Source organism: Francisella sp. SYW-9 (assembly GCF_008711465.1).
Classification (GTDB): domain Bacteria; phylum Pseudomonadota; class Gammaproteobacteria; order Francisellales; family Francisellaceae; genus Francisella.
Window position 1 is genome coordinate 1 of the sequence record NZ_VXKQ01000018.1, and the last position, 57,671, is coordinate 57,671.

Below are 57,671 nucleotides of genomic sequence, written 5' to 3' on the forward strand. Positions count from 1 at the left end.
GATAAAGCATATTTTTCTGAAGAAAACATAAAATTCCTTGAGAAAAATAAAAATAAGCCTGTAATTCCGTCTAGAGAAAACTATACTAAAAATCATGATATAGATTGGCATATATATAAAGAAAGACACTTAATTGAGAACTTTTTCTCTAAAATTAAGCACTTTAGAAGGGTTTTCTCTAGATTTGATAAAACTTGCTCTGCTTTTCTTGGCTTTGTGGCTTTAGCTAGCACATTTATTTGGCTTAGATAATTTTTTGTTCATGGAACCTAATTATTGCTAGATAATAATAAAGGTATTCTTTTTGATAGTTAATAATGATAAAGTTTTATTATTACAGGTAATTTATACTTTATTTTACATATATGATTAGAAAGCTATTAACTATTTGTGTACAGAAAAAAGCATCAGATCTACATCTGTCATCTGGGTGTAAAGCTAAGTATAGGATTGATGGGGATTTGATTGATATAGAATCATCTCCAGTATTAAATGATAAGATGATTTCACAAATGCTCTTAGAGATTATGACAGATGATCAAAAAGAAGAGCTTGTTGATACTTATGAGTGTGACTTTTCTATCGATGATAAAGAGAACGATGCTAGATTTAGGGTTAATGCATTTTTTCATAACAGAGGATATGGAGCAGTTTTTCGTCGTCTAGAAAATAAAATCCCAACGTTAGATCAGTTTGGAGCTCCTAGTGTTCTTAAAGGAGTACAAGCTAAGAAAGGTGGTTTAATTCTAGTAACAGGACCTACTGGATCTGGTAAGAGTAGTACATTAGCAGCATTAGTTAATGAGATAAATAAAAAAGAAGACTCGCATATTTTAACTATTGAAGATCCTGTGGAATTTGTTCATGTCAGTCAAAAGTCATTAGTCAATCAGCGTGAGGTAAAAAGAGATACAAAAAGCTTTAATGCAGCATTAAAATCAGCTCTTAGGGAAGATCCAGATTGTATTCTTGTTGGAGAGATGAGGGATCTGGAAACTATCCGTTTAGCATTAGAAGCAGCTGAGACAGGACATTTAGTCTTAGGTACTTTGCATACCATGTCAGCAATAAAAACTGTTGATAGAGTTATTTCGGTATTTCCTCCAGCTGAGCAAGAGCTAGTGCGTAATATGCTAGCAGAATCTCTACAAATAGTTATTTCTCAAAGACTACTTAAACGTAAGGGCGGCGGACGAGTAGCTAGTTATGAAGTGCTTGTTTCTAACTCAGGTATCAGAAATATGATAAAAGAGAATAAACTTTCTCAGATATATACAGCATTACAGACTGGTACTTCAAAAGGTATGTCAACAATGGAGCATAGTATAGAAAATCTACTTAAAGCTGGAACAATTACAGCTGAAGAAGCAGCTAAATATATAGTAGTTAGATAATAATAAAATTTTTAGTAGTGTAATTTTTCTTTTGTTTTCCCTCTAAAAATATAATAAGCATAACTTGTATAAAGCAGTAATAGGGGTACCATAATAATTGCTGGAATTAGTGTAAATAATAAAGTTGTATCACTTGCCTTGGCTTGTAAGTAAGTTATTTCGTAAGGGATTATATATGGGAAAATGAGTGTTAACATACTTATATAAGTAAATATGAAAACACCAACAGCAAGCCAGTAAGCTAAAGCATGATTTTTTGCATCAACAGCTTTTATTAGCGTAAATGCGCATACTACCGTAAGTACAAATAATCCTCCTAGAATTACCATTTTATATAGATTGTCAAAAGGAAGTTTTACATATAATGGTGTAATTAACCCAATCACAATCATTAGGATAACTAAAAATTTAGAACATTTTTTAGCAAACTGTTTAGCTTTGCTAAATAGTTCATCTTCTGTTTTTAGAATTAAGCGAGTGGCTCCTAATAGAGCATAACCAAAGACTAGGGTTATGCCTGTAACAGAAGAAAATCCTATATCATATAGAGCACCATGTGGGAATCCAACGATTAGTTCTCCAACTATATAGCCTTGTAAGAAAGTAGCTACAAGAGATGATATGAAAAATAAACGGTCCCAGTTTTTGATACCTTTTTGTGAGGATTTTAATCTAAATTCAAAGCATATCCCCCTTAGTAATATCATTACTACGAGTAAAATAGCTGATAAATATATTTTAGGGAAGATGTATGCAAAGGCGATAGGAAACATACCATAAAAGCATGCTAGAGCAAAAACTAGCCATGTTTGGTTACCATCCCATGTAGGTAATAAAATACTGGTTGCGATATCTCTTTGATGATCATCTAAAAAAGGAAACAGTATTCCCATACCTAAAGCAAAACCATCTAAGATTACATATAAAAGTAGAGCGAACGCAATTATCATTAACCAAATTAGTGCTAAATCCATGACTTATTCCTCCTCGCTTACATTTTTTTCAACAGATTGAAAGTATGAGTAAGGCATTCTTTCTTCTCCTGGAGTATTTGGTCCCCCCTTAATAATTCTGAGCAAATATTTAAAGTAGAAATAACCAAATATAATAAAGTAGACAATGATTATCGAAGCTAGTGATGCAAAAACTTGCCAAAAGCTAATATCACTAACAGAGTATTGTGTCCTAAGAATGTTATAAACAACCCATGGTTGTCTACCAAATTCTGCAGTAAACCATCCTGTAATGATAGCAACAAATCCTAGAGGCGTTGTTAGTGTGCATATTTTAAGAAACCATTTCGCTGAATGCACTTTCTTTCTTGCTAGTAGAGTTGTACCAACTAGGCCAATTAAAATCATTAGAGTTCCGATACCAACCATTATTCTAAAGCTATAAAATACTACAGCAACAACAGGTCTATCTTTTTCAGGAACAGATTTTAAACCAATTAGTTTACCATCGAGCTTATGAGTATTAATTAAAGAAGCTAGTTTAGGAATTTCTATAGAGAATAGGTTCTTCTCCTGTGATTCACTTGGGTATGCAAATACTACAAAAGGCGCTCCTTTTTGAGTATTCCAAACTCCTTCTATTGCAGCAGTTTTTATAGGTTGATTTTCGTGAACTTCTCTTCCAACATCATCACCAACCATAAGTTGACACAAGCTTAATACTAATATTGAAATTATTGAAAACTTAATGCAAGTTTTTGCAAAAGAGAGATGCTTATCTTTTATCAGGTAATATGCACTGACACCAAGAATAACCATTAAGGTACTTAGATAAGCTGCTAAAAGCATATGTATATATCTAGGTATTACAGATGGGTTAAATATTACGTGATACCAGCTATAAATTTCAAATCTTCCATTTATATAGTGAACTCCATCAGGAGTCTGCATCCAAGAGTTTGCTGATAATATCCAAAATGCTGATAGTGTAACACCAACAAATATTGTGAAGTTTGCTAGAAAGTGGATATATTTGTTGATTCGTCCCCAACCAAATATCATTATACCTAGTGCACCAGCCTCTATAAAAAATGCGGTTAGAACTTCATAGGTAAATAAAGAACCAAGTACAGGACCGACTTTCTCAGCAAAACCTGCCCAGTTAGCTCCAAACTGAAACTCCATAACAATACCTGAAACAACACCCATACCAAATGTTAGAGCAAATATTTTTGTCCAAAATTTGACTATGGATAGATATTTGTCATTTTTTGTAATTAGCCAAAGTGCTTCAAAGATCATCAGAAAGGTTGACAACCCAATACTAAATGCTGGAAATAATATATGGAAGCTTACTGTGAAAGCAAACTGTATTCTTGAAAGAATTTCTACCCAGTACATGAAGAAAACCTCTTTTTTGTTTAGTTATTAAAAGTTTAGCCTTGGGACTATTCTCAGCTGGGAGAGCTAAAGTGTGATATCTATAAGATTTTCATATTATAATTATATTCTCAAGCTATTCTTAGCAATATTAATAAAATGTAATGTTCATTAGTGTTATTTTAGCAATATAATTGTAAGTGAAATAAAGAAATATTATGGAGTAGTTATGAAGATATTAATAGCAGGAGGCTCTGGATTTGTAGGTAGAGAGTTATCTAAGTACTTGAGCCATAAGCATGAACTAACTCTACTAACTAGGTCAGAAAAAAAAGAATTAGGCAGTTATCATGATTTAACTACATGGGCTAATTTGACACAAGAGAATATCGTTAACTATGATATTGTGATAAATTTATGTGGCTATAATATTGGAGAAAAACGCTGGAGTAAGACAGTTAAAAAGAAAATATTAGCAAGCCGTATAGAGCCAACCAGTAAGTTAGTTGAGCTTATCGGTGATAAAGATATTTGGCTTATTAATGCTAGTGCCATTGGATACTACAATTTTTCTAAACTAATCCAGGATGAAGATAGTCATAGTAGAGATTATGATAAGTTAACTTTTGGTCAAGAGGTTGTTGATAAGTGGGAGAAATGTCTAGTTGCCTCTAAACTTCAAAGATATACAATTTTCCGTTTTGGCGTGGTTATTGGCAGTGGTGGAGCTTTAGAAAAGATGTCGATGTCGGCTAAATTTGGTTTTGTTACTATGCTTGGAGATGGACATAATTATATGAGCTGGGTGAGTGTGTATGATTTATGTAGAGCTTTTGATTTTGTCATTGATAATAAATTTGATAATCAAGAGATATTTAATCTAACAGCACCAAATGTCTGTCAGCATCAAGTCTTAATAAAGCTATTAAGAAAATATTTAGTAAAAAAACATATACTTAAGATGCCTACTTTTGTAGTCAAATTGTTGTTCGGTCAAATGGGTGAGGAGCTATTATTATCAAGCCAAAATATCAGACCTACAAGATTAATATCAAAAGGGTTTTCTTTTGAAGATCTGAAGATGCAAAAAGCTTTAGAGAGATATTTTTAAAACTAATGTCTTTTGGAATCATTTAAGTCATCCTATCCGAGCATTTAGTGGAAGTTGAAGTGTGACTAGAATATCTATTAATTATATATGTGAAACTTTTGTTAGTTAAGTTTATAATTAGCTGTCAGAATGATAGTTGGTTGGTATTTTAACAATTACAGTGAGTCCTGTTTGATCGGTATTATTTTTTGCATAAATATGACCGTGATGAAGCCTAACAATCTCTGTAACAATTGCTAAACCTAGTCCACTACCTTCTTCACCGGTTCCTGTCTCGCGATAAAATCTATCAAAAATTCTATCGATATTTTCAGGAGGCACGCCAATACCGTTATCTTTTATTTCAACAATAATATTACCACCTTCTTTATAGGAGTGTATTTCAATGTTTCCACCATTAGGCGTGTATTTGATAGCATTAGAAATTAGATTTTTAAACATTATACCAAGTAAATAATCATTACTATAACAGTAGATTTGTTTTTCACAGGGGAAGAAAGAAACTTCAATATTTTTCTCAATTGCTTTGATGGCATTTTCAGCAATGAGAGTTTCGAGAGTTTTATTAATCATAAGCTTCTTACCAAATGTGATTTGCTCATTTGGTTGGATTCTACTTAGTGTCAATAATTGATCAATAATGTGTGAATATCTATTGGTTGAGTTTTCAATTTTTTCCAACTTTTGTTTGATTTCATCAACATCATCAGAGGCAAGAGCTATTTGAACTAATGTTTTAACTCCAGCTATAGGTGTTTTTAACTCATGAGCGGCATCACCTGAAAAGCGTTTTTCTCTTTCTAATGTTTCATGGAATTTTTCAATTAAAGAGTTTATTTGTTCAACTAAAGATTTGATTTCATAAGGGATAATATCTTCATCTAATTTCTCATTTTTGCGTGGGTTTATCTTGGCAACACGTCTATTTATCCGCTCAAGAGGATGAAGAGCCGTTTTTAGAATGTAGTAGATAAAGGCAATAAGAATTATATATGTTGAGGCTAAGAGTATAGCGAATTTAAAAATTATCTGGCGAGAAACTCTATCTTTAACATCATTATTAGCAAATATTGTAATTACTTTGTCATTATCAGTTTTTAGGGTGTATGTATACCAATGTCTCTGTTTACCAGAAGCATAACTATAAAACCAATCAAATCCTGTTCTTGAAATAAGTGTTTTATAATCTTTATTAAAAATAGGCAGATTAGAAGTTTTTAGAAATAGCCTATTATGTTTAAGATCATAAACAATAAATCCAACGCTTTCATTATGATTTTTAATATCTAAAAAAGACGATGATATTTTGTTTACTATCATATTCGTGGCATTTTTATCTCGCTCTAGAGGGTATATCTTTAGTACAGTTTCAATAACTTGAGCCGCTGATTTTAATTGATAATCAAAAAGAGCATCATTTTGATGTTTAACTTGATAAAAACTAAATATAGATATAACAAGCATAAATACTGCAAAAAAACTGGCGAAAGAAACTACTAAGAAACTTAGTATAGAACCTTCCTTTTTATCTCTGACAAAAAACATACTATTTGAATGTTTATTTATATTATTGCCTACATTATAAAGAATTTTGAAATTTATTATTAGTTTTATAGTTGTTATAATAATTTATTATACTTAATGAAATTACATGAGAGTGTATATTTTTACTAAATTATATGAGCAAAATAGTTAAACCTTTCTACACAAAGTATTATGAGTCGGCGACTTTATACTTCTATACAGATGAAGATCTTCGTTTCGATCTTGTTTTAACTTGTCCTCATGCTGAGATTGGAAGTAACTTTATTGAATTTGATTATCCTGCTATAAAGCAACTAGTAAAATTAGAAAAACAAGATTTTGATGATTTTTTGGCAATTGAATATGATTTTGGTACATATTCTCTTAGTCATGCTATAGCTCAGAAATTATATTCTGAGTATGGTTTATATACTTTAATTATGGAGCCAACATTTCCTCGCGCAATCTTAGATGCAGGCAGATTATATCCAAATTGTATAAGAAACATTATCGACTATGATCAGCATCCTGAATTAAAGAATTCTTTGATAAAGCTTTATGATGAGTATATGGAAAAACTTTGCCATGTTGTAGCTGTAGCTAAAAGTTATAATGCTGTTTCTATAGATTTACATACGATGTCTAGTTATTCACCAAATGTTATCCAAGAAAGATATTCTGAAGCAATAATAGAAACTCCAGATACATTAGAGCAATACATTGATTTATATAAAAAAGCACACATAGAGGGAGAAAAAAGAATAACAGAGCTTTTTACGGGAGATGCTCGTAATGGGATTTTCGCCTCTAAAATTTTACTTGAGTCACTATCTGATGAGTTGGAAGCTGTAGGCATAGATATACAGTATGACAAACCATATATCCTAGCTGAACATTTAGTGGCGCATTATCTTGTTTGTGAGCTAGAGACTGTTTGTATTGATATACCTAAAGATCTTATATCTAAAGTAACAACAGGTGATGAAAAATATGATATAGCTAACTTAGAAGTTGATAAAAAGAAGTTATTAACAATGGCAGAGGTCTTTGCTAAGGCTGTTGCAAATACGCGTAAACAACAACAATTAAAAGGTGCATAATTTATGGCAGTAAAAACAACAAACGCTATTTCTGAGAAGATTTGGGGCAAAAAAGCTATTCATATACCAAATACTACAGATATATATGGGGCAGATTTAGTTAGCTCTTTTGTAGATAAGTATGTTACGCGTACGCTATGCCTACTTGCTAAAGATCATAAGATAATTTTACCTAAGAAGAGCCAAGATGAAGTTGAAAAAATTGTTGCTTATTTTAATAAGATTGGCTTTGAATATATAAGCATGGATAATTTTATATTTTTACATAATGAGCATTACAGATTCTCAACAATTGTTATGAATTATGCAGACCAGATTTCAGAATTTAGCAATCCTGAGTATACTAGTCTTGTGCCTTTTACTTCAGCTACAGCCGTTGAATTACTTGGTATTAAATATAAGAAAAATTATGGACTATCAGAGGCTCTTTCTCAGTTTTTAAATGATAAATCTTTCTTAAGACAGATGTTACATGATAAGGGAATCCTTGTTCCTAGTGTAAATATAATTTCTACAGTTTCTGATGAGGATTATGTTAAGAAAGCACTTAAAATATATCGTAAATATGAAAATAAAGGTATATATGAATGTGCTGTGATTATGCCTAGAGCATGTTCAGGTTATGGCATTCATCGTTTTCAAAGTGAGAAAGAGTTAAGAGAAATTTTAAAACTTATGCGAAGAGTAGAAATATTTATGATCGATCCTTGGTTAGATAATCTTGGATCACCTGCTTTTCAAGTAAGTATCGCTGATAAGAAAGAAGATGATATTTGTTTGGGTCTTAGTGATCAGATGTTGGATGGTCAGACTCACTTAGGTAACAAGTATAAGTCAGAATTTAGTGATGAACCTGCTGTTATTGAAATGTGTGATGAAGTGACTGAGATTCTTCGTGATATGGGAGTTCGTGGAATTGTTGGCGTTGATCTTTTGATACGTAAAATAGATGGCAAAATTGTTCCATATGTCTTAGAAGTTAATGCAAGACAGACTGGTGCAATATATGCAGGATTTTTGGCTTATGAATTACGTAATGGTCAAGATAAACCATGGGTAGGACATAATAATGTAATTGTACCAAAAGATTCAACAATAGATGATTATCATAGGTATTTAAAATCTAAAGGTGTCGATTATAAGTATGGTGATAGTGAAGGGGTTATTATTACTTGTATAGGAAACCTTGATCTTAATCATAAAGTTATGATTTTAGTTATTGCTGATACTGATAAGCGACTAAATGAGATTCTTGATATAGCAACTTCTTTTGAGTAAGTATATTTGTTTTTTTATAAAAATTCTAATTGAACCTTATTATTTTATTGCTTGGAGAATACCAGTAATTATCATTTGTGTACTAATAATCGTTAGTATCATCCCCATCAGTCTTTCAACTGCACGCATACCTCTTTTTCCTAGTACACGCTTTAAGAACGGTGCGATTAGAAGAATTAATAGGGTCGCAAGACAAGCAAGAATTATCGATAGCCAGCTAAGCCATATTCCGATACTATTATGTTGAGCGATAATCATAACCATAGCAATACTTGAAGGTCCAGCCATTAAGGGAATCGCTAGAGGAACAATAAAAGGGTCTGTATCGTCTTCTGGTCTCATATTCTCATCACTAGGATATATCATCTTTAATGCCATAATAAAGAGAATTACACCACCAGATACTTGTACTGCGGCAACAGAGATATTCATTAAGCCTAAAATAGCTTTACCACAAAAGAAAAATAAGCTTAGTATAAGAAAAGCAATAATCATCTCTCTTATTATTATCTTTCTTTGATCATTAGGATTGTATTTTCTAAGAATGCTTAAGAAAATTGGTATATTACCGATTCCATCCATTAATAAAAATATTGTCACAAAAATTGTATAAAAGTTCATAGTTTATTCTCAACAAAGTAAAAGAGTTAGTATAAAGATCTAACTCTTATGGTTTATTAATAATGTGTGTTTAAGTTTGGGTATTAAAAAAGCACAGTTTCTCTTCTATTTTTTAAATGAAAAATAGCACTGACTTATTTGAATGTGTGTAATCTACCATACCATGCTTATTGATGCCAACCTTCTTTAGCATATATTAATTAATTTTATATATAAGCTATATAAATGAATCACCTTGCTTTAGTTTAATGACAGTGTCAAAATAAAAAATACTAATATAACGATTTGGAAGCCGATGAATAAGATATCTATAGGTGTAAGTAGTTGCTTAGTTGGGAATAATGTTCGTTATAATGGAGGTAACTGCCATAAGTCATATATCACAGGAGTTTATGCAGATTATTTTGACTATAAAATAGTTTGTCCTGAGGTTGCTGCAGGCTTAGGCGTACCAAGACCAACATTATTTTTAGTTGAAGATATTCAAAAGGGTATATTGGCAGTTAAGACAAATAAGACTCATGTTGATGTTACAGGTGACCTAAAGCAAGCAGTTAATAAATTAGTAGCTAACTTAGGTACTGTTTATGGTTTTATTTTAAAGGCTAAATCGCCAAGTTGTGGAGTAGCTACAGCTAGAGTGTTTGATGAGAATCATGGTTATACAGGTATTAAGGCTGATGGATTATTTGTTCGAGCTCTTAGAGAGTACGATCCATTATTGCCAATAGAAGATGATGGTAAGCTCACAGATAAAACTTTAAAAGATCACTTCTTGCGTAAGGTGTTTTGCTATTATGACTTAAAAAATGTTTTTATGAGTTGCTCAAGCATTACTGAGATGATGGAGTATCATTCAAAGCATAAAGTGTTGCTTAGGATGCATAATAATAAGGTTAAGAAGATTTTAGGTAATATGCTTTCTGAGGCTGGTAGTAAAGCAGATCTTGGTGAGATTAAACAAAAATATGTAGACTTATTCATGCAAGCTATAGCATCTCCAGCTAAACGAGGAGCACACTATATGGCATTGCAGAATGTTTTGCGGGAGATAAATAAAAAGATTTCTAAATCTCAACGTCAGTATCTTCAAGAGATATTAAATAAGTATAAAGATTGTAAGATTTCTTGGGATGTACCTGTGAGTATTATAAAGATGTACCTCTTAGATATTGATTTGCCTTATTTAGCAAAGCAAAGCTATTTAAATCCTTATCCTGAAGAGCTTATAACTTAAGCATTAATTTCTTTTGGAAGTAAGAATGCAAAAGGAACACAGATTAGTAGTAGTCCTGATAAGATTGCTATAATTATATCAAATGACTGATTGTAGGATAAGGTGTGATTTACTCCTTGTGAAAGAGATAATATATAGCCAATACCTGGTAGAAGTATAACAGGCAATATATTATTTATCATATTTACACCTGCTGTACTTGAGGCAGATGTTCCTGGAGGTGATATGATTTTTGCGATCGCGAAAGTTATTGCTTGAGGACCAGCCATCATACCTAATGCTAAATATGAAATTATAAATAGGTTTTTGTGCATAGGTATATATGCAATAGCTATTATCAGTAAACCTGATGATACTAAGCTTAAGATTAATAAAAATCTAAAACGGTTAGTATAGGCACTAATAATACCAAAAACCGCAAATCCAATAGCTGCTCCAGCAAATAGAAGACTATTTAAATGAGATGCTACAGATTGGTTAACATTTAGTTTAACTTCTATTAATCCGACTCCCCATAGTGAACCAAGAACATTAATTGGCATAAAGATGCTTGCACCAATTAAACTAGCAATCCAAAACCTAGGATTCATAATTATCTTAATTAGTTTTACAATGGTTTCAGAGAAGCTAGATTGACTAAAGTGTGTGAACTTTTCTACATGTTTTTTATTATCTTTAATAAAAATAACTATTAGTAAGAAAAGAATAATTCCAAAATATGTGAAAGTTGAATTACCTTGTTTCCAACCGAAAGTAGCTACTAAATTTGAAAGAAAGATATCCGTGAATAGTCCACCAAGAATACCAATGACTGTCGTAAAGCCAATAAACGTTGAGAAAAATCTTTGTGGTAACCACATACCAGCCATTTTAGCAGCACCAATAAAACCAAACGCTGAGCCAACACCCATAAGTATTCTACCAAAAAATGCGACTTCATAATAATTGGTAGCAGAAAACAGGTAGTTACCTAAGACACAAAGAGCCGTTGCAATACTAATTACTGTTTTACGATTATATTTATCTAATATTACCCCCGCTGGGATTTGCATAATAGTGTAAGAGATAAAGTATGCTGAAGAGAGCCAGCCAATTTTAGCATCACCAATGTTGAAAGCATTTTTAAGGTCTTCAGCCATTACCCCTGGAGCTGCTCGAATAAAGAAATCATAACTATAATTTAGAGTTGCAATCAAGCATATTGCCCATGCGATAATAATCAAGATATTTGATTTGGGTAAATGAGATTCATTCATAAAAATATGATTAGATGTTACAAAGTTATTAGCATACCAAACAAACATAAATTATTCAAAATATAACCTCTAATAAGTCCATAAAATCAGGGTTTTATACTTAGAAAAATAGGAATTTTATCGATAGAGATACTAAGAGTTGGATTTAAAATTAGTGGCTAGAATCACCTTTCCCAAGTTCATCAACTATTTTTTGCTGTTCGATTTCTAGTTTGACAGATTCTGATTTGTCACTAGCAATATACATATATACAACAGGTAGAACAAATAGTGAGAAAATAGCACCAATAACTAGTCCACTTGATATAACTACACCAATACAGTTTCTACTAACCGCACCAGCACCTGATGATGTAACAAGAGGTATCACACCAACGACCATAGCCGACACAGTCATTAAGATTGGTCTTAGACGTTGTGATGATGATGTGACAATAGCATCATATTTATTTAGTCCTTCATGCTTTTGTAGATGATTGGCAAATTCAACCACCATAATCCCTTGTTTTGATATAAGACCTATTAAGGTTACCAAACCAAGTTGGGTGTATATATTTAATGAGGCCCAACTTGCACCAATAAACTGTCCAAAGTATAGTGGAATTAGAGCTCCTGAAATAGCCATAGGAATAGTTACCAAAATTACTAAAGAATCTCTAAAGCTCTCAAACTGGGCTGATAATGCTAAGAAAATTAGTACGATTGCAAAAGCAAAGGCTACCATCATAGTGTTACCATTTTCAACGTATTGACGTGCAGATCCTGAGAAGTTGTATGAGAATCCAGCAGGTAGCTGACCTCTAATCACACTTTTAACATAGTCAATAGCCTGTCCTTGTGTAACTCCAGGAGACATAACAGCAGAAATCGTTGCTGAGTTTAGCTGTTGGAAGGTGTTTTGTGTTAAAGGTTGGCCTTTGGTTTTAAATGTCATTAGAGCTGATAAAGGTACCTCAGAGTCAAACATATCAGTAGCATCATCTGAGCGAATAAAGATATTTCCTAGTTGTTCTTGAGTAAGCATCTCATTTCTTGCTAACTGAGGGATTACTTGGAAGCTATAACCCCTTAGGAAGAAATAATTTATATAGCCACCAGCATATGAAGAACCAAGTGTTTTAGCTATATCTGCCATCGTGATTCCTAAGATTCCAGCTTTGTCACGATCTATATTTATATCAACAACAGGGTTATCAAACTTAAGATCACTTTGTGCAAAGACAAACATACCACTTCCCATCATCTTTTTAATAACTTTGTTGGTGATATCATTTATGGCTTGATAGCCATTCACACTCTGGATAACTATAGATATAGGAGCTCCCCTAGGTATGCCTGGTAAAGATGGGACTTGTTGCACGTATGTTTGTATGCCTGGTAATTCAGTAACCTTGGATTGAATTATATTTGCAGCCTGTTGCTGGGAGGTTTTTCTATCATCCCAAGGCTTCATAATAAATCCACCGAAGATTACATTTGATCCCATCACCCCATTTAGAATAAATGTAGCTTTTTTACCAGGGACTTCATTTAGGGTTTGATTTAGCTTTTTACTAAAAGCCTCTAAATAGTTAATATTTGCAGAAGAAGGCGCTTGTCCCATTACTGCGATAAATCCTTGATCTTCAATAGGCGCAAGTTCTGATTTGATACCTGTACCCATAATAAAGCAACTAATAAGGACAATAATCCCCATAATAGCAATAGCTGGTTTTATATCTAGGACGAATATTAGTAAAGCTTTGTATTTTGCAGTTAACTTACTAAATAGTGAGTCTACAAATTTTACTAGTTTTGTACTCATCATCTGACGATTCAGTACTTTTGAACACATCATTGGTGATAGCGTATAGGCTACTATACCAGATATTAGTACGGCTCCTGCAAGCGAGTAAGCAAATTCAGTAAATAGCTGACCGGTAAAGCCTCCCATCATTCCGATAGGAGCATATACTACTAGTAAGGTTAGTGTCATTAATATGACTGGGTTAGCAATCTCTCTAGCACCTTTTATGGCTGCTGGAAAAGGCTCCATTCCTTCTTCTATATGGCGATAAATATTCTCAAGTACAACAATTGCATCATCAACTACCAAGCCTATGGCAAGGATCATGGCTAGTAAGGTCAAGAGATTGATTGAAAAGCCCATCATACTCATTAAAAAGAACGAGCCTATAATGGATAAAGGAATTGCTATAACTGGTACGATAATTGCTCGTAGTGACCCTAAAAATAGAAACATTACAACAGATACGATAATAATTGCTTCAACAAGAGTATGCAGAACCTCATCGATTGAGCTTTCAATATATAGTGTACTGTTATAAGCGACATTAACATCTAAACCATTTGGTAGCGAGGCTTTGATATTAGGTAATTCTTTGACTAAGTTAGAAACTACAGAAAGAGGATTATCTTCTGGTGATACTACAGCACCAGCAAGAACCGCATTTTTACCATCAAAGTATACGGATGAGTTATAGTCTTGGGCTCCTAGTTCAACTTTTGCAACATCTTTTAACCTTACTACCTGATTATCGCTTTTTTTGATAATAAGATTTTCATAGTCCTGAGCTTTGGACATGCTTGTTTCTGGGTTTAGTGTGTAGTTTAGGTACGGCCCTTGTATTTGACCACCTGCTGAGACTAAGCTATTAGATCCAATTGCTTGTGATAACTCCCCAGGGGCGATTCCGTATTCTGCCATGCGGGATTTATTAGGGTATATACGCATTGCATATGGTTTGTTACCCCAAACATCTATTTCAGATAAACCACCTTGGGCAAGTAATTTCGGAGTCAACTCGGAGTTGATATATGCTGATATCTCTGAGGTACTCATAGTCTTACTTGTGAAAGCAAGAATTAGTGAGGGGAAGTTATCAGCAGGGTTTAATTTAATAGCAGGAGAGTATGCATCTTGAGGTAGTTTATTAAGTACTGAGTTTACATTCTGTACGACTTCAGATAAAACATTATTTGAGTTATATCCTAGCTTAACATATACCGTAATTGTACTTGTTCCTAGGGCAGACTCAGACGTCATATAGTCAATTCCTTTTGAGGATCCTACAGCTGATTCTATTGGCCTAGTTACAAATGCCTGGATTGTTGCAGGGTTTGCGCCAGGGTATGATGTTGTAATAGTGATCGTTGCGCTATCTATGTAGGGGTACTGTCTAATCTGAAGGTTAAAAAATGAACCAACTCCAACAACAATAATCATAAAACTTATTGAAAGAGATAAAACTGGTCTTCTTATGAAAATATCAATAAGACGCATTATTACATTCCTTGCTTATATATATTGTTACTTAGCTTTACGCTATTGTTTAGCATTGCATTGCCGCCTTTTTGAACTTTATTTTGTCCCGAAGTAACTATTGTTGTTCCAGGTTTTATACCCTCTACAAGAGCTAAGTTGTTTCTAGTTTCTAAAACTTTAATGTTGTCTTGGCCAACTTTATATAAAGTTTTATCTAATGTGATAGTTTTCATTCCACCACCAGCTGTAGAAGTATATGATACTTTCTCAGGTTTACCATCCTTGTCTAAAACAGGCTTCAATGTATATACCGACTCGCCATATAAGCTATACGATACGGCATTTCTTGGAATGACAATTGAATCTTTTTTAATCGGTAGATTCACATGCACTGTTAAAAACATACCAGGGACAATTTGATGTTTAGGATTTTTATATGTAGCTTGGACAACAATAGATCTATTTGAATCATTAATAAATGAGTTAATAGCAGTTATCTTTGCAGTAAATTTTTTACCAGGATATGAGTCAGAGAAGAAATTGATATTTTGTCCAACTTTTATCAAACTAACTCTATTTTGTGGAACAGAGAATGTTATAAAAATAGGATCTATTTTTGTAAGAGTTGCAGCATTATCACCATTGTTAAAGTACTGACCTAAACTTATGTTTCTAATACCTATCTTACCATCAAAAGGTGCTTTAACTTCTTTAAAGCCAATTTGTGATTCAATATTTTGTACTTGTGCTAGAGCTGCTAGATAGTCTGCGTTAGCTTTATCTGCCGTTTCTTTCGAAGTAGCTCTTTGTTCTACAAGTTTGTTATAACGATCTGTAGTAATCTTAGCAAGTTTTAACTTTGAAAGGGCCTCTTCTAAATTGGCCTTTAATTGACTTGTGTCTAGTTTGAAAAGCAAATCGCCTTTTTTAACTTCTTGACCACTTTTGAAGTTAATCTCACTAACAATTCCACCTGATTGTGATGAAATTTGCGTTGACTGGATTGCTTGAGCTTCACCGATTGTATTTATGATTTGTTGCCAATCTGATTTCTTTACTACTGCCGATGTTACAGCAACTGGTTGAGGTACGTATGATGCCATACCTTTTTTTATCATACTCTGTACAAATTCAGCAAAACCAAAAATACTTCCAAAAATTAGTAATGTGGCTACAACTACTACGATTGAAGCTACATTTTTGTTTTTCAACTTAGCTAGTAAAGCTTTTATCTGATTTATTTGAAATATAAAGTAAACTATCGCTAAAGCGGCTCCTAACTTACCCAAGATTAGCCAAGCAACAACAATTGTGATTACACAAAAAATAGCATAATTCTTTTTGTTAGCGTTTATTTTTTGTTTTAAGTTCTCAAATCCTTTCTTGAAGTCCACAGTTTTATCTCACTATTTTTTAAATATTTTTATAAAAAAACCAATACAGTTTATTACTAATAAGCAGATGAAAAATATTAGGCTATATACAGCTAAGCTGTAGCCAGATATTTGCTCGGATATTTCTGAGCAGCTTTCAACTGAACCTGTAACTGACTTGGTCACACTAAGTAAAAATGGATTATCTATACCACCACATGAAGCAATATTTGTTGTCGGCGGAGTGGTATTTGCAAAGTATTGTAAATACACTTGATCTGCTGCTATATAAAGCCCTAGTATTATAATTGCTATTATTATTGCTCTAATAATTAAGGAGAATATTTTAGGAGATTTCTTTATCCATCCTAATATACTAAAAACCAACACACATAATACAGAGAATTGCTGTAAAAGGCACATAGGGCATGGTTTCCAACCAAGAATAGCCATTGTGAAAATAACTGCACAGAGAGTTATGATACAGACTATGGTATTGATAGGAAAAATATAACTATCTAGTTTTTTCATTATGTTTAACTATCTTATATATCAAAAAAAGGTTTTCGTAATTGTATCATAATTTTAAATTGTTTTTTATAGTATCAATATATAGATTATTTATAGCAATTTTCAAAGAGCTTTTAGGAGTATTAGTTATTATATTTTGGATATTTAAATTATTGATGGCATTAATGGTATTCTCTAATAGTTGATAGTTCCTTAGTATTTTTTTTGTTTTAGTTATATCTTTATGCTTTAAATAAATGTTAATACTCTCTTTTAGAAGCACTTTGTCTCTTATTAAATTTGCACTTTTTATCAGTATGAATGCTTCATGAGCATCGATTTGTTTTTCAAGTATTTGCCTAACATAGATTGTTGCAGTTAGTATCTTGAATTGTTTGTTAGTTAGTAGCAATTCTTTTTTTAGAGAGCCCAAGTATTCTTTAGGAACTTCTAAAAAGCATAAAGTAATTTTTTGAGCTATATTTGCATTGATATATTTAGAGTTATTAAAGAAAGTTAGATTAGGTATTAAATCAAGCAAGTTACTTACGGTTGGAAATACCTTTTTTAATGCATCGAGCTCACTTAATGTTTCAAGAAATATCTTAGGGTTTATAAGAGCTTTAATAAACTCTATATGCAGACGTTCTTTGGTTAGAAAACTTAGTTCATCAGTTTTTGAAATCTCTTTTACAAGCTCTTTGGTTTCAGGGGCGATTGAAAAATTAAAAGCAGAAAGTTGGGCTTTAAATCTAGCTAAGCGGATAACACGTAAAGGATCTTCTATGAAAGCTTCTGATGTATGGCGTAGAATACGATCTTTAATATCTTTTTGACCATTAAAGGGGTCGACTAAGTTATTATTTGTATCGACCGCTATTGAATTGATAGTTAGATCTCTGCGTTTAAGGTCATCTTCAAGGGTAATATCCTTTGAAAAGAAAGTCTTAAAACCATGATACCCTTTAGCTATCTTCTTTTCTGCTCTAGCAAGGGCATATTCTTCTTTTGTTTTAGGGTCTAGAAAAACAGGGAATGAAGCGTTTATCTTAGTATAACCAGCGGATAACATTTGCTGTTCTGTTGCTCCAACAACTACCCAGTCTTTGTCTTTATAGGGTAGTCCTAGTAGTTTATCTCTAACTGCACCACCAACTAGATATACTTTCATCATTTCGGTACTTAAGTTTGCTTAGCTTTATATTAACAGAAAAATGTGTATAATTACTCGTTACTTAATATTGTTATTATAAGCAATTTTTTATAAATTATGGGAAATATGATTGATAAAATAGACCTTAAATCTCAAGGTCCTGGAAGTCTTAGTGGTGAAATGTCAAGTAAAGAGAAAGTAACAACTCTTTATAAGAGGCTACTAGGTCAAGTTAAACATCTTTGGCACTTCTTAGTTTTAGCGGCAATAGGGAGTATATTTTTTTCAGCTGCTGATGCTTCAATGATATATTTAATAAACCCTATACTAAATTATGGTTTTGGTACAGGTGGAAATGTAACAAAACAAAGTGCTAGTATTTTGATGTTAATGGGTGTGGGTATGGTTGGCCTATTAACATTAAGATCAATAGGATCTTTTTTATCAAACTATTTTATAGGTTCATTAGGGCAGAAAGTTGTATATAAGTTTAGAAAAGATATTTATAAAAGATTTATGGACCTGCCGGCGACTTTCTTCGATAAGCATTCTTCTGGACAAATTATTTCAAGACTTTTATATAATGTTGATCAGGTTACAGAGGCTACATCAACAGCTATTATTACAGTAGTTCAGGATGGTACTTTTGTAATAGGTCTTATCATTGTGATGGTGGTATCAAGTTGGCAGCTATCTTTATTTTTGATAATAGTTGGGCCGTTTTTGGGCGTATTTATATCAATAATAAATAAGAAGTTTAGATCTTTAAGTAGAAATACTCAGTCATCTATGGGTAATGTTACTCACACAGCTGAAGAGACTCTTAGAAATTACAAAGAAATAAGAATATTTGGTGCGCAAAAGAAACAGCAAAATAAATTTTTCAATAATCTTGACTACACGTATTCTCAGCAAATAAGAACAATTGCATTGGATTCTTTAACATCTCCAGTTATTCAAATTATAGCTTCGCTTGTTTTAGCTCTTTCATTATTTACAATCGCTATTTTTGGTACTAATGCTGGAGGAGGTTCTTCTTGGCTGACAGCAGGTTCATTTGCATCTTTCTTTGCAGCAGCTGCAGCTATTTTAAAACCGATTAAGAATCTTACCAAAGTGAACGTGGTTATCCAAAAAGCTGTTGCTGCGACTGAAGATATCTTTTATATCCTTGATTATCCAGGCGAAGAAGAAACTGGTAAAAAAGAGCTTAAGAAAGTCTCAGGTGACGTAAGTATTAAAGATGTAAGTTTTGCATTTAGTACACTTAATGTTTTAAATGGAGTGAGTGTTGATATTAAATCTGGTGAGACAGTTGCATTTGTTGGTAAGTCAGGTAGTGGAAAAACTACACTTACAAGTATTATCTCAAGATTTTATACTCAGCATAAAGGCCAGATTTCTATTGATGGTGTAGATACTCGTGAATTATCACTTGAGAATTTGAGATCTCACTTATCAATGGTTTCTCAAAACGTTCATTTATTTGATGATACTGTTTATAATAATATTGCTTTTGGTTTATCAAGAGATGTTTCAGAAGAAGAAGTTGTCGATGTTCTTAAAAGAGCAAATGCATATGACTTTGTTCAAGAGTTGCCAGAAGGTATGCATACAAATATTGGTAATAATGGTTCTAAGCTATCAGGTGGTCAAAGACAGAGGGTATCAATAGCAAGAGCCTTACTGAAAAATGCTCCAATATTAATATTTGATGAAGCTACTAGTGCTTTAGATAATGAGTCAGAAAGAGTTGTTCAGCAAGCACTTGAGAGCTTAACTAAATCATGTACAACAATAGTTGTGGCCCATAGATTAAGTACTGTTGAAAGTGCTGATAAGATTGTTGTTATGGATGGTGGAAAAGTTGTTGAATGTGGTAGGCATGAAGAACTCCTAGAACAAGGAGGACTTTACACAAGACTATATCAATCAGGACTTGAGTGATTAGATGGTAGATAAATTTTGGTATCAGAGAAACCCAAGTTTATTAAGCTTTATTCTAAAACCTATTTCTATTATTTTTTCAAAGGTTGCAGCTAATCGCAAAATTAAACAACAACAGAATCAATACAAATCAAAAATACCTATTGTTATCGTTGGTAATATATCTATTGGTGGCACAGGCAAAACACCTGTAGTCAGAAAGTTGGCTCAAGAATATTTAGCAAAAGGTAAAAAAACTGTAATTATTAGTCGAGGTTATGGAGCAAAAGCAGAAAATTACCCTTTTGAGGTTGATATAAATACTCCGGCTAATCAGTGTGGTGATGAGCCTGCAATGTTATATGATGCTCTAAAAGCTCAAGTTCCAATAATTATCTCTCCACAAAGAGTTGATTCAGTAAAGTATATTGAAGAAAAGTATCCAGATACTGATGTCATAATAAGTGATGATGGCTTGCAACATTATAAGCTAGCTCGGAATAAAGAAATAGTTGTTGTTGATGCCAGTAGAATGTTTGGTAATCAGCTATGTATCCCAGCTGGACCTTTAAGAGAACCTGTTGAAAGATTAAAGTCTGTTGATGAAGTTATTGTAATTGGAGATTGTTCTAAAGATGATCAAAATTATATAAAAAAGTATAACCAAAATATTACTTTAGATAAAATTGTTGCAACTGAATTTGTAAACCTTGTATCTGGTGAGAGATTTTCTAAAGATAGCTTTTTAGATAAGAAAGTTACAGCTATTGCAGGTATTGGTAATCCAGCTAAATTTTTTCAAACTCTAGTACAGAATAGTATTAAAATTGAGTCTAAAAAAATATTTAAAGATCACCATAAATTTGTACCAGAAGATTTTGCTGATATCAAAGATAATCAAATAGTTGTTATGACATATAAAGATGCCATTAAGTGTAAATCTTTTGCTAAAGATAATTGGTGGTATTTAGATATAGAATTAAAATAATACTCTTATAGTTGCTGTAATAATCTAGTTCCTGAGAGAATAAATAGATATTATCGCTAGCAAGATAGCCATATATTTCTAAATTATCAATAGTATGAGAATTGCTAACACAGATAAGATTGCTGTTTCAGGAGCTGGTGTTTCTGGTTTGTGTGTAGCTATTATTTTGTTGTCTAAAGGTTTTGATATTACTATTTTTGAAGAAGGCTCCCAACTTAGAAAGGATGGTGGCTGTATTCAAACCCCTTCTAGTTTTATAAAGTATTTTGATGTGTTGGGTGTAAAAACAGAGTTTTTAACAAAGGCTCTTGATTGTGGCTATATATTATCTAACCATAGAGAATTATTATTTATGGATAATATAAGAGCTTTGGATAATATTAAGTCCTTTATTAATCAGAGGATATATAGTATTTCACGTAGAGACTTGTATGACATACTTCTAAATAAGGTTAACCAACTAAATTCTAACTGTATTAGAACTTCAGCTTCTGTACAGAGTTTTGTAGAGACCGACAAGAGTGTCTCTTTATATTTTAAGGATTCAGAACAAATTGAGTGCGATTTTATTATAGGTGCTGATGGCGTGAGGTCAAATATACGCAAATCATTAATGGATATTCATGTTATAAAAAATCCTAAAATAGGATTCTGGTATACGAATTTAAAATTACCAGAAAAATATAATCTTGGTTCATACAGCAAGCCTCATTTGTATTCTGATACGAATAGTAAAGATTGGATTTATACTTTGCCTGTGTTTTTTAGTAATGATTTATATTTGGTAGTTTTTGCTATAATAAATGATAAAGATTTTGGGAGTTATGAAACTAGTAATAAAGTTATGCTAGGAGACTTTATAGATAATTTTAAAAATTTGGATTCATACATAAAAGAGTTACTTAAAAATGATATAAATAATTATTATGGCTATAATTTCTTGGAAGAGAGAGTGATTCAGGATAAAAAATCACAAAAAGCTATGCTTGTTGGCGATGCGGATAAGTCGTATGTTAGCTTTATTGGTTTTGGTACTGCAATGGCTATTAAAAACACAGTTGAAAAAATACAAAAGCTTTAAAAGAGAGTTTAAGAAAATAAAATTAGTCATGCCGTAAAAAAGATAAATATAATTTGAACTTTGCTAAGCTTGAAAAAGAAATTACTCCTGAATAAGTGATAATATTATATTGTGTGATTAATGGTTATAATCGATTTGCTATACTATGTTAGATATATTACTATTTACATTGATATAAATATAAATATTCTAAAAAAACTTCTATGCAAAAAATAGTTCTAGTTGACGGCTCATCTTATTTATTTAGAGCCTACCATGCCTTACCAAACCTTTCTAACAGTCAAGGAGCGCCAACAGGGGCTATTCTTGGAGTGATTAATATGCTCAAGAAATTACCAGCGATATATGAAACAGATTATGTTGCGGTAGTTTTCGATCCAAAGGGTAAAAACTTTCGCCATGAAATGTATCCTGAATATAAAGCTAATCGTAAAGCTATGGATGATGAGCTAAGAGTGCAGATTCAGCCTCTTCATGATATTATCAAAAAGATGGGCTACCCACTTATTATAAAAGATGGTGTTGAGGCTGATGATGTTATTGGGACATTAGCAAAAGATTTAGAGTTACAAGGTTATGATGTAGTAATTTCTACGGGTGATAAAGATATGGCTCAATTAGTCACTGAAAAAGTGGTGCTTTATGACTCAATGAAGAATGTAACTACGGATATATCCGGAGTTTTAGATAAGTATCAAATTAGACCGGATCAGATAATAGATTACTTAGCTCTTATGGGTGACTCATCGGATAATATACCTGGAGTACCTAAAGTTGGTCCTAAAACAGCAGTTAAATGGCTACAACAGTATGAAAATATTGATGGCGTCATAGAGAATGCTAGTAAGATAAAAGGAAAAGTAGGTGAGAATTTACGTAATAATATTGAACTTTTAAAACTCTCCTATCAATTAGCAACAATTAAGTGTGACCTTGATCTTAGTCTAACTATAGATGATCTTAAGTGTCAAAAGGCAGATACAGAATATCTGGCAGATGCTTTTACTCTGTATGAATTTAATTCGTTACTTAGAAGCTTAAATGTAGAAGCTAAACCTGCTTCAGATAAAACACAGCCTGAATCTATAGAGGTTGATTATAAAACTGTTACATCACAACAAGAGCTAGATAATTTAATAGTAGAGCTAAAAAATAGCGATACTTTTGCTTTTGATACAGAGACAGACTCTTTAAATACTTATGAAGCTAACTTAGTTGGCCTATCTTTTTGTGCTAATGAGGGTAAGGCTTATTATATCCCCGTGCAACATAGATATTTAGGTGTTCCACAACAGCTTAAATTAAATGTGGTATTAGAGAACTTAAAACTAATATTTGCAGATTCTAAAAAAGCTAAAGTTGCACATAACTTTAAGTTTGATGAAAAGGTGTTATCAAAGTATGGGATTGATATTAAGGGTCAGATCCATGATACGATGATTATGGCTTATGTGCTAAAAAGTAGTGGTAAGCATGATATGGATAGCCTTTCTAAAGAGCACCTTGATATTACACCAGTACCTTATAGTGAGATAGCCGGTACAGGTAGAAAACAACAAACTTTAGATCAAATAGAGATTGAAAAAGTTGCTAAATATGCTGCTGAAGATGCAGATATTACCTTTAGGCTTTTTAACCATTTTGATAGTTTACTTAAAAAAGAAAAAGTCCTTTACGAACTATACTCAGAAGTTGAGATGCCTCTAACTCTTATTCTTAATAATATGGAAAAGATAGGTGTAAAAATTGATGCTAATAAGCTGATTGAGCAAAGTGCAAACCTTGAGAAAAGCATAACTGAGATTCAAGAGCAGTGCTATAAGCTTGCAGGGTCAGAGTTTAACTTATCATCTCCTGTGCAATTAAGAGAGATTCTTTTTGAAAAGATGGAGATTCCAGCTGTTAAGAAAACAGCAAAAGGACAAGCTTCAACATCTGAAGAGGTATTAGTGCAATTAGCTGAAGAATATGAGATCGCGGAATTAATTATGAAATATCGTCATTTATCGAAGCTAAAAAATACCTATACTGATAAGCTTCCTAAAATACTAGATACTAATTCAAGGGCTCATACTTCATATAATCAAACAGGAACTGTTACAGGGAGGTTGTCATCTTCTGATCCAAACTTACAAAATATACCAATCAAAAGTCCAGAGGGTCGTAAAATTAGACAAGCTTTTATTGCTGAAGAAGGCTATTGTGTAGTTGCTGCAGATTACTCACAGATTGAGCTTAGAATCATGGCGCATTTATCAAAAGATGAAAATCTTCTAAAAGCTTTTAATGAAGGATTAGATATCCACAGTGCAACAGCTGCTGAGGTTTTGGGTATTGATATGGATGAAGTTACAAGTGAGCAAAGAAGAAGAGCAAAGGCTATTAACTTTGGTCTTATTTATGGTATGAGTGCTTTTGGTTTAGCAAGACAGCTTGAAATACCACGAGCAGAAGCTCAAGAATATATAGATGTGTATTTTAATCGCTATCCAAAAGTTAAAGAATATATGACTACAGCAAAAGAGTTTGCTAAAAAAAATGGTTATGTTGAAACAATACTTGGGCGTAGGCTGTATTTGCCAGAGATTAGCTCAAAAAATGTAATGCAAAGAAATGCGGCTGAAAGAGCCGCTATCAATGCACCAATGCAAGGAACTGCTGCGGATATTATAAAAAAAGCAATGATAGAGGTTAACACTATGATTTCACAGGAGTATAATAGCCAAGTTAAAATGGTAATGCAGGTTCATGATGAATTGGTCTTTGAGATTCAAAGGACTAAAGTTGAAGAAATCTCTGCAAAAATAAAAGGTATAATGGAAGAAGCTGTCAAGCTAAGTGTACCTTTAGAGGTCAATGTCGATACTGGTGATAACTGGGATCAGGCACATTAATATATATTAGGATTTATTATGCTACTAGTAATGGATGTAGGTAACTCTCATATACATATTGGAGTTTTTGAAGGCGAGCAAATAGTTAGTCAAATTAGATATTCAACTTCATCGGTTGATTCAACTTCTGATCAGATGGGCGTTTTCTTGAGACAAGCTTTGAGAGAGAACTCTGTAGATTTAAATAAAATAGATGGTTGTGCGATATCTTCTGTAGTACCTCACTTAAATTATTCACTGGGATCTGCGGTCATAAAGTATTTTGATATAAAACCATTTTTTATTAGTATGGACAATACTGGTCTTGATATGTCAGCAGTTGAAGCTCATCAAGTAGGGGCTGATCGGATTGCTAGTTGTATTGGAGCTTTGGCAGATCACCCAGATAGAGATTTACTAATAATAGACCTAGGAACAGCAACGACTTTTGATGTTGTTACTAAAAATAGAAAGTATCTAAGTGGCTCTATTATGCCAGGGGTTAAGCTTTCGCTAAATGCATTATGTCAAGGAGCTTCTCAGTTATCATCGGTAACTATTGTAAAACCAGAGGTTGCTATTGGTTATGATACAAAAACTAATATTCGTTCAGGACTATATTATGGACACTTAGGTGCACTGAGAGAACTTAAAAATAAAACTTTAGAAGAGTTAGATAGTGATAATGTGTATACTATAGCAACTGGTGGATTTGCTAGTTTATTTAAAGATGAAGGTATTTTTGATGAAGTATCTCCTGATTTAATCTTACGTGGAATCAGAATCGCGTTTTTAGAGAATAATTAAAATTAAAAGGTTTTATAAATGTTAAAAAATAAAAAAGTAGTTGTTCTATTGTTTGACTCATTTGGTATAGGTCAAGCACCTGATGCGTTGCAGTTTGGTGATCAGGGTTCAGATACCTTAGGTCATATTGTTGAGCATTTTAGTAAAAATGGTATGAGTATTAAGTTACCAAATCTATCAAAAAGAGGGCTTAAAGCAGCAGCTGAGCATAATAGAAGTGCTCCATTATCTCAAGATATTTCTGTGACTGATAATATTATAAGCTCAAAATATGGCTATTGTGCTGAAATAAGTAGAGGTAAAGATACTCCTAGTGGGCATTGGGAGCTTGCAGGTGTGCCAGTTATGTTTGACTGGTATTATTTCACGGCAAAAGAAGATCAAAGTTGTTTTGATCAAGAGTTTATAGATAAATGGGTTGAAAAAGCCGAGCTTAAAGATGGCTTTATAGATGCAGGACATGCATCAGGTACTGAGGTTCTTAAAGAGCATGGCTGTGAAAGTTGTGTAACTAAAAAGCCTATAGTGTATACATCGGCAGATAGTGTTTTTCAGGTGGCTGCGCATGAAGACTATTTTGGTTTAGATAAGCTTTTAGAAATCTGTAAAATTGCTAGAGAAATTCTTGATGAAATGGGCATGAAGGTTGGTAGAGTTATTGCACGTCCATTTATTGGAGAATCTGCTGACGAGTATGTTCGTACAGGTAATCGTAAGGATTTCTCAATTCTACCGCCAGCACCGACTTTATTGGATAAGCTAAAGCAAGCTGGTGGAAAAGTTGTTTCGATTGGTAAAATTGCCGATATTTATGCAAATCAAGGTATTAGTAAACAGCTTAAAGCAACAGGTTTAGAAGAACTTTTTGATAAAACAGTATCAGAATATAAGTTAGCGAAAGCAAATACACTTATATTTACTAATTTTGTTGATTTAGATTCAAGTTATGGACATCGTAGAAACCCTAAAGGATATGGTAAGGCTTTAGAATATTTAGATGCAAGAATTCCTGATTTAGATGACCTTTTAGATGATAATACTATTGTCATATTAGCAGCAGATCATGGCTGTGATCCAACAGCACCCGGTTCTGATCACACAAGAGAATGTGTGCCATTTTTGCTTTGGGGTAAAAATATAGAATCTGAGTTTATTGGTCAAAGAGATACTTTTGCAGATATTGGTCAAAGTATAGCGGACTTTATGGGTATTGAGGCATTAGATTTTGGTAAATCAATCTTTAAGAAGAGCAAATGATTAGTAAAGAAAAAATAGTATCACTTATGGACTTGACGCTATTGGGTGATAACGATACAGATACAGACATTCTTAAACTATGTTCTAAAGCTAGAAACTCTCTAGGAAGTGTTGCAGCTTTATGTGTATACAAAGAGTTTATTCCTGTAGTTAAAAAAGAGCTTGGTGCGGACTTTAAAGTTGCTACTGTAGTTAATTTTCCAAAAGGTAATGCTAATTTAGAGGATGTGCTTAGTGAAACAAAACAAGCCTTAACTCTAGGTGCTGATGAGATTGATTTAGTTATAGACTACAAAGAATATATTGAGAAAGGTAGCTCTGAAAAATCACAAGACATGGTTTCACAAGTTAAAAAACTTTGTAATGATAAGACTCTCAAAGTGATAATAGAGTCAGGAGAGCTTCAGTCATCAGATCTTATTGAAAAAGTATCATCGGATGCTGTAAGTTCAGGAGCAGACTTTATAAAGACTTCAACTGGGAAGACTAATGTAGGAGCAACACTTGAAGCTGCTGAAACTATGTTAAAGGTTATTAAAAAGTTAAATCAAGAAGTAGGATTTAAGGCATCTGGTGGGATAAGGAATTGCTCGCAAGCAGTTGCATATGCTGAATTAGCTGATAAGATACTCAGCAATAATTATGTAAATCCAAGAACTTTTAGATTTGGTGTAAGTGGTCTTTTGGACAACTTATTAAATAACGTAGGGCAAGAAAATAATGATTACTAAATTAATGTTTTTTATTTTAGGTGTGGTAACTGTTTTTGTTTTAGCTTTTTTATGGAGTAGTGACAGAAAAAAAATACGCTATAATTATTTGGCAATAATACTAATTGTACAAGTATTATTGGCTTATTTCTTATTAAGATCTTCTATTGGTGAAGATATAGTTGGTGTTATTGTTAGTGGCTTTGACGTGTTACTTATTTGTGCTAATGATGGTACTAGGTTTATTTTTGGTTCCCTTACTGATATGGATGGCGGGCATATATTCTTCTTTACAGTTGGTATGCCGATAGTTCTTATGTCGGCATTAATAGGGATTTTGCAGTACTTTAAAATATTACCTGTTATTATCAAAATAGTTGGATTTATTTTATCTAAAATCACAGGTATGGGTAAGCTAGAGTCATTTAATGCTGTAAGTTCTTTATCTGTAGGTCAATCAGAAAATTTTATTGCATATAAAAAGATAATAGGACACTTACCATCAAATGTTTTGTATACGATGGCAGCTACAGCTATGTCTACGGTATCTTTGGCTATCTCAGGAGCATATATGCAAATGCTGAGTGTTAAAAATGGTTTTGATCCTAAGTTTGTGATAGTTGCTATGGTGATGAATATGTTTGGAACATTTTTTGTCCTTACAGTTATTAACCCATATGAGAAGTCTAAAGATATTAGCTTTGATAATTTACATGACACATATGATGAGACGCCTGAAAAGCAAAGCTTTTTTGAAATGCTAACAGAATACATATTAGACGGTTTCAAGGTTGCTATAATTGTATGTGCAATGCTGATAGGCTTTATCGCCTTAATTAGTCTACTAAATACACTGTTTCTGTCTATCGTTGGTATATCTTTTACTGGAGTTTTAGGCTATGTTTTTTATCCATTAGCATGGATTTTACATGTTCCTAATAATGAGATTCATTTGGCTGGTCAGATTATGGGTACAAAGATAGTTACTAATGAATTTGCTGCAATTGATTTTATGGTTAAGCATGCCTCTGAGTTAAGTTCACATGCAAAAGCTGTAATATCAGTTTTTCTTATTTCTTTTGCAAACTTTGCATCGATAGGTATTATCATAGGAGCTATCCAAGCTCTTAGTAAAGAGGCATCTGTGAAGGTTGCTAGATTTAGTTTGAAAATACTTTATGGAGCAACCTTAGTAAGCTTGTTATCAGCTGTTGTTGTCGGTTTGGTTGTTTAGAAAGGTGTGAAAAAGTGCAAAGTAAGTTTATTGTTATAGAAGGTCTTGATGGTGCTGGTAAAAGTACAGCTATAGACTTTATAAGAAAATATTTACAACAAAAAAATTTACCTGCGATTTATACTCGTGAACCAGGTGGCACAAAAATTGCTGAAGATATTAGAAACTTAGCATTAAAAAATTATATTGATGAAATTGTTCATTCTGATACAGAACTTCTTTTAATGTATGCAAGTAGATTACAGCATGTACATAGTCTTATAAAACCGTCTTTACGCGATGGGTTGAATGTAGTTTCAGATAGATTTTATTGGTCTAGTGTTGCTTACCAAGGTGGCGGTAGAGGTATTGATCTAAAAAAAATAAGCGTTTTAAACGAAAATTTCCTTAAAGATTGTGAGCCTGATTTAATAATATATCTTGATATTGATCCAGCTATAGGTTTGCAAAGAGCAAAAAAAGTAGGCGATCCTGATAGAATAGAGCAGGCGGGTTTAGAGTTTTTTAATAGAGCTAGAGATGTCTTTAAGGATCTAGTTAATGCTTCAGATCAAGCAATAGAAATTGACGCCTCTCAATCTATAGTAAGTATCGAGAAACAAATATATCAAATATTAGATAATCATTTTAGTTTTTAAAATGAAATATTTTTAGTAAACTTCTTTAATTAAATTATTATATCAAATTATAAAAAGTAAGAATTATTATGAGTGAATATTTAAAGGAAATTGCAAAGCGTAGGACTTTTGCGATTATTTCGCATCCAGATGCAGGTAAAACAACTATTACAGAAAAGATGTTACTTTTTGGAAATGCTATCAAAACAGCAGGGACTGTGAAGGCAAAAAAAAGCGGTGTTCATGCAACATCTGACTGGATGGAGATGGAAAAACAAAGAGGTATCTCAATAACTACATCTGTGATGCAATTTCCATATAATGATCGAGTAGTTAATCTGCTTGATACTCCTGGACATGAGGATTTCTCAGAAGATACTTATCGTACACTTACAGCAGTTGATTCGGCATTGATGGTTGTTGATGCTGTTAAAGGTGTTGAGGATAGAACTATTAAGTTAATGAATGTATGTCGTCTTAGAGATACTCCTATTGTTACTTTTATGAATAAGTTTGATAGAGATACTCGTGACCCTTTAGAGCTTCTAGATGAAGTCGAGGATATTCTTAAGATTAAATGTGCTCCTATGAATTGGCCTATTGGTATGGGTAAGTATTATAAAGGTGTCTATGATCTTTATAATGATGAGGTTACTCTATTTGAAACTGGGCATGGTCATGAGATTTATCCATATAAGAAGATCAAAGGTTTAGAAAATGCTAAAGATGCCATAGGTTTAGATTTATATGATGATCTTGAAATGGAAATAGAACTTGTTAGAGGTGCGAGCCATCAGTTTGATGAACAGGAATTTCTAGATGGTAAGCTTACACCTGTATACTTTGGTACAGCGCTAAGTAATTTTGGTGTCAAAGAAATGATGGATGGTTTTACAAACTATGCTCCAGCACCACAGCATCGCGGAGCTGATCAAAGAGATGTTCAAGCTGATGAGAAAAAGCTAAGTGGATTTGTTTTTAAGATTCAAGCTAATATGGATGAAAAACATAGAGATAGAATAGCATTCTTTAGAATTTGTTCCGGCAAATATGAAAAGGGTATGAAAATTTTTCATGAAAGAACTGGTAAAATGATGCAAATATCAAAAGCTTTAACATTTATGGCTGGCGAAAGAGAGCAGGTTGAAGAAGGGTATGCTGGAGATATTATTGGTCTACACAATCATGGTAGTATCCAGATAGGTGATAGTTTTACACAAGGTGAAAAACTAAAGTTTAAAGGAATTCCTAATTTTGCTCCAGAGATTTTTAAAAGAGTCAAGCTAAATGATCCTTTGAAAATGAAGGCACTACAAAAAGGCTTAGTACAACTTTCTGAAGAGGGAGCTACGCAAGTATTTAAACCTATTATCTCTAATGATTTAGTTGTTGGAGCTGTGGGTATTTTGCAATTTGATGTTGTTGCTCAACGCTTAGCAACAGAGTATAATGTTAAGTGTTCTTATGAAGGTGTAAATGTGGTTTTAGCACGTTGGATTTTCTGTGATGATGAAAAAAAGCTAAACGATTTTAAAAAGAAATATGAAGGTAACCTAGCATATGATGGTGCAGGGTATTTGATTTATCTTGCGCCAACTGGAGTCAACTTACAGTTAGCTCAAGATAAAAACCCAGATATTATTTTCAGTGCAACAAGAGAGCATTAACATCATTTGCTTTTTAAGTAGAAAAAATATGCTATAATTTTTAAGTCTTTGTATTATAAGTTATTAGGGTGCTAAATGTTTAAGAGTATCAATAAAATTCTTATTGCTGGAGTTGCTTTAGCGGCTATTCAATCAGCTTTCTCTATGGAAATATATACTGTTAAATCAGGAGATTATTTATACAAGATAGCAAAAACTCATTCAGTAAAAGGGATAAGTAACTCTGAATTAACAGATGCTATAAAAGGAATAAATAAATCAGAGATTCCAGGTATTGTAGATAATCGTATAAAAATAGGTGATAAATTAGCTATTCCTACGACAAAGGGAGAGGTTGAGGATGGTTTGACTTTAGTTAGAAACCAGATGATACAAGGATCATATGGTCAAACAGAGAAAGACTCTACGCCTACACCTGCTCCGAGTACTACTACAAGAAAGCTTGGCGATAACTCTATGCTTCCTTCGAAAGAGAAGGAAGCACCATCCATGCAAAATACATCCGTGCCTAATACTATTAGTCAGGATAAAATTCCTGTATTAATTCCTGGTTCAGAAAATTCTTTAAAAAATACTAACACATCGCAGACTTATAGTAGTAATTTAAATAGTAGCATAGATGCTAGTAGTATAAGTGAGACAGCTTCTTCTGATAGTAGTGATAGCTCGGGAGGATCTTTTCTATCTTCCTTATTTAAGCTAATAGTTTATATAGTTATTTTGGGAGTATTATTCTTTATAGCTAAGAAGTACTGGGAAGGTAGAAGTTCTAAAAAAGAATTAGAACTAGAAATCCAGGGTAAGAAAAAAAGAGATCATCTAATGTCTAGGATTTCTCCTGTTGTCTCAGATAATGATTTTTATAAGTCTGAGAATTCTCATAAACCAACACCTCAGGAAGAGTTTGATTTTTTTGCTAATGAACAAGAATCAAATCAACAAGATACTTTAGATTTAGATGATACAGATACGAATTTTGAAGAAAAATCTAATGATGTAGGTGTAGAAAATCTTGAAAATAGCTTTCACAGTCAGAAAAATGTCGCAATAAAAACTGATAAAGGAGTAGTATTTGAAACTTCTTGTGATGATGTAATTATTAGTAATGATGATAGTGAGGTAGAAGAGATTGATTCACAAGAACAAGAAGAACAAGAGTTACAGTATATAGACGAGTTAATTGAGCAGTATTTGGAAAGTGAGAAATATCTTGAAGCAAGTATTACTATTCAGGATGCTCTTGAGAAAAATCCAAATAATGTTGACTTACGTTATAAGCTTTTAGAAGTTTATGCTCAAGCAGGTGATGAAATTGCTTTTGAAGGAGAAGTTCACTTTATTAAATCTAAGAATATTGTGAGTATGTTTGATCCGTTACACCAAAAGATTGCTAAGCTTAGAGATAAATATTTTGAATAATTTCAATTAATTTACAATTTTTAGAGAATAAAAATGCTTTTTAGAAAGAAAAAGAATGTTGAGAGTAGTAATAGCTCTACTATTCAGTCTGATGAGAATAATAAAAAAGGACTATTTTCAAGACTTCAGTCAGGACTTTCAAAGACCGCAAGTAAGTTTGGTGGTGGTTTAAGTACTATACTAATGGGACAAAAAGTTGTTGATGAAGAGCTTCTTGAAGATATTGAGATGCAGCTTTTAACTGCTGATGTTGGTGTTGAGGCTACAGATGAGATAGTTGAGCATTTACGTGAGAAAGTTGCTAGGAATGAGTTGCAAACAGCTGATAAGCTTAATGAAATAATCCAACAAAAGCTAACAGAAATAATTTTCCCATGTCAGCAACCTTTAGAAATTGATTCAGATAAGATCCCTTATGTAATATTGGTAGTAGGTGTTAATGGTGTTGGAAAGACAACAACTATTGGAAAACTTACTAAAAAGCTACAGTCACAAGGTAAGTCTGTTATGCTTGCTGCCGGAGATACCTTTAGAGCGGCTGCAGTAGAGCAGCTTCGTGAGTGGGGTGATAGAAATAATACTCAAGTTGTATATCAACATGAAGGTGCAGATAGTGCCTCAGTTATCTATGATGCTATTACTTCTGCAAAATCAAAAGAAGTCGATGTTGTGATAGCTGATACTGCCGGTAGACTACACAATAAAGATAACCTTATGCAAGAACTTAAGAAAGTTGTTAAGGTTATAAAAAAAGTCGATAACTCAGCACCTCATGAGGTTATGCTGGTTGTTGATGCAACTACGGGAGGTAACGCTCTTAGTCAAGCTGAAGCTTTCCATGAAATTGTAGATCTTACAGGTATAACAATAACAAAACTTGATGGGACGGCTAAAGGAGGAATTATTTTCTCAATTGCCAGAAAGCTTGGATTACCACTTAGATTTATAGGTGTTGGTGAGAAGATTGATGATCTTCAAGTATTTAATGCAAAAGATTTTACAAGCGCTCTTTTTAACTCTAATTAAATAACAAATTATTATTAAATCAACAATATATTTTTATTTTATTGATTTAATTTATGAAATATTACAAACTTTAAATAGACTTTGTTTATTTTGTGGATTTTGATGAGAAGAGGGATAACTTTACTCTTTATTCAGTTGATTGCTTCTATAGCATTTTTTATTGCCACCGTAATTATAGCTAGGTATCTTGGTCCAGAAGATTTCGGTGATTTCTCAGCAGCATATAGTGTTGCTTCAGTTGCATATATGATAGCTCTTTTAGGGGCCGATGTTATAGCAATGAATGTTATAGCAGTATCTATTAAAGCTCAAAAGAAAGGACAAATTAAAGCTTTTATTATATATGTGTTTATTATAGTTACGCTTTTGAGTATTTTTTATTACATAATAGCGATTTTCACATATTGGCTTTCAAAAAATATCTTTGTGTTGAAATATACGCATCCTGTGTTTGTGGCTGTAATTTTTATTCCAATTATGGCATTAACCTTTTTCTTTTATAGAGTTTTTATTTCCTTATCAAAGCCAATACTAGCAAATGCATTGTTTAAAATTCTTATAAATTTTTCTATGTTGTTTCTAGCAAGTCTAATGTTTTTTGTTGAAGCTTTTAGAAGTTCACATGTGGCTGTAATATTGTTTATGGTCGCTTGGATTATTACATTTGTGGTGATGTTATTTATTTTAGCTAAAAGAATGAGAGTATTTATCCCTATTAGAGATAAAATTGAATATAAAAGTTGGCTTAATTCAGGACTATCAGGTTTACCTTATACTTTAGCATTATTTACTTTGCCATATTTAGCTATTATTGGAGCGGAGGTTTTCTTAGCTAATGAAGATAGTGTGGGAATTTTTGCAACAGCGGCATCCTTTTCTCAGGTTATTGCTAATAACTTTATAGCATGTATACAATCAGTCGCATTAGCACCTATTGCTATAGCTATTTACAATAAGAGATTCATAGATGTTAAAACTATATTAAATAAGAATTTTGTCGTTACAGGTGGTTTATGTATTGTTCTTATGATTCTTATATTTTTCTTTGGCAAAGATTTCTTACTGATATATGGTGAAAAATATACATCTGGAAGTAATATTTTGACTATTTTTATAATAACACAAAGCATCATTTTGGTAGGTTGCTTAGCAGCTCCAGTACTTCTTTATTTAAAGAAAAATACTATTGTTTTTTTAAGCTCTGTTTTACTTATATTTTTTCTGATTATTTTTATTAGTGTATTGGGATATGTATTTCAAGAGAAAGGTCTTGCAATAGGAGTGTTGTTGGCAGTATTTACGATTTTCTTATTCCAAAATATCTATGCATACAGGTTAACATCTAAAACTTAATTTTAATTTATATGATAATTTAATCTTACTTAAGCTTTGTGGTTTTTATACCTCGTTATAACTAAGTTTCTAGATTTATAAAATTCTCTACTATATGATGAAAACTAGTTCTACTACTTCTTTTTCTGTTTAGAAGGAGTTAGTTCGTATTGTCAATATTAAGTATGAGGTAAACTTATGTCAGAAATAAGTAAGGGGAGTATTAGAGCCCCTTTTTGGGTATTGTGGACGCTAGAGTTATGGGAGCGCTTTGGATACTACGGCTTACAAGCAATTTTAGCTATATACTTTGCCAAACATCTTGGTTTTAGTGATGCAGATTCGATGCTAATTTTTGGATCATTTTCAGCATTTTTGTATGGAGGACCTTTGATAGGTGGCTGGATAGGTGATAATTACCTAGGAGCAAAAAGAACAATTTTTATTGGAGCCGGACTTTTAGCAATATCATATTTCTGTTTGAGTATATCTGCAAATTTATCACAAGTTTTCGGTATTAGTGAGAAAGCAATGGTTATGTATGCCTTGGCAGGTGTCGCTATTGGTGGTGGGCTATTTAAAGCAAATCCAAGCTCTCTTATTTCAAAACTATATGATAAAGGCGATCCAGCATTAGATGGGGCAATGACACTTTATTATATGGCTATTAATATAGGTTCTTTTGTATCTATGTTGCTTACTCCTATTGTTGCTGCTAAGTATGGTTATATGCATGCGTTCTTTTGCTCGGCTTTTGGTATGCTTTTAGGTTTATTAAGTTACACTATTTTTTATCCTAAAATTAAGCATATTATGACTGAAGCTGGCTCAAGGAAAATGAGCTATTCAAAGATGGTTGTTGTAATTGTTGGAGCTTTTGTCGCAATATTGTTAGTTGGTAATATTCTTGAGAATACTAATTTATGTAGGATTATTGTTGCCGCAATTGCTATTGGTGCATTAATATATTTCTTTATGCAGATGTTCCAGCAAGATAAGCATGAACAAAAAAGAATGATTGTAGCTTTGATACTTATTATCCAAGGGATAATCTTCTTTGTGTTATATCAGCAAATGCCTACATCGTTAAATTTCTTTGCAGTAAATAATGTTGATACTCATTTTCTTGGCATGAATTTAGAACCAGAACAATGGCAGGTATTAAACCCCATAGTAATTGTTTTAATGTCACCGATCTTATCTGTTTTATATAAGAAGGTACCAGGAACGCATGTAACAAAATTTTGTTTTGGTATGACTCTTTGTGCCTTAGCATTTTTAGTTTTATATTTTCCTCAGTTTACTACATCTGATGGTATTGTATCTGGGTGGTGGCTTGTACTTAGTTATTGGCTTCAATCTACAGGAGAGCTTCTTATCTCAGCCTTGGGATTATCAATGGTTGCAGAGCTGTTTCCAAGAAAAATGGGTGGTTTCGCTCAAGGGATGTGGTTAATTACAACAATGATTGCGGGCCCTATAGGTGGTATAGTTGGTGCTTTAACCGCGCCTGCTCCCGGTCAGCACTTTACGAAACTTGAAAGTATATCAGTTTATGGTCATGTATTTTTAGTGATAGGTCTATTTGTAGCAGTTGTAGCTATTATTATGTGGGTATCTCGAGGGTGGTTGAATAAGGTTATTGAAAGTACACGAATTCATGTTAACGAGACTTTACATAACCCAAATGAAGAGTTCTTCTTAGATAAAGATCTTTAAATTTATATTTATTTCTTAAAGTTAGTCTATGGTTAATAGATAAACATTCAATTATATTTTAAAACTAGGTTCAATATTCAAGCTCATAAAAAAGTATCTCTTCTTTTGATTTGGGATGCTTTCTATTACATTAAAAATAAGTATTTTATTGACATATGTTAGCGCATTAATTTTAAAATCATCTTTTATATCTGCTGTGACAACTTGTAGATTTATAAAATTCACTCATATAAGATGAAGGAGAGCGTTATATGCCTGCTTCCTTTTTTGAGGGAGAGGTCTAATTTAAACATTAATTTTAAATGTAAGGAAAATTAAGAAATGTCAGAAATGAATAAAGGAAGTATGCGAGCTCCTTTTTGGGTCTTGTGGACTCTTGAGCTATGGGAGAGGTTTGGATTTTATGGTTTACAAGCTATATTAGCAGTTTACTTTACGAAGCGTTTGGGCTTTAATGAAGGTGATTCTATGCTAATTTTTGGCTCTTTCTCTGCACTTTTATATGGAGGACCTTTAATAGGTGGTTGGATAGGTGATAACTATTTAGGTGCAAAAAGAACTGTTGCAGTAGGGGCGACAATTTTATTCTTATCATATTTATGTTTAAGCTTATCATCATCTATAGCTGGTACGTTTGATGTAAATAGTACATCTGTAGTTCTTTACTCTCTAGCAGGTGTTGCAATTGGTGGAGGTCTATTTAAGCCAAACCCTACTTCATTAATCTCAAAGCTTTTCAAAAAAGGAGATCCTGCACAGGATGGTGCTATTACTCTTTATTATATGGCTATTAACATAGGTTCATTTTTCTCAATGTTAATGACTCCTGTTATAGCTGTGAAATATGGTTATACACATGCATTTTTGGTTTCTGCTGTGGGTATGTTTTTAGGTTTATTGTGTTATACGGTTTTTTATTCTAAGATGGCTCATATTTCTAGTGAAGCAGGACTTAAAAAGTTTAGTTTTAGTAAGCTATTTGTGGTTCTAATTGGTTGTATAATAGGTATTGCTATTATTGGTAATATTCTTGAGAACACTGAAGTTTGTAGAATAATAGTAACTATTATTGCTGTATTAGCTATTATATATTTCTTTGTGAAAATGGGACAACAGAATTCTCATGAAAGAAAGAGAATGTTTGTTGCATTTATTTTGATTATACAGGGCGTGATATTTTTTGTATTATATCAACAAATGCCTACATCTTTGAACTTCTTCGCTATTAATAACGTTGATAAGTCTTTCTTAGGCTTAACAATACAACCAGAGCAATGGCAGGTACTAAATCCTTTAGTTATTGTTATAATGTCACCAATTTTATCTGTATGGTATAAAAAAGTTCCAGGAACTCATATTACGAAGTTCTGTATTGGTATGACACTTTGTGCATTAGCATTCTTAGTATTATATCTTCCTCAATTTACTACTTCTAATGGTATTGTATCTGGATGGTGGCTAGTACTTAGCTATTGGTTACAGTCAACTGGCGAGCTATTAATATCTGCTCTTGGTTTATCGATGGTTGCTGAGCTTTTCCCTTCAAAGATGGGTGGTTTTGCACAAGGTGTGTGGTTGATTACAACAATGGTTGCTGGACCTATTGGTGGTTTTGTAGGCGCATTAACAGCTCCTCCAGCAGGACAACACTTTACTAAGCTACAAAGTATCGCGGTTTATGGTCATGTATTCTTAGTTATAGGTATTGTAGTCGTTGTAATTGCTATCATTATGTGGGCAATACGTGGTTGGTTAAATAAAATAATAAATAGTACTTCAGATTATGTGCAAACTTTACATAATCCTAATGAAGAAACAGCAAGCCTAATTAAATAATAAAAGTCTCAATTAATCTTCCAATTTTTTGTTAAAATACTTTCAGCTATTTAAAAAAATGTAATTCTAATGTTTAATAAAATTTTATCAGGATTAAATCCTCAACAACAAAAAGCAACCTTGCTAGAAGATCGTAATTCTTTAATATTGGCAGGTGCTGGTAGTGGTAAGACAAAGGTCCTTACATCTCGAATAGCTTATCTTTGTCAAAATAAAGGTGTAGCTATAGATAATATCTTAGCTGTAACGTTTACTAATAAGGCTGCTAGAGAGATCCAACAGCGTGTTGAGAGTATGTTAGGTATATCGACATTTGGTATGTGGATAGGAACTTTTCATGGTATTGCGCATAGACTATTACGTAAGCATGCTCATGAGCTAGGATTAGATAAGAACTTTAGGATTTTAGATCAAGATGAACAAGCACAACTTATAAAAAGAGTTATAAAAGATTTGGGTTTAGATGATAAAAAATATCCTCCTAAGCTATTACAGAACTTTATAAATAAGCAAAAAGATAAGGCTATACGTAGTAATAAACTTGCTAATCAATATGATGCAAACTATAGTCATATTTATAAGGCGTATGAAGAACGCTTGCTGTTAGATAACGCTTTAGATTTTGCAGATCTTCTTTTGTATTTATATGAACTTTTTTCTTTAAATGAACAATTAAGAGAATATTATCAAAGTTTATTTAAGTATATTCTTATTGATGAGTTTCAAGATACTAACCAAGTGCAATATATGTGGTTAAAACTTTTAGCTACAGATAACAATTATACTATGGCTGTTGGTGATGATGACCAGTCAATATATGGCTGGCGTGGCGCAGTTGTTGATAATATTCATAATTATGTCAAAGATATCAATAATGTTGAGGTTATAAAATTAGAGCAAAATTATCGCTCAACCAAAAATATCCTAAAAGCTGCAAACTCTGTAATTAAGAATAATGATAACAGAATGTCAAAAGAGCTTTGGTCAGCAGCTGAAGAGGGTGAAAAGGTCGAGATTTATTGTGCGGTAAATGAACGTGATGAAGCTAAGTATATTATTGAGAAAGTTCGTAATCTATATTCACAAGGTGTTGATTATAGTGATGTTGCAATATTATATCGCTCTAACTATCTTTCACGTGTTCTAGAGGAAAGCTTTATATATGCGAGTATTCCTTATAGAATTTATGGAGGTTTTAAGTTCTTTGATAGGGCTGAAATTAAAGATGCGTTAGCATATTTGAGACTAGCTGTAACAAATAATGATAATTTAGCTTTTGAAAGGATTATTAATACTCCAACTAGAGGTATAGGCAATAAGACTCTAGAAACTATTAGAAACTTTGCTCAAATAAACTCGATCTCATATTGGCAAGCTACAGTTGAAGTAATTCAAAGAGAGCTTGTAACCAAAAGGACGGCAGGACTATTATTTAAATTCATAGAATTAATTAATGAGATATTTAGCCAAATTAGCGATCTAAGTTTAGATAAGTTACTTGAGTATGTGATTAATAAAAGTGGTTTATTAGCTTCTTATGAAGAAAAAAACACAGAAAAAGATCGCCAGAAAATAGATAACTTAAAAGAGCTTATAAGTGCAGCAAAAGACTTTGAACCACAGATAGAGCTACTTGATGATAATACAGATATCTTACAAGACTTTTTGTCATTTGCTGTACTAGAAGCTGGAGATATGCAAGCAGATGAAACTGTAGATAGCGTTCAACTAATGACTATCCATGCGTCAAAAGGACTAGAGTTCAAATATGTATTTATGGTAGCTGCTGAAGAGGGGGTCTTCCCTCCAAGTTCTATTATTAATGCAGAAGAAGCTTTCGATAGTAAGCGTTCTAAAAAAATGCAGGAAAAACTAGCAGAAGAAAGAAGACTTTTTTATGTGGCAATAACAAGAGCTATGAAAGCTTTGACTATTAGTTATGCTCAAGTGCGTAATATATTTGGTCGTAGTAGTTTTCAGGTAAAATCTCGTTTTTTAACTGAAATAGATGACGAGCATCTAAGTGAAGGTAAAACTCATACTATAGATAAACCAAAATCCAAGATAAGACAAAAATCTAACTTTGGTGTTTCGGCGTTTGATTTCCTTAAATCTAACAATAGTGCTCGAGGTAGTAGCTTTAAGCCTGGTGATAGAGTCTATCATAAGGTCTTTGGTAAGGGAGTATTTGTTAAGTCTCAAGCACAAGGGTCAAAAGAATTCTTTACAGTAGATTTTGGTAGTGATGTTGGTCAGAAAATTCTTTTAGCAGATATTGCAAACTTAGTGAAGATCTAGATTTTATAGATCAAATCATGCTAATTGTTTAACACTGATTAAAGATTATTTTAATATCATTTATTGATCAATCGTTCAGTAAGTGATATTATAGCTAATTATCTTAAAGTTGATTTAATTTAAATTTCTAAAATCATGAAATATAAGAAGCCCCTTATAAAAATTATATTAATCATTGTAGGACTATTTATTATCTATGAGATATATACTATTTATGATAGTGCGTTTGCCAGAGATGCATATTTATATAGCGATATATCTAGAGTTAATTCTAAAGTTAGTGGTCAGGTTCTTAAAGTTAATATCAGTGATGGAGATTTAGTTAAAAAGGGAGATGTTTTATTTGAACTGGATTGTAAAGATGAAAAACTAAAAAGAAATACAGTACAGGCAAATATAAACTTTCAGGAAAATTATAGGAAAAGTTTATTTACATCTCTTAAATTAGCAGAAGAAACCTATAAAAATGCACAAGCAAGTTTAGAGTTATCCAACCGAGATATTGCAAGATATAAGGGGTTAGTTAAGGAAAAGGCTATTTCTGATGTTGAATATGCAATAAAAATGCATAAGTATATTGATCAGCAAACAAATCTTTTAAAGGCAAGGCAAGCAGTCCAGAAAGTAACATCTAATTTAATTAACACTAGTGATCAGATTAAAATTTTAGAAACACAAGAAAAACAAATTGACAACCAAATTGATGAATGTAAAGTTAGAGCAAAAATAACAGGTAAAGTAACAAACTTTAGATTAACCCAAGGAGATTATGTTACAAAAGGAAAATCTTTATTCTCAATTATTGATAATCAAGATTGGAAAGTTATTGCAAATGTTAAAGAGTCATATTTATCTTCTGTAAAAGTAGGGCAAAAGGTTAGGATAACAACTAGCTTAACTGGTTTACATTTTTTAACAGGTACGGTTATACATAAGGATATAGCTATAAGCAAGCCTGAATATAGTAAAAATACTGCTTTACCAGACATTGATCCAAATGTTGATTGGATTAAGTTAGATAAACGTTTCCCTGTTATAATTAGAGTCGATAAAACTGATTTAAGTAAGGACTTCTCGGTAGGGGCAGATGCTCATGTCTGGTTTATTTAAAGAATTATTTTATATAGAGTATTCTGATTTAAATCTAAAGATTTCAATTGTTGGAGCTATACTTTGTTTGATAAGTATATTTACCTGTATAGCTCTACATGTGGAAAATCCTTTTTGGGCAGCGCCTCCAGTTTTAGCTGTTGTAAGTCCAAATCTTAATGTAATTATATATAAGGCACCTAGAAGGCTTTTAGGAACTATTATAGGTAGCTTAGTAGCATTTTTTATAGTTATAACTTTTTCAAATGTCCCATTTTTTGCTTTAATAATAGTTTTATTTATAGGGGCTATAATTCTATATTTATCAAAGGTTACTACAGAAAATTACTTAGGTTTATTTCTCTCTATTCATATCTTGTTTCTAGGGATTGCTCTTGTGTTTGATCCTACTATGGGTTATAAGGTTGCTGAAGATAGACTTATTGCTAATGTCATCGGTATAGTTTTGACATGTATAGTTTTTTATTTTATCTATAGAGTGCCTAGAGGAGCGAAAGTTAGTCCTAATAGGCTATCTAAGCAGGAAAGTCTCTTATATGTATTTACTTTAATCACATCAATTATACTAGCAGTAGTTGTATGGGAGATATTTAAAGTTCCAGGAGGTTCTTTGAATATGATTATCTCAATAATTACTATAGCAGGTATTAATGATAGTTCTAGTTTACTTAAAGGGAAACAAAGGTTATTTGGCTGTCTTTTTGGGATTTGTGCCGCATTTATTTCTATTGCTTTATCAACAATTAGTATTGTTTTATTTCTCCTCAGCTGTTTTTGCTTCCTTGTTATATTCTCATATTATAATTTATCGCATAAAAAACATACATATGGCGGTATACAAGCTGTTATGGGCTTAGTTATAATGTGTTTTCCCCATGCAAGTATGGAGATATCTGTTTCAGAGGGGTTTTATAGAGCTCTAGGGGTTTTATTAGGGGTTATTATTGTAGATCTTGTCTTTAAGACTTTTAGATACGTTTTTGAGAAATAGTAACTCTATGAGGCATGATTAATATTTTTAACCATTTGTTGTAGCACGATAAAAGCAAGAAGTAGACAAGCTATAAATATTGTAGTTATACTAATATTTGCTTGGATATTTATTAAATTACCTACATCAATAGATGACCCGACCACAAGCTGACCTATTTCAATAACTAATGTTATAATCATATTTGTTAGAGCGACACCTATCGCTGCAAAGTTCTTTGGACATATCTTATTAAAGTAATACCAGACCAGAACTTGTGATGCTGAAAACATACCAAATATAAATGTAATTATTATTGCTGAGTTTTTAAATATTCCTAAGTTTATTAGTATACAAGCTATACCTACACCAAGTATCGAGATATTAATTATATTTTTACCATCAAATTTATTACAAAGTAGAGTTTTAATTGGAGAGAATATAATCCAGCCTATAAATATTGATGTAATAAGTGTCGTTGAAAATATATCGCCAAAGCCATATGACTGTTTAAAATATAAGAGTCCATATTGAGAGGTTAAAACTACAGTTGGTACATATAGTAGCCCTCCCCATACCGCATTTTGCCAAAGACTTTTATTTTTTATGAGCTGTTTACTTACTTCAAATATCTGGTTAAATTTTGGCATCAAAGAAATTGAGTATCTTTCTTTGGGTAAAGCTATAAAGAACAGTAAGGCTAAAGGAAAGGCTATAATTCCAGAGTAGATAAATATATTTATCCAGGAAGTATCATAACTAGATATTAAAACACTAATATTTTGAGAAAAAGCTGCTGCTAATGTGCCTAGTGAAATAACAAAGCTTGTAATTATAGAAAAATATTTAGGATTAAGATTCTCTAGAGTTAACTTTAGAACACCAATAAATGCAAATGATGATCCTACACCTACCAGAAGCCTACCAAAGAGAGCTAACTCATAGCCTCCTGATATAAAAATTACATTCCCAATTCCACAAATTATTGTTGCAAAGATAAGAATTTTTTTACTTCCAAATCTATCAAGTAATATTCCGGCAGGTATTTGCATCAGAAGGTATGTAATGTTGTAGCTAGATACTAAAAATGAAAATCCAACGTGAGTTGATATATTAAAATATTGGACTATTTGTTCTTGGTAAACACCGGTTAGTATTCTTAAGAAGAATTCATAACAATAAAAGCTTATGCCAATAAATAGTATAAGTGATAATCGTAATTGTTGCATTATGTCGTATATAAATTAGTTTATTAAGGTTAAATCTATACTTTTATGCCTTATTTGTCTAATTAACTTTTGTTAACTCATAAAAGTAATAGCTGAAAAAAATTAATAAAAACATCATGCTTTCGAAATATAAATTTAATTTAAAATCAGGAGAAAAAAAAGATTTAACATAAGTTATAAAATAAGTGCTAAATCAGCAGTTATATAAGTACTATTTTATTTACATAATTATAGTTTTAACGCATAATTTTCTAAATTAATCACTAATTTTTCAGTCTATGCAGAAGATAACTAAAATTGGCTTTACTATATGGTTTATTTGTGCGTTTTTTTATGCTCTTGAGTTTATTGTTAGAGCTTCAGGGAATTCTTTATATAATAGTTTTATTATTGCTCCATATCTCCTTAGTCCAGAACAAATTAGTATATTTAGTTCTGCGTTTTATTGGGCTTATGTTGCTTCTCAATTACCGGCTGGGATCTTGATTGATAAGTTTGGTATTAAGAAGATTATGCTTGTCAGTACTTTTCTTTTTTCTGTAGGTGTTTTTATTGCAACAAGAGCTACATCACAAGAGTATCTGATCTTATATAGAGTGCTAGCTGGCGTCGGAGGAGGTTTTGCCTTTTTATGTGCCTTAAAAGCGATTGCGATTTGGTTGCCAAAAAGGACATTTCCATTATTTACAGGTGCTACACAAATGCTAATGTATGGAGCTGGTACAATTACTGGCTTACCACTGGTTATTTTAGCAAATCACTATAGTGTCCAAGTAATTATGTCAGCTATATTAATAGTCTCAGTATTATTGTTCTTGAGCGTTGTGTTTTTTATACCATCAAAAGAGCCTCATGATCAAAAAGATACTGATGAGCTGGCAGATACACATACAAAGATAGAAGATATTCCAATTGTCTTTAAGATTAAACAGATTTTACTTAATGGATTCTTTTGTTTTACTATTTATGGTACAACTGCTTTGTTTGCAGATTTGTGGAGTTACAGGTTCTTAAGTTTAGATGGATATCCTAAAGAGTATGCAGGTTTAGCTTCTTCTATGATATTTATTGGCATTGCTGTTTTTAGTCCACTATGGGGAGTTGTAGCAACTGTTTTAAATAAACAAAAAATACTACTAACTATAGCTTCAGCACTGGGGTTTTTCATAGTGATTGCAATTGTATATATGCATGCTGATCCAGTTGTTATGTGTATTTTATGTATTTTATGGGGTGGGATGCAGGCCGTACATGTATTGAACTTTACAATATTGCGCGCGCATATTAGTCCTTTATATATAGCAACGGGGCTTGCTATGGTGAATCTTTTTATACCTTTAAGTGGTGCAGTGTTACAACCTTTTGTCGGATATACAGTGTCATTTTTAGATAAAGCAGGGTTTGAGCATTTACAATCTTTCAAATACGCTTTATTAATTCTTCCTGTACTAATGCTGTTATCAGTTGTATTGTCTCTTTTTATTAAGGAGAAAAAAGCTTAAAATATACCTTAAATCTGTTTTAAATTTTTAAAAAAGGAACACTGAAATCATGTCAAAAGAGTTTATTTTAGCAGTAGATCAAGGAACAACTAGTTCACGTGCCATTATTTTTGATAAAAAGGGGAATATAAAAAAGATTGCACAAAAAGAGTTTACGCAAATTTATCCAAAAAGTGGTTGGGTAGAGCATGATGCTATGGAAATCTGGGGAACTCAAAGTGGTGTGATGCGTGAAGCTTTAGAATTTGGTCGAGTTAAACCAGATCAAATAGCAGCTATAGGTATAACGAATCAGCGTGAAACAGTTGTTGTTTGGGATAAAGAAACGGGAGATCCTGTCTATAATGCTATAGTTTGGCAGTGTCGTCGTACTTCTGATATTTGTGATGAAATTAAAAAAGATCCTGAACTTGTTAAATATATAAAAGAAAATACAGGTCTCGTTGTTGATGCTTATTTCTCTGGAACTAAAGTTAAATGGATTTTAGATAATGTTGAGGGAGCTAGAGAGAAAGCTAATGCTGGTAAGCTTTTAATGGGTACTATAGATACTTGGCTTATCTGGAATTTAACTAGAGGAAGAATTCATGCTACAGATTATAGTAACGCTTCACGCACAATGCTATTTAATATCAATACCTTAGAGTGGGATAAGAAAATTCTTGAGCATTTAAATATTCCAGAATCAATGCTACCAGAAGTTAAAAACTCAAGTGAAGTTTTTGGTGTGACAGATAGTCATACTTTAGGTGGGGCAGAGATCCCTATAGCTGGTGTGGCGGGAGATCAGCATGCGGCTTTATTTGGCCACTGTTGTTTTGATAAAGGTATGGCGAAGAATACTTATGGAACTGGCTGTTTTGCTTTGATGAATGTTGGTGATAAACCAGTATTTTCTGATGCTGGTCTTCTTACAACTATTGCATGGGCAGAAAATGGCAAGCCAACTTATGCTTTAGAGGGAAGTGTATTTATCGCTGGAGCAGTTATTCAATGGATAAGAGATGGTTTAGGGCTTGTGCGTTCAGCAGAGGATAGTGAATACTATGCGACGAAGATTGATTCAACAAACGGTGTATATTTAGTACCAGCTTTTGTTGGCCTTGGTACGCCATATTGGGATATGTATGCGCGCGGGACAATAGTCGGTATAACTAGAGATACAAGACGTGAACATATTATTAGAGCAGCACTTGAGGCGATTGCTTATCAAGCAAAAGATGTTTTAGAGTGTATGAAAGAAGATACAGGTCTTGATCTTGCAGGTTTGAGAGTTGATGGTGGAGCAGTACAAAATAATTTCTTAATGCAGTTCCAGTCTGATATCTTACAATCTGAAATTTCAAAACCAAAGATTAATGAAATTACTGGTTTAGGGGCCGTTTTCTTAGCTGGTTTAGCGGTTGGTTTCTGGAAAGATAAAGAAGAGCTTAAGACTATTCTAACAACAGAGAAGACTTTTAAACCACAGATAGGTCCTGAAACAGTAGCTCATGATTATAAAGGCTGGAAAAAAGCAGTTGAAAGAAGTAAAGCTTGGATAGAATAATAACATGCAAAATAATTACGATATTATAATAATTGGTGGTGGTGCAACTGGTTTTGGTTGTGCTGTAGAGGCTGTTTCTAGGGGTTATAAAACTTTACTTTTAGAAGCTTATGATTTTGGTAAGGGTACTTCTTCAAAGTCTACAAAACTTATTCATGGTGGTTTAAGATATTTAGAGAACTTTGATTTTGCTTTAGTTAAAGAAGGCTTAGAGGAGAGATTCTCATTTTTACATAATGCGCCTCATTTAACACATAGACAATCTTATCTTATCCCAACACGTAGTTATTTTGAAACTATCAAATACACTATAGGTGTGAAGTTATATGAGTTTTTATCGGGTAAGTATAAAATTGGTAAAAGCTATAACTTGAATAAAAAGCAAACCCTAGCAGAGTTGCCAAATATTGAAGACTCAAAATTAAGAAAAAGCTTAGTTTACTATGATGGGGTATTTGATGATACAAGACTTCTTATTTCTTTAATGAGAACTTTTGAGTCAAAAGGTGGTGTAGCACTAAACTATCATAAGGTTGAGAAGGTATTTAGCTCAACAGATTCAAAGCTTGACACTGTTAAAGTTACAGATACCTTAAGTGGAGAGCAAAAAGAATTTACAGCGAAGCATATAGTTAATGCTACGGGTACATTTACAGATAAGACTATAGATATTGCCAATCAGCAAGATTCACATAAATATGTTTCAGTTGCACAAGGGACACATATTATTCTTGATAGAGATAAGTTTCCAACTGAGCATGCAATTTTGATTCCAGAAACAGATGATGGACGTGTTCTATTTATTTCCCCATGGCACGATCATCTAATAGTTGGTACAACTGATATTAAAAAAGAAGCACCAAGTATTGAGCCAAGAGCTGAAAAAGCTGAGATTGATTTTATACTCGAGACATTTAATCAATATGCTAAAGAGAAAGCTACTATAGCAGATATTAGGTCAGTTTATTGTGGTCAGCGCCCATTAGTTTCGCCAAAAAATGCAAAAAATACCGCAAAAATATCACGTAAGCATGAGGTGGTTGAGTCAAAAGATGGCTTAATTACAGTTGTCGGTGGTAAGTGGACTATCTTTAGAAGAATGGGACAAGATGTTATCGACTATATCGAGTCTAAAAAGATTGCGCAAAAGATATCAAAAACTTCTGATGAGTTGCTTGTAGATGCTATAGATTCTAAAGAAGCTTATCCTTTACGAGTTTATGGTAAAAATGTTAATAAGATCAAAGATATTCAAACAGAGAGTGATAATTCTAAATTGTTACATATAGATCTTCCATACTATCAAGCTGAAGTTATCTATCATGCTAGATATGAGAAAGCTAAGACTGTAGAGGATGTATTAGCTCGTCGTACTAGAGCAGCATTCTTAGATATCAAAGCTAGTATTGCTGCAGCTCCTGTAGTTGCAAAGTTAATGGCAAAAGAGCTTGGCAAAGATAGATCATGGCAAAATCAACAAGTAGAAGCATTTAAAGAGTTTGCTAAAAACTTTGATGTTAATGAATTGTATAGGTAGAAGTTTAATATGTTAGCAGCATGTATTGCAGAATTTATAGGAACTATGCTACTTATCCTTTTAGGTAACGGTGTTGTAGCAGGTGTAGTTCTAAATAAAACAAAATCACATAACGGTGGCTGGGTTGTCATTACTTTTGCGTGGGGCTTGGCTGTGTTTATAGGAGTCCTAGTTGCAGGACCTATTAGCGGAGCTCACTTAAACCCTGCTGTAACTATAGCTTTAGCTTTAGCTGGTAAGTTTTCATGGGCTTGGGTTGTTCCTTTTATAGTGTCACAAGTTCTCGGAGCTATGCTCGGACAACTTTTGGTTTGGTCTATGTATTATCCTCATTACTCAGCTACAGATGATACTGATTTAAAACTAGCAACTTGTTGTACATCTCCAGCTATAAAGAACATACCATCTAATTTAATGAGTGAAATTATAGGCACTTTTGTACTTATTTTTGCAATATTGACAATGCATGGAGTGGTGGTTCATTCTGGGAGCACTAACTTAACAACTGCATATCCTGTTGATATGGGCGCTCTTGGAGGAATTCCTGTTGCATTTGTTGTAATCGCGGTAGGTATGTCTTTAGGAGGTACGACTGGATATGCAATAAACCCAGCTCGAGACTTTGGTCCAAGACTATTTCATGCTATTATGCCAATACAGGGTAAAGGCTCTTCGCAATGGAGCTATGCTTGGGTTCCAGTTGTTGGGCCTGTTATTGGAAGTGTAATTGCAACAGCTTGTTATCTAATATTAAGAACAAAAGGAGTCTTTTAATAGGGGGAGGTTCGATATGTGTAGTCTTAGTTTTGTCTTAGTGCCTCTTGCAGACCCATTTAGACTAACAGGACTACTTATTTTGTTTTTATGTTGGTATGTTCTTCGCCAAACTGTTATTTATGGTAGAAAATGGGATACTCTGTTTTGGATATTTTTTTCATTGTTCTTACTTAGTCTAGCTACATATGGGTATTTAATAGCTCATGTTTATGCTAAAAACACATTCTCTTATAATACTATTATATATTGTGCTGTAGTTGTTGTTATCTGCGGTTTGCTTTTGTCAAAAAATAGATCTTTAAAGTTTGAGAGTGATCTTATGAGCAAACGAGCTATATTTTTGTTTGTGCCATTTTTTGTGTTTGGTCTTTTATATCTTTTAACTTTGGATTTTGATTTTAATTGTAGTGCTACCCCATACTGGGTGTTTATAATACTACTACAAGTTGTTGTTTATCCTATGTTGTTACTGTTTGGTATATTGGCTTTTTATGTCGTTTGTCAGTTTGTTTTGTTACGTTTATAGCTGCTATGGCGCTATTTTTGATTGAATGTGCTTTATTCGTTGTTGACGCTATAGTCAATATGACTAGTTATAGTGGATTACTAACAGGCCTATTTTTTTGCGCAATCTATTTTATTTATGCAAGTGCATCGATCTATATTTTAAATCAATGTAGAACTTCTGTAAGAAGAAGTTAGTTGTAGATAAGTATTTCAGATTGTTTATAATAGAAACATAGATTGTAAGTAAGTGCGAGTAAAACTAAAGGAGTTTTCTAAGGTATGTGTAAGTTAGGTTTTGTTCCAATCCTGATGGATGATCTTCTAAGGCTGCTTGTTTCTGTATTTTTATTTATTTGCTGTGTAATTATGGGGTATATCTTTACAAAGAAAAAACCGTGGGATATTCCTTTTTGGATATTCTTTGCGTTGTTTTTATTTAGTCTAGGTGGCTATGGTTATATAATTCATCATATTTACTTAGAAAATACATTCTCATATGATGGCTTTATCTCTGGAGCAGCGTTTATAACAGTTTGTGGTCTTTTATTCTCAAAGCATCGTTATATTGATTTTACTAATAAATTTTTTAGTAAAAAAACACCTATATTACTTGCAACGTTTTTTGTTTTTGCATTTATTTATATTTTGACTATAAAATATGATCCAGATTGTAAGGTTTTTCCTCACGAGATGTTTATAACATTTTTACAAATAGTTGTTTATCCTTTGCTATTACTATTTGGAATTTCAGCTTTTTTATATAGGTTTTCTATTTGTATATCTATTTTTGCTATTAGCATGGCATTGTTTTTAGTTGAGAATGTCTTGTTTATCGCTCATGCGTTAGTTTCTAGTATAGAGCATGAACAGTTGTTAGAAGAGATCAGCTGTGCAACTATATCTATTATTTTAAGTATTATAGCTATTTATATACTTACCCATTCGAAAAAAGTTTATAAGGAGAGATTGAATGCAGGCGGTTAATACAAGCGGATCTTTGTTGATGAGTATTGTTGTTGCAGTAATAATTTTAGTAGTAGGGTTTTTGGTTTCAAAATATATTAGATCATTCATATATGAGTTACTAAAAGAATATGATAAAACTGTTTCTCAATTTCTTGCTAATGTTATATATGCTATATTTTTAGTTTTAGTTGTTGTTATAGCTTTAGCAAAACTTGGGGTGCCTATATCTCCTATTACAGGAGTCCTGACTGGTATCGTGTTTGGTATCTCGATGTCTTTAAAGACATCATATAGTATTGTTGCTTCTGGTATTATGCTTGCTTTTAGTAAACCTTTTGAAGTTGGTGAGAAGGTTGATCTTGGTGGAGTGACAGGTACTGTTAAATCTATAGGGTTTTTATATACTAAGCTTATAGATAAGGACGGCAATGAGATTGTTATGTCAAATAGTATGGTGATTTCTAAGGTTATTACAAGATTTGTTGAAACTGAAAAATAATGCAAAAAAACTTCTTCTCTACAGATAAAAGCCTTTATCTATCAAACGGTGAAAAAATACTTCTTAATGATCAGCAGTTAGAAGCGGTCAATCAGATCAAAAAATTTTTAAAAAGTCGAGATAATTTTTTTTTACTTTCAGGGTTTGCTGGAACAGGTAAGACCACAGTTGTTAAGAAAATTCTTGATGAGTATACTAAAAAATCTGTTGTTTCAGCTCCAACGCGTAAGGCTAATGCTGTTATATCTCAAGCTACAGTTTCTCATGGCTATACGATACATTCACTTTTGGGATTGCAGCCTGATATTAATCTTGAAAATTTTAATCCTAATGATCCTGTCTTTGGTCAAATTAAAAAAGCTACAATAGGATATTACGATCTTATAGTTATTGATGAAGCAAGTATGATTAATAAAGATCTACTTGATCTTATAACTACAGAATTACGTAAATCATCAAAAGTTTTATTTTTAGGAGATGAGGCGCAGATTCCTCCTGTAGGTGATAAATCTAGTCCTGTTTTTGATTTGGAAAATAGGGCTAATCTTACTATGTTGATGCGTCAAGCTGAGGATAACCCTTTGGCAGAGCTTAGTCAAAAACTAAGAAGTGCTGATGAAAATCTTCCTAAATTTTTAATTGAGAGGCAATCTCTATTGAATGATCTAGGGGATGGAATTTTATTTAAATCGTCTAACGAGGATTTTAGAGAAGAACTAAAGCGTGTTTTTAGTTCAAGTTACGCAAAAACAGATCCAAATTATGCAAAGCTTATAGCTTGGCGTAATAAGACAGTGATGCAAGCTAATCTAATTATTCGAGAGTTAGTCTTTGGTCAAAAGGCAAAACAGCTTGAAAAGGGCGATGTTTTAACAGGGTATCGTGCTGTTAAAGCAAAGCAGAGAGATGCCTTTTTAATTAATAATGGTGTTGATTATAAAGTTGTCGGTGTTTCCAAAAGATTAAAGAACGCTAATGGTATATATGGGTATGAGGTAACAGTATTAGAAAAATCAAAACTGTTTAGAGGCTTTGATGAGAAAAATATGTTTATTGTTGATGTTCAAGAAGCTAATAATTTGCATGACTATGCTGAGATTCATGATGCGCTATTAGCACAAGCAAGAGGCGACAGGAAATGGAGTACCTATAATAGCTTCCGTAGAGATAATGTATTGATGAAAGATATTGATCGTTATAGAGATGGGAGTTTGAGACATAAGAGTTGTTGGATTAGAAAAGATTTAGATTATGGTTTTGCTATAACAGTACATAAGTCTCAAGGTTCTACTTATAAGAAAGTTTTTGTCTTGTTAAAAGATATTGTTTTAAATAAAAATGCGGCCGAAAGAAATCAGATTTTATATGTGGCGATGACAAGACCACAGAAGTTATGTGTAGTGCTATAAAAAAAATAGTTTATGCTTTACATTTAGGTATGTCCATAGTAAGATATGCTTAGTTTTTTGTAAAAATATTCTCTACAAAAAACAAATATAGAATTAAGTAAGAAAATGCTTGATTTTTGCTCAAATAAACTTTATAGTTATCTAAAAGTTTTAGGGGAGGGATTCCCGAGCGGCCAAAGGGATCAGACTGTAAATCTGACGGCTCAGCCTTCGCAGGTTCGAATCCTGCTCCCTCCACCATGCGGGTGTAGTTCAATGGTAGAACTTCGGCCTTCCAAGCCGATAGCGTGGGTTCGATTCCCATCACCCGCTCCACCTAAATCTAAATTTTTATAATATGTGAATTAAAAGCTCGCATGGCTCAGATGGTAGAGCACTCCCTTGGTAAGGGAGAGGTCACCAGTTCAAGTCTGGTTGTGAGCACCATATTTGTGGTTTTTTGTTTTTTGTTGAAAAAATGGAGTTAAAAAATGGCTAAAGAAAAATTTGAACGTTCGAAGCCGCACGTAAACGTAGGTACTATTGGTCACGTTGACCACGGTAAAACTACTCTTACTGCTGCTATCACTAAAGTTATGGCTGAGAAAAATGGTTCAGCTGTAAGAAACTTTGATGAAATCGATAACGCACCTGAAGAAAAAGCGCGTGGTATTACTATTAACACTTCTCACGTAGAGTATGAGTCTCCAAATAGACACTATGCTCACGTTGACTGTCCAGGACACGCGGACTACGTTAAAAACATGATTACTGGTGCTGCTCAAATGGATGGCGCTATTTTAGTATGTTCTGCTGCTGATGGACCTATGCCACAAACTCGTGAGCATATCCTACTTTCTCGTCAGGTTGGTGTACCATATATCGTTGTTTTCTTAAACAAGTGTGATATGGTTGATGACGAAGAGTTATTAGAGCTAGTTGAAATGGAAGTTCGTGAGCTTCTTGATCAGTATGAGTTCCCTGGTGATGATACTCCAATCGTTATGGGTTCTGCTCTTAAAGCTTTAGAAGGTGAAGAGCAATATGTTGAGAAAATTGTTGAGCTAGTTGCTGCTATGGATGACTATATCCCTGCTCCTGAGCGTGACACTGATAAGCCATTCATTCTTCCAATTGAAGATGTGTTCTCAATCTCAGGTCGTGGTACAGTTGTAACTGGCCGTGTTGAGCGTGGTGTAATCAATGTAGGTGATGAAGTTGAAGTTGTTGGTATTCGTCCAACTCAAAAAACTACTGTAACTGGTGTTGAGATGTTCCGTAAGCTTCTAGATAGAGGGGAAGCTGGTGATAACGTTGGTATCCTAGTTCGTGGTCTTAAGAGAGATGATGTTGAGCGTGGTCAAGTATTATGTAAGCCAGGTTCTATTAAGCCACACACTAAATTTGAAGCTGAAGTATATGTTCTTTCAAAAGAAGAAGGTGGTAGACATACTCCGTTCTTTAAAGGATATAGACCTCAATTCTACTTCCGTACTACAGATATTACTGGTGCTGTTGAGCTTCCAGAAGGTGTTGAGATGGTAATGCCTGGAGATAACATCAAAATGACTATTACTTTAATTAACCCTATCGCTATGGATGAGGGTCTACGTTTTGCTATCCGTGAAGGTGGTAGAACTGTAGGTGCTGGTGTTGTTGCTAAAATTATCGAGTAATAGATAGTTTTTAATTTAGGTCAGTAGTTCAATTGGTAGAGCAGCGGTCTCCAAAACCGCAAGTTGGGGGTTCGAGTCCCTCCTGGCCTGCCACACATAATTAAGGCGATGTTGTCATTTTGCAACATCGCCTTTTTTATTTCTTGATATTATATTCTCTGTGTGTTATTTTATAGCCTACGTTTATAAATTCCCTATGTTTAAGTTACTCTTTTTGAAGGATTGTTTTTGTGAAAAAAAATCAAAATTTTAATAATAATAAGGTTTGGGTTAGTGGAGCGACTAAAACTGCTGAAGTAGTGAAGATTTCTAAGTCTAAAAATACACTTCTATGGATTGTTGCTGCGGTAATAATAGTTTTAGGTGTGGCAGCTACAATGTACTCAGATGTGTTGGGAACTACTTATAGTACTTTCAATACGTCGCTAGTTGTTGTTGTAGTTTTGCTTGCGTTAGTTGTTGCAAGATTTACAAATCAAGGGCGCCGTTTTTGGGCTTTTTTCCAAGCATCAAAATTAGAGTTGGCAAAGGTAGTTTGGCCAACGCGTAAAGAAACTATGACAATTTCTGCTATGGTAATTGCCGTTGTTATAATTTTTGCACTAATAATATCTTTATTTGGTGTTATATTTGAAACTTTTATTCAATATTTTCTAGGTTAATAAATAAGGTATAAGTATGCTTTGGTATGTTGTGCAAGTGCACTCTGGTTATGAAAAAAGAGTGAAGACTCAGCTTGAAGAGAATATTGAGATAGCTGGTCTACAAAAAAGTTTTGGTAGGATTTTAGTGCCTACTGAAAATGTTGTTGAAATGAGAGGTGGTCAAAAACGTAAAAGTGAAAGAAAGTACTTTCCTGGTTATGTTTTAATCGAAGCAAATTTAACTACTGAAGCTTGGGATGTTATTAAGGCAGTTCCTAGGGTTTTAACGGTAGTTGGTTCAAGAGGTAAACCAATTCCACTAAGTAAGCCTGAAGTTGAGAGAATTTTAGGGTTTATGGAAAGTGGTGAGGCTGCTGTTGAGCCTAGATTAAGAAAATCATACCAGGTTGGTGAGGTCGTTAGGGTTCTTGAAGGGCCATTTAATGACTTTACTGGTGTGGTAGAAGAGGTTAACTATGAGAAGTCAAGATTAAGGGTTGCGGTATCTATTTTTGGTAGATCTACACCTGTTGAACTTGAGTTTTCACAAGTTGAAAAAGAATCTTAAGAATTATCTTGAGATAGTAGGGAGCTTATTTTACATAAGTGTTATTAACCTAATTTGGAGAAAAAAATGGCTAAGAAAAAAATAGAAGCTATTATTAAGTTGCAAGTAGCAGCTGGAAAAGCAAACCCAAGTCCACCGATTGGTCCTGCACTAGGTCAACATGGTGTTAATATCATGGGTTTTTGTAAAGAATTTAATGCTAAGACACAAGGTATGGAGCCGGGTATGCCAATTCCTGTTGAAATATCTGTATATAGTGATCGTAGCTTTACTTTTGAAATGAAAACGCCACCGGCTTCTTTCCTAATTAAGAAAGCTATAAATGTTAAATCAGGTTCATCAAATCCGTCAAAAGATTTCGTTGGAACTATTACTCGTGAGCAATTAGAAGAGATTGCTAAAGTAAAAGATCCTGACTTGACAGCTGCAGATTTGGATGCTGCAGTAAGAATTATTGCTGGTTCTGCTCGTAGTATGGGCGTAAAAGTAGAAGGGGTTGAGTAATGGCTAAAATTTCAAAAAGAATGAAGAATATTGCAACTAAAATAGATGCAGAAAAGAAATATCCTGTAGCAGAAGCTTTCGAACTTCTAAAAGAAGTATCTTCTGTTAAATTTGTAGAATCAGTAGATGTTTCAGTTGCTCTTGGTGTAGATCCACGTAAATCTGATCAAGTTGTAAGAGGAGCTTCTGTTCTTCCTAATGGTACTGGTAAGACTGTGAGAGTTGCAGTTTTTGCTAAAGGCCCTGCTGCAGATGCTGCTAAAGAAGCTGGCGCTGATATAGTAGGTATGGAAGATCTAGCTGATGAAGTTAAAAAAGGCAATATGGATTTTGATGTTGTAATCGCTTCTCCTGATTCAATGAGGGTTGTTGGTCAGCTAGGTCAAATCTTAGGTCCTAAAGGTCTTATGCCAAACCCTAAGGTTGGTACTGTAACTATGGATGTTGCTAAAGCTGTAACGGATGCTAAAGCAGGTCAAGTTAGATATAGGGTTGATAAGGCTGGTATTATACATACTACTATTGGTAAGGTTAATTTTGATACAAATGCGTTAAAGCAAAACTTAGAGCAGTTATTAACTGATCTTAAAAAAGCTAAGCCTGCAGTATCAAAAGGTATATATCTGAAGAAAGTTTCTGTATCTAGTACTATGGGTCCAGGAATTGGTGTTGACTTTTCAGATTTAAACATATAAAATAATACCTTGCAATTTCTTTGGGTTGTATGAAAATACAACGATCAAAGACCGTAGGAGCTAGGCTCGCCTAGCTTAATAGTTATCCTACGCAGACGATGTTGACAACCTTTTTTGGTCTAAATATCGTGTTAATTAAATAAAGTGTAGACAATAAAATAAGGAGTCGATATGGCACTTAGAATAGAAGACAAGAAGGCAATTGTCGCTGAAGTTGCTGAAAATGTCTCTACAGCATTGTCTGCAGCAGTTGCAGATTACCGTGGTTTGACTGTTAATGAAATGACTTCATTAAGAAAGCAAGCGCGTGAGTCTGGAGTTTATTTAAGAGTTGTTCGTAACAACTTAGCACGTTTAGCAATTAAAGGAACTGATTTTGAGTGTCTTGGTGATGCTCTTAAAGGTCCTCTAGTTCTTGCTCTTTCTAAGGATGAGCCAGGTGCGGCAGCTAAGCTATTTAAAAACTTCCAAAAAGACCATAATGTCTTTGAAGTTAAGAATTTAGCTATGTCTGGTGAACTGTTTGGTCCTGAAAAGTTAGATGACTTTGCTAAGCTTCCTAGTAGGGAAGAGGCACTTGCTACATTACTTAATGTTATGCAAGC

Annotated in this window: 47 protein-coding genes, 4 tRNA genes and 1 pseudogene (1 of these 52 running past the window's edge); 42 read left to right on the plus strand and 10 right to left on the minus strand. The window is 33.0% G+C overall.

The genetic code is table 11. The features are described 5' to 3' along the window. Both F3D62_RS08660 and F3D62_RS08665 read left to right on the plus strand, forming a co-directional pair. Positions 1–252 (plus strand): annotated as a pseudogene (locus F3D62_RS08660) (IS5/IS1182 family transposase); the annotation flags it as partial. 113 nt (positions 253–365) lie between these two features. Beyond that, positions 366–1,394 carry a type IV pilus twitching motility protein PilT gene (locus F3D62_RS08665; protein ID WP_150467862.1) on the plus strand — a complete coding sequence of 343 codons (1,029 nt, stop codon included), beginning with the start codon at positions 366–368 and terminating at the stop codon, positions 1,392–1,394. Between the two features lie 11 nt (positions 1,395–1,405). Here the strand turns inward: F3D62_RS08665 and F3D62_RS08670 are convergent, their stop codons facing one another. Together F3D62_RS08670 and F3D62_RS08675 are read right to left on the minus strand one after the other, a co-directional pair. Then, entirely contained in the window at positions 1,406–2,368 is a 963-nt protein-coding gene (locus F3D62_RS08670) for a cytochrome d ubiquinol oxidase subunit II (RefSeq protein ID WP_150467863.1), read from the minus strand. A 3-nt stretch (positions 2,369–2,371) separates the two neighbouring features. Further along, complete coding sequence (locus F3D62_RS08675) at positions 2,372–3,748, minus strand: cytochrome ubiquinol oxidase subunit I (protein ID WP_150467864.1); 1,377 nt, start codon at positions 3,746–3,748, stop codon at positions 2,372–2,374. Positions 3,749–3,956: 208 nt separating this feature from the next. Here F3D62_RS08675 and F3D62_RS08680 point away from each other — a divergent pair, with 208 nt between their 5' ends. Further along, on the plus strand, positions 3,957–4,838 hold the full coding sequence (locus F3D62_RS08680) for a TIGR01777 family oxidoreductase (protein ID WP_150467865.1): 882 nt from the start codon (positions 3,957–3,959) through the stop codon (positions 4,836–4,838). Positions 4,839–4,955: 117 nt separating this feature from the next. Here the strand turns inward: F3D62_RS08680 and F3D62_RS08685 are convergent, their stop codons facing one another. After that, positions 4,956–6,383 carry a sensor histidine kinase gene (locus F3D62_RS08685; RefSeq protein ID WP_150467866.1) on the minus strand — a complete coding sequence of 476 codons (1,428 nt, stop codon included), beginning with the start codon at positions 6,381–6,383 and terminating at the stop codon, positions 4,956–4,958. Positions 6,384–6,517: 134 nt separating this feature from the next. Here F3D62_RS08685 and F3D62_RS08690 point away from each other — a divergent pair, with 134 nt between their 5' ends. Together F3D62_RS08690 and F3D62_RS08700 are read left to right on the plus strand one after the other, a co-directional pair. Beyond that, on the plus strand, positions 6,518–7,462 hold the full coding sequence (locus F3D62_RS08690; RefSeq protein WP_150467867.1) for a hypothetical protein: 945 nt from the start codon (positions 6,518–6,520) through the stop codon (positions 7,460–7,462). Between the two features lie 3 nt (positions 7,463–7,465). Further along, entirely contained in the window at positions 7,466–8,740 is a 1,275-nt protein-coding gene (locus F3D62_RS08700) for an ATP-grasp domain-containing protein (RefSeq protein WP_191092576.1), read from the plus strand. A 39-nt stretch (positions 8,741–8,779) separates the two neighbouring features. Here F3D62_RS08700 and F3D62_RS08705 read toward each other — a convergent pair whose 3' ends face one another. Further along, the gene (locus F3D62_RS08705) at positions 8,780–9,361 is read right to left on the minus strand and encodes a MarC family protein (protein WP_150467869.1); all 582 of its coding nucleotides are present in this window, start codon (positions 9,359–9,361) and stop codon (positions 8,780–8,782) included. Between the two features lie 295 nt (positions 9,362–9,656). On the opposite strand from F3D62_RS08705, the gene F3D62_RS08710 reads away from it, so the two are divergent. Continuing rightward, positions 9,657–10,598, plus strand: coding sequence for a YbgA family protein (locus F3D62_RS08710; RefSeq protein WP_150467870.1), 942 nt, complete (start codon positions 9,657–9,659; stop codon positions 10,596–10,598). Here F3D62_RS08710 and F3D62_RS08715 read toward each other — a convergent pair. The 5 genes from F3D62_RS08715 to F3D62_RS08735 form a co-directional block, all read right to left on the minus strand. After that, on the minus strand, positions 10,595–11,854 hold the full coding sequence (locus F3D62_RS08715) for an MFS transporter (protein WP_150467978.1): 1,260 nt from the start codon (positions 11,852–11,854) through the stop codon (positions 10,595–10,597). The two genes, F3D62_RS08710 and F3D62_RS08715, sit on opposite strands and share 4 nt — an antisense overlap. A gap of 151 nt (positions 11,855–12,005) precedes the next feature. After that, on the minus strand, positions 12,006–15,137 hold the full coding sequence (locus F3D62_RS08720) for an efflux RND transporter permease subunit (RefSeq protein ID WP_150467871.1): 3,132 nt from the start codon (positions 15,135–15,137) through the stop codon (positions 12,006–12,008). 2 nt (positions 15,138–15,139) lie between these two features. Then, positions 15,140–16,513 carry an efflux RND transporter periplasmic adaptor subunit gene (locus F3D62_RS08725; protein WP_150467872.1) on the minus strand — a complete coding sequence of 458 codons (1,374 nt, stop codon included), beginning with the start codon at positions 16,511–16,513 and terminating at the stop codon, positions 15,140–15,142. Between the two features lie 12 nt (positions 16,514–16,525). Beyond that, complete coding sequence (locus F3D62_RS08730; RefSeq protein ID WP_150467873.1) at positions 16,526–17,023, minus strand: disulfide bond formation protein B; 498 nt, start codon at positions 17,021–17,023, stop codon at positions 16,526–16,528. Between the two features lie 46 nt (positions 17,024–17,069). Next, the gene (locus F3D62_RS08735; protein ID WP_150467874.1) at positions 17,070–18,173 is read right to left on the minus strand and encodes a CCA tRNA nucleotidyltransferase; all 1,104 of its coding nucleotides are present in this window, start codon (positions 18,171–18,173) and stop codon (positions 17,070–17,072) included. 99 nt (positions 18,174–18,272) lie between these two features. Here F3D62_RS08735 and msbA point away from each other — a divergent pair, with 99 nt between their 5' ends. From msbA to F3D62_RS08825, 18 genes are all read left to right on the plus strand, one after another. After that, positions 18,273–20,102, plus strand: coding sequence for a lipid A export permease/ATP-binding protein MsbA (gene msbA, locus F3D62_RS08740; protein WP_150467875.1), 1,830 nt, complete (start codon positions 18,273–18,275; stop codon positions 20,100–20,102). Positions 20,103–20,106: 4 nt separating this feature from the next. After that, positions 20,107–21,069 carry a tetraacyldisaccharide 4'-kinase gene (gene lpxK, locus F3D62_RS08745; RefSeq protein WP_150467876.1) on the plus strand — a complete coding sequence of 321 codons (963 nt, stop codon included), beginning with the start codon at positions 20,107–20,109 and terminating at the stop codon, positions 21,067–21,069. Positions 21,070–21,163: 94 nt separating this feature from the next. Further along, positions 21,164–22,150, plus strand: coding sequence for an FAD-dependent oxidoreductase (locus F3D62_RS08750; protein WP_150467877.1), 987 nt, complete (start codon positions 21,164–21,166; stop codon positions 22,148–22,150). A gap of 203 nt (positions 22,151–22,353) precedes the next feature. Continuing rightward, positions 22,354–25,044 carry a DNA polymerase I gene (polA, locus tag F3D62_RS08755; RefSeq protein WP_150467878.1) on the plus strand — a complete coding sequence of 897 codons (2,691 nt, stop codon included), beginning with the start codon at positions 22,354–22,356 and terminating at the stop codon, positions 25,042–25,044. Positions 25,045–25,062: 18 nt separating this feature from the next. After that, a complete protein-coding gene (locus tag F3D62_RS08760) occupies positions 25,063–25,830 on the plus strand; it encodes a type III pantothenate kinase (protein ID WP_150467879.1) in 768 nt (255 codons plus the stop codon). A gap of 18 nt (positions 25,831–25,848) precedes the next feature. Beyond that, a complete protein-coding gene (locus F3D62_RS08765; protein ID WP_150467880.1) occupies positions 25,849–27,087 on the plus strand; it encodes a phosphopentomutase in 1,239 nt (412 codons plus the stop codon). Further along, a complete protein-coding gene (deoC, locus tag F3D62_RS08770) occupies positions 27,084–27,818 on the plus strand; it encodes a deoxyribose-phosphate aldolase (protein WP_150467881.1) in 735 nt (244 codons plus the stop codon). Before F3D62_RS08765 ends, deoC begins: the two co-directional genes overlap by 4 nt. After that, a complete protein-coding gene (locus tag F3D62_RS08775; protein ID WP_150467882.1) occupies positions 27,808–29,031 on the plus strand; it encodes a NupC/NupG family nucleoside CNT transporter in 1,224 nt (407 codons plus the stop codon). Before deoC ends, F3D62_RS08775 begins: the two co-directional genes overlap by 11 nt. Positions 29,032–29,045: 14 nt before the next feature. Then, positions 29,046–29,669 carry a dTMP kinase gene (gene tmk / locus F3D62_RS08780; protein WP_150467883.1) on the plus strand — a complete coding sequence of 208 codons (624 nt, stop codon included), beginning with the start codon at positions 29,046–29,048 and terminating at the stop codon, positions 29,667–29,669. A gap of 68 nt (positions 29,670–29,737) precedes the next feature. After that, complete coding sequence (locus F3D62_RS08785; RefSeq protein WP_150467884.1) at positions 29,738–31,315, plus strand: peptide chain release factor 3; 1,578 nt, start codon at positions 29,738–29,740, stop codon at positions 31,313–31,315. A 75-nt stretch (positions 31,316–31,390) separates the two neighbouring features. Beyond that, on the plus strand, positions 31,391–32,734 hold the full coding sequence (locus tag F3D62_RS08790; RefSeq protein WP_150467885.1) for a LysM peptidoglycan-binding domain-containing protein: 1,344 nt from the start codon (positions 31,391–31,393) through the stop codon (positions 32,732–32,734). A 33-nt stretch (positions 32,735–32,767) separates the two neighbouring features. Continuing rightward, the gene (gene ftsY / locus F3D62_RS08795) at positions 32,768–33,760 is read left to right on the plus strand and encodes a signal recognition particle-docking protein FtsY (protein WP_150467886.1); all 993 of its coding nucleotides are present in this window, start codon (positions 32,768–32,770) and stop codon (positions 33,758–33,760) included. Between the two features lie 102 nt (positions 33,761–33,862). Beyond that, a complete protein-coding gene (locus F3D62_RS08800) occupies positions 33,863–35,113 on the plus strand; it encodes an oligosaccharide flippase family protein (RefSeq protein WP_150467887.1) in 1,251 nt (416 codons plus the stop codon). Between the two features lie 177 nt (positions 35,114–35,290). After that, complete coding sequence (locus F3D62_RS08805; protein WP_150467888.1) at positions 35,291–36,811, plus strand: oligopeptide:H+ symporter; 1,521 nt, start codon at positions 35,291–35,293, stop codon at positions 36,809–36,811. A 321-nt stretch (positions 36,812–37,132) separates the two neighbouring features. Then, positions 37,133–38,647, plus strand: a complete 1,515-nt coding sequence (locus F3D62_RS08810) for an oligopeptide:H+ symporter (RefSeq protein WP_150467889.1) — start codon at positions 37,133–37,135, stop codon at positions 38,645–38,647. Between the two features lie 69 nt (positions 38,648–38,716). Beyond that, positions 38,717–40,945: a UvrD-helicase domain-containing protein gene (locus F3D62_RS08815; RefSeq protein ID WP_150467890.1), complete on the plus strand. Its 2,229-nt coding sequence runs from the start codon at positions 38,717–38,719 to the stop codon at positions 40,943–40,945. 135 nt (positions 40,946–41,080) lie between these two features. Continuing rightward, positions 41,081–42,055, plus strand: a complete 975-nt coding sequence (locus F3D62_RS08820) for an HlyD family secretion protein (protein WP_150467891.1) — start codon at positions 41,081–41,083, stop codon at positions 42,053–42,055. Further along, a complete protein-coding gene (locus F3D62_RS08825) occupies positions 42,039–43,046 on the plus strand; it encodes an FUSC family protein (RefSeq protein WP_191092577.1) in 1,008 nt (335 codons plus the stop codon). Before F3D62_RS08820 ends, F3D62_RS08825 begins: the two co-directional genes overlap by 17 nt. Before the next feature lie 5 nt (positions 43,047–43,051). On the opposite strand, the gene F3D62_RS08830 is transcribed toward F3D62_RS08825, so the two are convergent. Then, a complete protein-coding gene (locus F3D62_RS08830) occupies positions 43,052–44,254 on the minus strand; it encodes an MFS transporter (protein ID WP_150467893.1) in 1,203 nt (400 codons plus the stop codon). A 278-nt stretch (positions 44,255–44,532) separates the two neighbouring features. On the opposite strand from F3D62_RS08830, the gene F3D62_RS08835 reads away from it, so the two are divergent. From F3D62_RS08835 to rplJ, 18 genes are all read left to right on the plus strand, one after another. After that, positions 44,533–45,756 (plus strand): MFS transporter, encoded by a 1,224-nt coding sequence (locus F3D62_RS08835; protein ID WP_150467894.1) that lies wholly within the window; start codon positions 44,533–44,535, stop codon positions 45,754–45,756. A gap of 49 nt (positions 45,757–45,805) precedes the next feature. After that, a complete protein-coding gene (glpK, locus tag F3D62_RS08840; protein ID WP_150467895.1) occupies positions 45,806–47,305 on the plus strand; it encodes a glycerol kinase GlpK in 1,500 nt (499 codons plus the stop codon). A gap of 4 nt (positions 47,306–47,309) precedes the next feature. Next, on the plus strand, positions 47,310–48,842 hold the full coding sequence (locus F3D62_RS08845; RefSeq protein ID WP_150467896.1) for a glycerol-3-phosphate dehydrogenase/oxidase: 1,533 nt from the start codon (positions 47,310–47,312) through the stop codon (positions 48,840–48,842). A gap of 9 nt (positions 48,843–48,851) precedes the next feature. Further along, a complete protein-coding gene (locus tag F3D62_RS08850; protein WP_150467897.1) occupies positions 48,852–49,616 on the plus strand; it encodes an MIP/aquaporin family protein in 765 nt (254 codons plus the stop codon). Positions 49,617–49,632: 16 nt separating this feature from the next. After that, positions 49,633–50,145 carry a hypothetical protein gene (locus F3D62_RS08855; protein WP_150467898.1) on the plus strand — a complete coding sequence of 171 codons (513 nt, stop codon included), beginning with the start codon at positions 49,633–49,635 and terminating at the stop codon, positions 50,143–50,145. Positions 50,146–50,405: 260 nt separating this feature from the next. After that, a complete protein-coding gene (locus F3D62_RS08860; RefSeq protein WP_150467899.1) occupies positions 50,406–51,110 on the plus strand; it encodes a hypothetical protein in 705 nt (234 codons plus the stop codon). Continuing rightward, positions 51,097–51,591, plus strand: a complete 495-nt coding sequence (locus tag F3D62_RS08865; RefSeq protein ID WP_150467900.1) for a mechanosensitive ion channel domain-containing protein — start codon at positions 51,097–51,099, stop codon at positions 51,589–51,591. Before F3D62_RS08860 ends, F3D62_RS08865 begins: the two co-directional genes overlap by 14 nt. Then, positions 51,591–53,000 (plus strand): ATP-dependent RecD-like DNA helicase, encoded by a 1,410-nt coding sequence (locus tag F3D62_RS08870; protein ID WP_150467901.1) that lies wholly within the window; start codon positions 51,591–51,593, stop codon positions 52,998–53,000. Before F3D62_RS08865 ends, F3D62_RS08870 begins: the two co-directional genes overlap by 1 nt. Before the next feature lie 155 nt (positions 53,001–53,155). Then, positions 53,156–53,240: transfer RNA gene (locus F3D62_RS08875), tRNA-Tyr, on the plus strand. Position 53,241: 1 nt separating this feature from the next. Beyond that, positions 53,242–53,315: transfer RNA gene (locus F3D62_RS08880), tRNA-Gly, on the plus strand. A 35-nt stretch (positions 53,316–53,350) separates the two neighbouring features. Further along, positions 53,351–53,426, plus strand: a tRNA-Thr gene (locus F3D62_RS08885). 44 nt (positions 53,427–53,470) lie between these two features. After that, positions 53,471–54,655, plus strand: a complete 1,185-nt coding sequence (gene tuf, locus F3D62_RS08890; protein ID WP_150467902.1) for an elongation factor Tu — start codon at positions 53,471–53,473, stop codon at positions 54,653–54,655. A gap of 17 nt (positions 54,656–54,672) precedes the next feature. Continuing rightward, a tRNA-Trp gene (locus F3D62_RS08895) sits at positions 54,673–54,748 on the plus strand. 137 nt (positions 54,749–54,885) lie between these two features. After that, entirely contained in the window at positions 54,886–55,317 is a 432-nt protein-coding gene (secE, locus tag F3D62_RS08900) for a preprotein translocase subunit SecE (RefSeq protein ID WP_150467903.1), read from the plus strand. 16 nt (positions 55,318–55,333) lie between these two features. After that, complete coding sequence (gene nusG, locus F3D62_RS08905) at positions 55,334–55,867, plus strand: transcription termination/antitermination protein NusG (RefSeq protein WP_150467904.1); 534 nt, start codon at positions 55,334–55,336, stop codon at positions 55,865–55,867. Between the two features lie 66 nt (positions 55,868–55,933). Further along, entirely contained in the window at positions 55,934–56,371 is a 438-nt protein-coding gene (rplK, locus tag F3D62_RS08910) for a 50S ribosomal protein L11 (RefSeq protein ID WP_150467905.1), read from the plus strand. Further along, positions 56,371–57,066 carry a 50S ribosomal protein L1 gene (gene rplA / locus F3D62_RS08915; RefSeq protein WP_150467906.1) on the plus strand — a complete coding sequence of 232 codons (696 nt, stop codon included), beginning with the start codon at positions 56,371–56,373 and terminating at the stop codon, positions 57,064–57,066. Before rplK ends, rplA begins: the two co-directional genes overlap by 1 nt. 171 nt (positions 57,067–57,237) lie before the next feature. Then, a protein-coding gene (gene rplJ / locus F3D62_RS08920) for a 50S ribosomal protein L10 (RefSeq protein ID WP_072713265.1) crosses the window boundary here: on the plus strand, positions 57,238–57,671 show its 5' portion. It continues 85 nt past the right edge of the window; only the first 434 of its 519 coding nucleotides appear in the window; it begins with the start codon at positions 57,238–57,240; its stop codon lies beyond the right edge, outside the window.

Excerpts from the sequence above, each read along its gene's own strand:
- F3D62_RS08860 (WP_150467899.1), top strand. The coding sequence starts at position 50,406 with ATGTGTAAGTTAGGTTTTGTTCCAATCCTGATGGATGATCTTCTAAGG.
- F3D62_RS08830 (WP_150467893.1), bottom strand. The coding sequence starts at position 44,254 with ATGCAACAATTACGATTATCACTTATACTATTTATTGGCATAAGCTTT.
- F3D62_RS08735 (WP_150467874.1), bottom strand. The coding sequence starts at position 18,173 with ATGAAAGTATATCTAGTTGGTGGTGCAGTTAGAGATAAACTACTAGGA.
- F3D62_RS08760 (WP_150467879.1), top strand. The coding sequence starts at position 25,063 with ATGCTACTAGTAATGGATGTAGGTAACTCTCATATACATATTGGAGTT.
- F3D62_RS08835 (WP_150467894.1), top strand. The coding sequence starts at position 44,533 with ATGCAGAAGATAACTAAAATTGGCTTTACTATATGGTTTATTTGTGCG.
- polA (WP_150467878.1), top strand. The coding sequence starts at position 22,354 with ATGCAAAAAATAGTTCTAGTTGACGGCTCATCTTATTTATTTAGAGCC.
- rplA (WP_150467906.1), top strand. The coding sequence starts at position 56,371 with ATGGCTAAAATTTCAAAAAGAATGAAGAATATTGCAACTAAAATAGAT.
- F3D62_RS08670 (WP_150467863.1), bottom strand. The coding sequence starts at position 2,368 with ATGGATTTAGCACTAATTTGGTTAATGATAATTGCGTTCGCTCTACTT.
- lpxK (WP_150467876.1), top strand. The coding sequence starts at position 20,107 with ATGGTAGATAAATTTTGGTATCAGAGAAACCCAAGTTTATTAAGCTTT.
- F3D62_RS08815 (WP_150467890.1), top strand. The coding sequence starts at position 38,717 with ATGTTTAATAAAATTTTATCAGGATTAAATCCTCAACAACAAAAAGCA.
- F3D62_RS08750 (WP_150467877.1), top strand. The coding sequence starts at position 21,164 with ATGAGAATTGCTAACACAGATAAGATTGCTGTTTCAGGAGCTGGTGTT.
- F3D62_RS08865 (WP_150467900.1), top strand. The coding sequence starts at position 51,097 with ATGCAGGCGGTTAATACAAGCGGATCTTTGTTGATGAGTATTGTTGTT.
- F3D62_RS08810 (WP_150467889.1), top strand. The coding sequence starts at position 37,133 with ATGTCAGAAATGAATAAAGGAAGTATGCGAGCTCCTTTTTGGGTCTTG.
- F3D62_RS08785 (WP_150467884.1), top strand. The coding sequence starts at position 29,738 with ATGAGTGAATATTTAAAGGAAATTGCAAAGCGTAGGACTTTTGCGATT.
- nusG (WP_150467904.1), top strand. The coding sequence starts at position 55,334 with ATGCTTTGGTATGTTGTGCAAGTGCACTCTGGTTATGAAAAAAGAGTG.
- F3D62_RS08720 (WP_150467871.1), bottom strand. The coding sequence starts at position 15,137 with ATGCGTCTTATTGATATTTTCATAAGAAGACCAGTTTTATCTCTTTCA.
- F3D62_RS08705 (WP_150467869.1), bottom strand. The coding sequence starts at position 9,361 with ATGAACTTTTATACAATTTTTGTGACAATATTTTTATTAATGGATGGA.
- rplK (WP_150467905.1), top strand. The coding sequence starts at position 55,934 with ATGGCTAAGAAAAAAATAGAAGCTATTATTAAGTTGCAAGTAGCAGCT.
- F3D62_RS08850 (WP_150467897.1), top strand. The coding sequence starts at position 48,852 with ATGTTAGCAGCATGTATTGCAGAATTTATAGGAACTATGCTACTTATC.
- F3D62_RS08665 (WP_150467862.1), top strand. The coding sequence starts at position 366 with ATGATTAGAAAGCTATTAACTATTTGTGTACAGAAAAAAGCATCAGAT.
- msbA (WP_150467875.1), top strand. The coding sequence starts at position 18,273 with ATGGGAAATATGATTGATAAAATAGACCTTAAATCTCAAGGTCCTGGA.
- F3D62_RS08700 (WP_191092576.1), top strand. The coding sequence starts at position 7,466 with ATGGCAGTAAAAACAACAAACGCTATTTCTGAGAAGATTTGGGGCAAA.
- F3D62_RS08690 (WP_150467867.1), top strand. The coding sequence starts at position 6,518 with ATGAGCAAAATAGTTAAACCTTTCTACACAAAGTATTATGAGTCGGCG.
- deoC (WP_150467881.1), top strand. The coding sequence starts at position 27,084 with ATGATTAGTAAAGAAAAAATAGTATCACTTATGGACTTGACGCTATTG.
- F3D62_RS08680 (WP_150467865.1), top strand. The coding sequence starts at position 3,957 with ATGAAGATATTAATAGCAGGAGGCTCTGGATTTGTAGGTAGAGAGTTA.
- F3D62_RS08825 (WP_191092577.1), top strand. The coding sequence starts at position 42,039 with ATGTCTGGTTTATTTAAAGAATTATTTTATATAGAGTATTCTGATTTA.
- F3D62_RS08675 (WP_150467864.1), bottom strand. The coding sequence starts at position 3,748 with ATGTACTGGGTAGAAATTCTTTCAAGAATACAGTTTGCTTTCACAGTA.
- F3D62_RS08710 (WP_150467870.1), top strand. The coding sequence starts at position 9,657 with ATGAATAAGATATCTATAGGTGTAAGTAGTTGCTTAGTTGGGAATAAT.
- F3D62_RS08870 (WP_150467901.1), top strand. The coding sequence starts at position 51,591 with ATGCAAAAAAACTTCTTCTCTACAGATAAAAGCCTTTATCTATCAAAC.
- F3D62_RS08845 (WP_150467896.1), top strand. The coding sequence starts at position 47,310 with ATGCAAAATAATTACGATATTATAATAATTGGTGGTGGTGCAACTGGT.
- F3D62_RS08805 (WP_150467888.1), top strand. The coding sequence starts at position 35,291 with ATGTCAGAAATAAGTAAGGGGAGTATTAGAGCCCCTTTTTGGGTATTG.
- F3D62_RS08790 (WP_150467885.1), top strand. The coding sequence starts at position 31,391 with ATGTTTAAGAGTATCAATAAAATTCTTATTGCTGGAGTTGCTTTAGCG.
- F3D62_RS08855 (WP_150467898.1), top strand. The coding sequence starts at position 49,633 with ATGTGTAGTCTTAGTTTTGTCTTAGTGCCTCTTGCAGACCCATTTAGA.
- ftsY (WP_150467886.1), top strand. The coding sequence starts at position 32,768 with ATGCTTTTTAGAAAGAAAAAGAATGTTGAGAGTAGTAATAGCTCTACT.
- F3D62_RS08715 (WP_150467978.1), bottom strand. The coding sequence starts at position 11,854 with ATGAATGAATCTCATTTACCCAAATCAAATATCTTGATTATTATCGCA.
- tuf (WP_150467902.1), top strand. The coding sequence starts at position 53,471 with ATGGCTAAAGAAAAATTTGAACGTTCGAAGCCGCACGTAAACGTAGGT.
- F3D62_RS08820 (WP_150467891.1), top strand. The coding sequence starts at position 41,081 with ATGAAATATAAGAAGCCCCTTATAAAAATTATATTAATCATTGTAGGA.
- F3D62_RS08800 (WP_150467887.1), top strand. The coding sequence starts at position 33,863 with ATGAGAAGAGGGATAACTTTACTCTTTATTCAGTTGATTGCTTCTATA.
- F3D62_RS08775 (WP_150467882.1), top strand. The coding sequence starts at position 27,808 with ATGATTACTAAATTAATGTTTTTTATTTTAGGTGTGGTAACTGTTTTT.
- F3D62_RS08765 (WP_150467880.1), top strand. The coding sequence starts at position 25,849 with ATGTTAAAAAATAAAAAAGTAGTTGTTCTATTGTTTGACTCATTTGGT.
- F3D62_RS08730 (WP_150467873.1), bottom strand. The coding sequence starts at position 17,023 with ATGAAAAAACTAGATAGTTATATTTTTCCTATCAATACCATAGTCTGT.
- glpK (WP_150467895.1), top strand. The coding sequence starts at position 45,806 with ATGTCAAAAGAGTTTATTTTAGCAGTAGATCAAGGAACAACTAGTTCA.
- F3D62_RS08685 (WP_150467866.1), bottom strand. The coding sequence starts at position 6,383 with ATGTTTTTTGTCAGAGATAAAAAGGAAGGTTCTATACTAAGTTTCTTA.